The organism is Alistipes intestinihominis, from assembly GCF_040095975.1.
GTDB lineage: Bacteria > Bacteroidota > Bacteroidia > Bacteroidales > Rikenellaceae > Alistipes > Alistipes senegalensis.
Genome location: NZ_JBBMFL010000003.1, coordinates 230,685 through 288,355, shown reverse-complemented (window position 1 = coordinate 288,355; position 57,671 = coordinate 230,685). Strand labels below are relative to the sequence as shown.

Sequence of the window (57,671 nt, the reverse complement as noted above, 5' to 3'; positions counted from 1 at the left end):
CGCCGACCGGGAAGAGCATCGGCAGCGTGATCGTGCGGAATCCCTTGTACTCCAGATGGCGCAGGATGTCCAGATCGCGGTCCGAAATGATCGGCGAGGACATCATCACCACCTTGCACAACTCCGGAGAGGGTTTCAGAATGTTCTTGCGCACGGCGCCGATGTAGCTCGTCAGCGACATGACCAGCTCCTCGCGGATGGAGTCCATAGGCGGGTTGGTGACCTGGGCGAACTGCTGGCGGAAGAAATTGAAGAATCGCTGGGGTTTCCGCGACAGCACGGCGATCGGCGTGTCGTCGCCCATCGAAACCAGCGGTCCGGCCGCAGCCGCAGCCATCGGCCGGATGATGCGGTCGATCTCCTCCCGGTCGTAGCCGAAGGCGCGCAGCAGCTGGGGGTAATTCTCCACCTCGTGCGTCACGCAGCGTCCGCTGGTGATGTTTTTCAGAAGAATGCGGTTGTCGTGCAGCCACTCGTCATAGGGATGTTCGTTGGCCAGCCGGCTCTTTATCTCGTCGTCGAACAGAATCTGCCCCTGCTCGGTATCGACCATGACGATCTTGCCCGGCTCCAGACGCCCTTTCGACTCGATATCGGCGGCCGGAATGTCCAGCACGCCCGTCTCGGAGGCGATGACCATCAGCCCGTCGCGCGTGATGAGATAACGGGCCGGGCGCAGGCCGTTGCGGTCGAGCATGCCGCCCGCATAACGGCCGTCGGAGAAGATGACGGCCGCGGGACCGTCCCAGGGAGCCATGAAGATGGAGTGGTATTCGTAAAAGCTCTTCAGCTTCTTCGAGAGCGGATTCTTCTCGTTGAAGCTCTCCGGAACGAGCATCGCCAGCGCATGCGGCAGCGACATGCCGCCGCGCAGGAAAAATTCGAGCGCATTGTCGAACGACGCGCTGTCGCTCATCCCCGGCTGGATGATCGGCCCGAGGCCGCCCTCCGCATCGCCGGCGAACTCGGGGTGGAGCACCGCCTCGCGCGTCCCCATCCAGAGCCGGTTGCCGCGGATGGTGTTGATCTCGCCGTTGTGCCCGATCAACCGGAAGGGCTGCGCGAGGCTCCACGTCGGGAAGGTATTGGTCGAAAAACGCGAATGCACCAGAGCGATGGCGCTCGAAAAGTAGGGGCTTTGCAGATCGGTGAAGTAGTGGCGCAGCTGGCGGGAGGAGAGCATCCCTTTGTAGACGATCGTCCGGGTCGAGAGACTGACGATGTAGCAGCTCTGCTTGTCGCGGATGGCGGAGCCGGCCAGCCGGAATTCGATCCGCTTGCGGACGATGTAGAGCAACTCTTCGAGCCGCTGGCGGTCGTCGCACCCCACGATGAAGAGTTGCCGGATGACGGGCTCCGTCGCCGCGGCGTCGGCGCCGAGGATCGAACTGTCAACGGGAACGTTGCGCGACGCCGTCAGACGAAGCCCCTGCTCCTCGACGACCTCCGTCACCAGCTGCATGAAAAGCTGCTGGTCGGCGCCGTCGCGCGGCAGGAAGACCATGCCGACGCCGTAACGCCCCTTCTCGGGCACGGGAATGCCGTTCAGCAGAATGAATTCATGGGGTATCTGCACCAGAATACCCGCACCGTCGCCGGTCTTGTTGTCCGAGCCTTCGGCTCCGCGGTGCGCCATATGCTCGAGGACGCACAGCCCCTGTTCGACGACCGAATGGTATTTGTTTCCGTTGATGTTGACGACGAGTCCGACGCCGCAGGCGTCATGCTCGCATTCCGGGCGGTACAATCCTCCGTCCGGCATAGTTTGTTCTCTGTTCATAGGGCAACCTGATCTAACCGCTACAAATATAACGATTTCTGAAAAAAAAGAGCCGTTTCGGCGCATTTGTTTTGAAATTATTTTAATAATGCCTATATTTGCAACGGATACAATACAGCGGCAATCATGCGAAAAACATCTCCGGATACACGCAACGACCGATGGTCGATCACCATCGAATCTGCCGCCTCACGACAGCGCTGACACGACGCCACAGGGAAATCGACCCTCGTGGCGTTTTTCTTTCCGGCTTTTCGCCTGCGGCGGAAAGACCCGGGTCCGCAAATCCGGGATTTCAGGAAATTCCCAAACCCAATCCAATATATTATTATGAAGAAAATCGAAGCTGTCATCCGTCGAACGAGGTTCGAGGAGACGAAGGAAGCCTTGCTGGAAAACGGCGTGGAGTGGTTCTCCTACGTCGATGTGCGGGGCTCGGGCCACGCCCGCAACCGCCGCGTCTACCGCGGCGTGATGTATGAAACGGACATCATCGAGCGCATGATGCTGATCCTGATCGTCCGCGACGAACTGTGCGACAAGGCCATCGACACGATCATCCGCACGGCGCGCACGGGCGAGATCGGCGACGGGCGCGTCTGGGTGTCGGACATCGACCACTATTACAGCATCCGCACGGGACGCTGCGACGAGCAGATCAATCACAAGCGGTCGCCCGAAGAGATGGCGGCCGGGACTCCGGAGAAAAAGTAAATACGAACGAAGGTTAGGTTAAGATTTCAGGTTATGGAAAACACGATGGACATCACGGCCCGCATCGACGGGCTCTCTTCGGCCGCAGACACCATCTGGGTGCTGCTGGCGGCAATTCTTATCTTCATGATGCAGATGGGCTTCGCATCGGTGGAGGCCGGCTTCACACGGTCGAAGAACACGGCCAACATCCTGATGAAGAATCTGCTCGACTTCTGTTTCGGGGCTTTGCTGTTCTGGCTTCTGGGCTTCCGGCTGATGTTCGGGGCCGACGCGATCGCCGGGCTGCTGGCCAATCCGTTCGCACCCGGCGCCTCCATCCCGGACAACATTCCACAGACCGCGTTTCTGATCTTCCAGACCATGTTCTGCGCCACGACGGCCACCATCGTCTCGGGAGCTATGGCCGAACGGACGCAGTTCAGAGCCTATTTCGTCTATTGCATCTTCATCTCGGCGCTCGTCTACCCGCTGGCCGGACACTGGACCTGGGGCGGCGGCTGGCTGGCCGCCCTGGGCTTCCACGACTTCGCCGGGTCGGCCGTAGTGCACTCCGTGGGCGGATGGCTGGCGCTCGTAGGGGCGGCGCTGGTCGGCCCGCGCATCGGGAAATACAAGAACGGGAAACCCCGGGCCATCCTCGGGCACAATCTGACCATCGCCACGCTGGGCGTCTTCATCCTCTGGATCGGCTGGTTCGGATTCAACCCCGGCAGCACGGTGGGCATAGCGACCCCCGCCTTGCAGGAGAGCGCCTCGCAGGTCTTCATGAACACCAATATCGCCGCTGCGACGGGTGCGCTCACCGCATTGTTCGCGGCCTGGTTCCGTTACGGAAAGCCGTCGTTGTCGCTGTCGCTCAACGGGGTGCTCGCCGGCCTGGTCGGCATCACGGCCGGCTGCGATGCGGTGACGCCGGCCGGCGCGGCGGCGATCGGCATTCTCTGCGGCATGGCGATGGTCTTCGCCGTGAACTTCTTCGACGCCGTCGTGAAGGTTGACGACCCGGTGGGCGCGATCTCCGTGCACGGAGTGTGCGGTTCGCTGGGAACCGTGCTGACCGGAATGTTCGCTACCGACGGCGGTCTGTTCTACGGCGGGGGCTGGCGGATGCTCGGCATTCAGACGCTCGGAGCCGCCGTTTACGCCGCGTGGGCGCTCGTCTGCGGCCTCATCCTCTTCGGAACCATCCGCAGCACGATCGGACTGCGCGTCGATCGCCGCATCGAAGAGGACGGACTCGACTACTACGAACACGGCGAAACATCCTACAACAGCTGATCCGGGCAGCCGAGCGTTCCGATCAGCGCACGGCGGCGTCCAGCGCCTGTTCGATGTCGGCGATCAGGTCATCGACATGCTCCGTGCCGACGGAGAGGCGCACCGTGGCGGGCGTGATCCCCTGCGCGGCCAGCTCCTCGGGCGAAAGCTGCGAGTGGGTGGTCGTCGCCGGGTGGATCACCAGCGACTTCACGTCGGCGACGTTCGCAAGCAGCGAGAAGATCTCCAGCGAGTCGATGAAACGGTGCGCCTCCTCCTGACCGCCGCGGATCTCGAAGGTGAAGATCGAGCCGCCGCCCTGCGGGAAATACCTTTCATAGAGCGCGTGGTCGGGATGGCCGGGCAGCGCCGGGTGGTTCACCCGGACGACTCCGGGGTGGTGCGACAGGTACTCCACCACCTTCAGGGCGTTCTGCACGTGCCGCTCGACACGCAGCGAGAGAGTTTCGAGCCCCTGCAACAGAATGAAGGCGTTGAAGGGCGAGAGCGCGGCGCCCGTATCGCGCAACAGGATCGCACGGATGCGCACGGCATAGGCCGCAGCGCCGGCCGCTTCGGTGAAGCGCACGCCGTGGTAGCTGGGATCGGGTTCGGAGAGCTGCGGGAATTTGCCCGAGGCGGCCCAGTCGAAGCGGCCCGAGTCAACGATCACGCCGCCCAGCGACGTGCCGTGGCCGCCGATGAACTTCGTCGCCGAATGCACGACGATGTCGGCACCGTGTTCGATGGGCCGGATCAGATAGGGAGTTCCGAACGTATTATCGACGATCAGCGGAATCCCGTGGCGGTGTGCGACGGCGGCCACAGCTTCGATGTCGATGACGTTCGAATTGGGATTTCCCAGCGTCTCGATGAAGATCGCCCGGGTCTCGGGGCGCACGGCCCGCTCGAAATTCGCAACGTCCGACGGATCGACGAAAGTCGCCGTCACGCCATAGGTCGGCAGCGTATTCGCCAGCAAGTTGTAGGTGCCGCCGTAGATGGTTTCGGCCGCAACGATGTGCTCCCCCGCGCGGGTGATATTCTGAAAGGCGTAGGCGATGGCCGCGGCTCCCGAGGCTACGGCCAGCGCCGCGACGCCGCCTTCGAGCGCGGCGACACGCTCCTCGAAGACCGACTGCGTCGGATTGGTCAGGCGTCCGTAGATATTGCCGGGGTCCTGCAATCCGAAACGGGCGGCGGCGTGCGCCGAGTTGCGGAAGACATAGGAGGTGGTCTGATAGATCGGCACCGCACGAGCGTCGGTCACGGGATCGGGCCGCTCCTGGCCCACATGGAGTTGCAGCGTTTCGAAGTGGAGATTTTCGCGTTTCATAGCCGTAAGAGTTAATATCGTTCAACACTTGCAAAGCTACGATCTGCAAATTTTTCAAACAAGAAATCCGAAAAATATGGAAAATATCGCTATTTTTACACCCTAACACAGAAAATAACCGTAGACCGGCCGCCGAAAAACGGCTCCGGAAAGAATTTTATTCCATGAACAGACTCGACAAGACCGATTTGCAGATCCTGCGCATCCTGCAAGAGAACGCCCGCCTGACGACCAAGGAGCTCGCCGCACGTGTGCATCTCTCGCCCACGCCCGTATTCGAACGGCTCAAGCGGCTCGACAACGAGGGCTATATCCGCAAATACGTCGCCGTGCTCGACGCCGAGAAGCTCCACTGCGGCTTCGTCGTCTTTTGCAGCGTAAAGCTCCGGCGCCTCAACCGCGACATCGCCGCCGAATTTACGCGCATCGTGCGCGGAATTCCCGAGGTCACCGAGTGCTACAACATCTCGGGCGACTACGACTATCTGCTGAAAATACACGCCCCCGACATGAAATACTATCAGGAGTTCACGCTCAACGTGTTGGGAACCATCGACAGCCTCGGGTCGCTCATGAGCACTTTCGTCATGGACGAGGTGAAACACGACTACGGCATCCCGATCGGGAACCTGTGACGCCCGCTGCCCAGCTCCCGGAAGCGTCTATTTCAGGTCGGCGAACAGCGCGAGAAGGGAGCCGAAAAGGAAGACGAACTTGCTGAGTTTGAGCCGCAGCGAACGATAGCCGCGGTACTTCTGGGTTTTGACCGTATTGATGCTGATGCCCAGCCGGCGGGCGATCTCCGCACCCTTGAACCCGGCGATCGAAAGGCGTATGATCCGGCTCTGCTCCGAAGGCAGCGCGCGGATGTCGCTGTAAAGCCGGCGGATAACCTCCTCGCCGACCATTCCGGCAAGTAGCCCGGACTCCTCCTCGGGATCGACGTGGGGGGGGAGGAATTTCCGTCGCGCAGGCTCTGTTCGTGCATGTTGCGCAGCAACGATTCGCGGTTGCTGCGGTCACGCCTGTAAGCCAGCGAATTGCGGTAGACCGAACGGTAGAGATAGGCCGCAAGTTCGGGAAGCACCGAAAAGGTCCGGTCCGACTGCCACATCCGGAGCAGCAGTTCCTGGACGAGATCCTCGGCGAAGGCGGCATCGCCCGTCAGCGACGCGGAGTAGGCGCAGAGCGCCTTGTAGTAACGGGCGTAAAGCTCCTCCCAGGCAGCGGGCTCTTTCCCGTTGACCCGGTTCACGAACTTTTCCGATTCCGTCGGTCTTCTCTCCATGACTGTTTTTCCGGCCTGTACAAAAGGGGGCTGTCTGCAAATATAGGCATTTTACACCGTATATATATGCGTTTCGGACATTTTTCTACGCAGTCCGGACATTGCCCGGCGTTACATTTTTCAACCAAAAACACGGGTCGGGACGATATTTATTCCGAATTCGGACCGACGACATGATAAATCGTCGCAAAAAGTTGCATTTCAATTAAATTTTCCTAATTTTGTAGAATCCGAATCACACCGCCGATCTTATGGAAAAACGCGAACTTTTACTCGGAGACGAAGCCCTCGCGCTGGGGGCGCTCCATGCGGGACTGTCGGGTGTCTATGCCTATCCGGGCACACCCTCGACCGAAATCACCGAATACATCCAGGGACATCCCCTCGCCGCCGCGCGCGGCGTCCACCGCACGTGGTCGTCGAACGAAAAGACGGCCGTGGAAGAGGCGCTCGGCATGTCGTTCGCCGGCAAACGCGCGCTGGTCTGCATGAAGCACGTGGGCATGAACGTGGCGGCCGACGCCTTCGTCAACTCGGCGATGACCGGGGCCAACGGCGGACTGGTCGTCGTGGCGGCCGACGACCCTTCGATGCACTCCTCGCAGAACGAGCAGGATTCGCGCTTCTACGGGAAATTCGCCCTCGTGCCGACGTTCGAACCCTCGACGCAGCAGGAGGCTTACGACATGGCGAAGGCCGCGTTCGAACTCTCGGAGCGGTTCCGGATTCCGGTGCTGATGCGCCTGACGACCCGCATGGCCCACTCGCGGGCGGTGGTCGAGGTGACGGAGCCCCGGGCCGAAAACGAACTGCACGCGCCCGCCGACACCCGCCGGTGGGTGCTCATGCCGGGCAACTCGCGCGTGAGGTACAAAGGTCTGCTGGACGACTACGCCCGGCTGGAAGAGGCCGCCGCCGCAAGCCCGTTCAACGCCTATGCGGAGGGTCCGGACAAACGGCTGGGCATCATCGCCTGCGGCATCGCCCACAACTACGTGATGGAGAACTACCCCGACGGCTGTCCGCATCCGGTGCTGAAACTGTCGCAATACCCGCTGCCCCGCGATCTGGTGCGGCGCATGGCCTCGGAGTGCCAGGCGCTGCTCGTCGTCGAGGAGGGGCAGCCCGTCGTTGAGGAGGCCGTGCGGGGCGTACTGCCGGGCCCCCTGCCGATCCAGGGCCGCCTGACGGGCGAACTGCCCCGCACCGGGGAGCTCACGCCCGACAGCGTGCGCGCGGCCCTCGGGATGTCCCCGCACCGGACACACGCCGCCAGCGAGATCGTCGTGCCCCGCCCGCCCGCACTGTGCCAGGGATGCGGACACCGCGACATGTACACCGCACTGACCGAGGTGGTCCGCGAGGAGTACCCCTCCGGCAGGGTTTTCAGCGACATCGGCTGCTACACGCTGGGATGGCTGGCTCCGTTCCACGCCATCGATACCTGCGTGGACATGGGAGCCTCGATCACCATGGCCAAAGGCGCCGCCGACGCAGGCCAGCACCCCTCGATCGCCGTGATCGGCGACTCGACCTTCACCCATTCGGGCATGACGGGGCTGCTGGACGCCGTGAACGAACGGGCGAACATCACGGTCATCATCTCGGACAACCTCACGACGGGCATGACCGGCGGTCAGGATTCGGCCGGCACGGGGCGTCTCGAACAGATATGCGCCGGCATCGGCGTCGATCCGGAGCACATCCGCGTGACGGTGCCGCTGCCCAAGAACCGCGAAGAGCTGAAAGCGATGATCCGCGAGGAGATCGCCTGGCCGGGCGTATCGGTCATCATCCCGCGCCGCGAGTGCATCCAGACCGCAAAAAGACATAACACGGCAAAAAAATAAAGGCTTATGAAACGCGATATCATACTTTCAGGAGTCGGAGGGCAAGGCATCCTCTCCATCGCCACCGTCATCGGACGGGCGGCCCTCGCCGAAGGGTTGCAGCTGAAGCAGGCCGAGGTCCACGGCATGAGCCAGCGGGGCGGCGACGTGCAGTCGAACCTGCGCATCTCCTCGTCGGCGATCCATGCGGACCTCATCCCGCGGGGCGAAGCCGACCTCATCGTCTCGCTCGAACCGATGGAGGCGCTGCGCTACCTGCCGTGGCTGGCGCCCGACGGCTGGGTCATCACCGGCACGGTTCCGGTGGTCAACATCCCCGACTACCCCGACGCCGAGGCCCTGCAACGCGAACTGGACTCCCTGCCGCACGCGGTGACGCTCGACACCGACGCCCTGGCCCGGGCCGCGGCATCGCCCCGTTCGGCCAACATGGTGCTGCTGGGCGCCGCCGCGCCGATGCTGGGCATCGGGACCGAGCGGCTCGAAGCGGGCATCCGCGACATCTTCGCACGCAAGGGCGAACAGGTGGTGGAGATGAACCTCGCGGCGTTCCGCGCCGGCTGCGAAGCGACCCGAAAACAGACGAAACGATGATGAAGATACCCTTCGACAGATCCTGTCTGCGCTCCGCATTGGAGCGGATGGACATCGCGGACATCGCGCAGGCCACGATCCGCCAGTCGGGCGACATCGCCCGCATGATGGAGCGCGAAACCGGCGCCGAGTTCCTCCACCTCGAAATGGGCGTGCCGGGACTGCCGCCCGAGCGCGTGGGCGTCGAAGCCGAATGCGCGGCCCTGCAAGAGGGTGTCGCGTCGCGCTACCCCGCCATGCAGGGCATCCCGGAGCTGAAAAAGCAGGCTTCGCGCTTCCTCGAAGCCTTTCTCGGCGTGGAGATCGCCCCCGAAGGATGCGTCCCGACCGTCGGGTCGATGCAGGGCAGTTTCGCCGCGTTCCTGATGTGCTCGCAGCTCGACCCGGCCAAAAACAAGATTCTCTTCATCGACCCCGGATTCCCCGTGCAGCGCAGTCAGGTGCGCATCCTCGGCATCCCCTCGGAGTCGTTCGACATCTACGACTTCCGGGGCGAGAAACTGGGCCCGAAGATCGAGAGCTACCTCGCCGCCGGCGACGTGGCGGCCATCGTCTACTCGAACCCCAACAACCCGGCGTGGGTCTGCCTGACGGAGGAGGAGCTGCGCACGATCGGGGAGCTGGCCACGAAATACGACACCGTCGTCATCGAGGACCTCGCCTACCTCTGCATGGATTTCCGCAAGCCGCTGGGACGCCCCTTCGAACCGCCCTATCAGGCCACCGTCGCCCGCTACACGCAGAACTACATCCTGCTGGTTTCGGGTTCGAAGATATTCAGCTACGCCGGACAGCGGATCGCCGTGGCGGCCCTCTCCGAAACGCTCCGCCGCCGCGATTATCCGGCCCTGCGCCGGCGCTACAACATCGGACGGTTAGGCGACGCCTTCGTGCTGGTCTTCCTCTACGCGGCCTCGTCGGGCACGAGCCGCTCGGCGCAGCACGCTCTGGCGGCGATGTTCCGCGCGGCGGCCGACGGAGAGCTGGATTTCGTGGGCGAAGCCTCGGAGTACGCCCGCCGCGCCCGGCTCACCAAGGAGGCGTTCCTCCGCCACGGCTTCCGCATCGTCTACGACAAAGACCGCGACGAGGCCGTCAGCGACGGATTCTTCTACACGGTGGGCTACGGCACGATGACCAGCGCCGAACTGCTGAGCGAACTGCTGCTCTGCGGCATCTGCGCCATCTCGCTCACCTCGACCGGCAGCCGCCAGCACGGCATCCGGGTCTGCGTCTCGCAGCTGAACCGCCCCGAACAGTTCGGCCTGCTCGAAGAACGTTTGCGAATATTCGCCGAAACCCATAAATAGACGATTCCATGCGCTTTACGACTGCCGCGGAGGCGGTAAAACTCATCCGGTCCAACGACAGCGTCTACATTCAGGGCAGCACCTCGATTCCCGAGGCGCTCGTGGCCGCGATGGCCGACCGGGGCCCGGAACTCCGGGGCGTGAAGGTCTACTCGGCCTTCGCCGTGGGAGCCTTCGAGGCACCCTACTGCCGTCCCGAATACCGCGATTCGTTCCTCGTGAACAGCCTTTTCGTGGCCAACAACATCCGCCGCTGGCTGGCCGACGGCTACGGACAGTCGATCCCGGCCTTTCTGGGCGAGATTCCGGGGCTGTTCCGCGACGGCACGCTGCCCCTCGACTTCGCGCTCATCAACGTCTCGCCGCCCGACGCCGAGGGCTACTGCTCGTTCGGCGTCTCGGCCGATCTGGCGGTCTCGGCCGTGGAGTGCGCCAAGACCGTCATCGCACAGGTCAACAAGGCGATGCCCTACTCCTACGGCGACGCCGTGATCCACTACTCGCGCTTCGCCGCGGCCGTGGAGGTCGATTCCCCGCTGGTGGAGGTCCCGACGGCCGTGCCCACCGAAACCGAACTCAAAATCGGCCGTTACATCGCTGAACTGATCCCCGACGGAGCCACGCTCCAAATCGGCGTCGGAGGCATCCCCAATGCCGTGCTGGGGGCCCTCCGCGACCACAAGCACCTGGGGCTCCACACCGAGGCGATGACCGACGGTGTGCTGCCGCTGCTGGAAAGCGGCGTGATCGACAACTCGCAGAAAGCGGTGATGCCCGGCGTGACGGTGGCGTCGCTGGCCCTGGGCTCGCGCCGGCTGTACGACTATATGGACTACCGCAAAGATCTGGTGATGAAGGACGTGGCGTGGACCAACGATCCGTTCCGCATCCGGCAGAACCCCCGGGTCATGGCCATCAACTCGGCCGTGGAGGTGGACCTCACGGGGCAGGTGTGCGCCGATTCGGTCGGCGAACGCATCATCTCGGGCGTAGGCGGCCAGCACGACTTCATGTACGGCGGGGCGTTGTCCGAAGGGGGCAAGACCTTCATCGCCATCCCCTCGACCACGCCCAGAGGCGAATCGAAGATCAAGGCGCTGCTGACGCCCGGAGCGGGTGTCGTCACGACGCGCCACATGGTCCAGCACGTCGTCACCGAATACGGCGTGGCGCACCTCCGGGGCCGCAACCTCGCCGAACGGGCCCGGGCGCTGATCGCCGTGGCGCATCCCGCGGTCCGCGAAGAGCTGGAACGCGCCGCCACGGAACGCTACGGCTACTCGTTCCTGCGGATGAAACCGTAATCCCGTCCCGGCCCCGCGAGGCCGGGCTTTTTATAAAGAATATGTACAGGAAATACCTCTTTTTCGACCTCGACGGCACGCTGACCGACCCCATGCAGGGAATCACCCGCTCGGTGCAGTACGCCCTGCGCCATTTCGGCATCGACGAACCCGACCTGCGGAAACTCTGCCCCTTCATCGGGCCGCCGCTCGCCGATTCGTTCCGGGAGCGCTACGGCATGAGCGACGCCGAAGCGGCCGAAGCCGTCGCCAAATACCGCGAATACTACGCCCCGAAGGGCATCTTCGAAAACGACATCTACCCGGGCATTCCCGAACTGCTGGCCGCGACGGCCGCCGCGGGATGCGTGAACGTGATGGCGACCTCGAAACCCGCGCCGTTCGCCGAACGGATCGCCGAACACTTCGGCTTCGCCCGGTATTTCCGCCTCGTCAGCGGCAGCACGCTCGACGGCACGCGCACGACCAAGTCCGACGTGATCCGCCACGCCCTCGGCACGCTGGGGATCGCCCCGCAGGAGGCCGTGATGATCGGCGACCGCCGCTACGACATCGAAGGAGCCGCCGAAACAGGCCTCGCCTCGATCGCCGTCGGATGGGGATACGCCGCGCCGGGCGAACTGGAAGCAGCCCGCCCCGACCGCTTCGCCCCCGACATCGAAACGCTCCGACGGCTGTTGATCGGACAACCCTCCGGAGCCGTTTACGATTCGTAAGCCCCCTCTTATCGGGGAGGGGCAACATTTTATTGATTTTCGATAAAAATAAATTGTTTTTCAAAAAATTAATCCCTATATTTGCCCCCGCATGCGTAACGAACCGTTACCCGGCAACCCTCACCCGATGCGGACGGATTATGATCAAACTGGAAAACATCAACAAAACCTATAACAACGGTTCGCCGCTTCACGTGCTGAAGGGCATCGACCTCGAAGTCGGAAAAGGCGAACTGGTGTCGATCATGGGAGCCTCGGGTTCGGGCAAATCGACCCTGCTGAACATCCTCGGCATCCTCGACGACTACGACAGCGGCAGCTACTACCTCGCGGGCCGTCTCATCCGGAATCTCAACGAGACGCAGGCCGCCGCCGCGCGCAACCGGATGATCGGCTATATCTTCCAGTCGTTCAACCTCATCAACTACAAGAACGCCGTCGAAAACGTCGCCCTGCCGCTCTACTATCAGGGCGTCGCGCGCCGCAGACGCAACGCCCTGGCGCTGGAATACCTCGACATGCTGGGGCTGCGGGACTGGGCCTCGCACATGCCCAACGAGATGTCGGGCGGCCAGAAGCAGCGCGTGGCGATCGCCCGGGCGCTGATCAACCGACCCGAAATCATCCTCGCCGACGAGCCCACGGGCGCGCTGAACAGCGCCACTTCGCAGGAGGTGATGGACCTCCTGCGCCGGGTCAACACCGACCTGGGCATGACCATCATCTGCGTCACCCACGAACAGTCGATCGCCGACCAGACCGACAAGATCATCCGTCTCAGGGACGGCGTCATCAGCAGCATCGACCAAACGGGCCTCGGAAAACGATGAGGGAACTGCTGCTGGAGATATGGACCTCGGTGCGGCGCAACAAGCTGCGCACGTTCCTCACGGGCTTCTCGGTCGCGTGGGGCATCTTCATGCTCGTCATTCTGCTGGGCTCGGGCAACGGGCTGCAAAACGGCGTGCTGGCCAACTTCAACGACTACGCCACCAACTCCATCGACCTCTACGGCGGCCGGACCTCCGTGCCGTGGATGGGCTACGAGAAGGGACGCCGCATCCGGATGCGGAACAGCGACCTGGAGATTCTCGAACGGGAGTTCCCCGAGGTCGAGGAGGTCTCGGCCAACAAATGGCTCGACGGCAAGAAAGCCACTTACGGACACGAATTCACCCAGGTCTGGCTGCGGGGATCGCTCCCGAAGGTGCAGCAGATGGAGGGCATCAAGCTCTCGGCCGGACGCTACATCAACGACGCCGACGTGAAGAACTACCGCAAAGTCATCGTCATCGACGAACCGATGCGCCGCATCCTCTTCAAGGGCGCCGACCCGTTGGGCCGGCAGATCAAGGTCGGGGGCCTCGTCTTCACGGTCGTCGGCGTCATGCAGGGCGACGCCCAGCGTAACAACTCCTCGTGCACGATCCCCCTCACGACCGGACAGCTCATCTACACGGCCAACAATCCCGAGGTCAACAACGTCATCCTCACGCTGCGGGGCGTCGACACCGACGAACAGATGGAGGATTTCGAGAAACGCCTCATCAGCCGCCTCGCCGCCGAACACCACTTCGCCCCGGACGACCGGAGCGCCATCTGGATCAACAACACGATGGAGATGTACAAGAACATGATGGTCGTCTTCGGGGGCATCAACCTCTTCGTCTGGATCATCGGCCTCGGGACGCTGCTGGCGGGCATCGTCGGCGTGAGCAACATCATGCTGGTAACCGTCACCGAGCGCACCGCCGAATTCGGCATCCGCAAGGCTCTCGGGGCCAGACCGGCGTCGATCATCCGCCTGATCCTCACCGAATCGGTCCTGATCACCGCGGCGTTCGGCTACCTGGGGATGGTGCTGGGCGTGGCCGTGATGGAGACGGTCAACTACCTGCTCAACCAAATGCCGTCGCAACAGACCGAGGGCGGCATGAATTCGGTGTTCCTCGACCCGACGCTCGATCTGGGCGTAGCCGTGAGCGCCACGGTGGTACTGGTCGCCGCGGGCCTCATCGCCGGGTACATCCCCGCCTACCGCGCGGCACAACTGAAAACGATCGACGCTCTGCGTTACAACAAATAAAGCCATGTCCTTTTTCGACACAGACCGCTGGAACGAAATCTGGCAGACCATCGCCCGGAACCGCAAGCGCAGTATCATGACTGCGCTGGGGGTCTTCTGGGGTATCTTCATGCTGACGGTGATGCTGGGCGCGGGGATGGGTCTGGGACGTCTGTTCCGGGCGCAGCTGGGCGACATGTCGACCAACACGCTGCTCATGCAGCCCCAGCAGACCGGCATCCCCTACAAGGGCATGCCCAAAAACCGCTGGTGGTGGATGAACAACGAGGATGTGGAGACGGTGAAGCGGCTGCCCCAGGTGCAGTACGCCTCGGCGGTGCTCTGGGGCCGCGAGGTCCACGCCAGCTACCGGGAGCACAAGGGCGACTACACGCTGATGGGGTACACCCCCGACTACCAGAAAATCAATCCCCAGAAAATCCTCTACGGACGCTTTATCAACGAGGTCGACATGGTGCAGAAACGCAAATCCTGCGTCATCGGCACCCAGGTCTGCAAGGACCTGTTCCCCGGCGGAGAGGACCCCACGGGCAGGATCATCAAACTGAGCAACACCTATTTCCGGGTGGTCGGCGTGCTGCGCAAACAGAGTACCGCGATGTCGTTCAGCGACGTCGAGCGCACGATCGTGGTCCCCGTGTCGCTCGCGCAGCAGATGTTCGGGCGCGGCAACGGCATCGACATGCTCGCCGTGGCGGGCCGCGACGACACTCCGAGCAAGGAGGTCGACAAGGCGTGCCGCGAAGCGGTCTTCGCCCGCCACATCATCTCCCCGGACGACGAAAAAGCCGTCTGGTCGATGGCCACGGTCGAGATTTTCGAGAAGGTGATGGGACTGTTCAACGGCATCGCGCTGCTGACGTGGATCGTGGGACTCGGAACGCTGCTGGCGGGCATCGTCGGCGTGAGCAACATCATGCTGGTGCTCGTGAAGGAGCGCACGCAGGAGATCGGCATCCGCCGCGCGCTGGGCGCCCCGCCCCGGGCCATCATCGGACAGATACTCTCCGAGAGTTTCGTGCTCACGTTCATCGCAGGAGTGCTGGGGCTCACGACGGCCGTGGGCGTGCTCTCGGTGGTCGACTCGATCTACTACCAAGCCGTCACCGTGGCGCAGGACGGATTCGAGATATCGTGGATGATCTCGTTCGGCACGGGAATGCTCGCCCTCGTGATCCTCGTGGCAGGCAGTCTGCTGGCGGGCGTCATCCCCGCGACCCGCGCCCTGAAAATCAAAGCCGTGGACGCCATACGCGAAGAATAAGAACAAATATCAATACACAGCCCTATGAAAAAGTTTCTGAAGATTTTTGCCGGAGTGCTCTTCGCAGCGCTTTTACTGGGAACCTTCTGGTTCCTGTGGCAGAAAACCCGTCCGGTGAAGGTCGTCTACACGATCGTACAGCCCAAACTGGACACGCTCAAACAGTTCGTGGTGGCCACGGGCAAGGTCGAACCGCGCGACGAGGTGCTGATCAAGCCCCAGATCTCGGGCATCATCTCCAACGTCCGCAAGGAGGCCGGACAGTCGGTGAGCAAGGGCGAAGTGATCGCCACGGTGAAGGTCGTACCCGAAATGGGCCAGCTGTCGAGCGCCGAATCGCGCGTCTCGGTGGCCGAAATCTCGCTGGCGCAGACCCGCCGCGAACACGACCGCACGACGGCTTTGCACGCGAAAGGCGTCGTCTCGGACGAGGAGGCCGAGCAGAGCCGCACCGCCCTCGCCAAGGCCGAAGAGGAGCTGCAAAACGCCAGGGAGAACCTCGAAATCGTGAAGAACGGCATATCGAGCCGTTTCAAGGAACTGAGCAACACGCAGATACGTTCGACGATCGACGGCATGATCCTCGACGTGCCGATCAAGGTCGGCAACTCGGTGATTCAGGCCAACACGTTCAACGACGGCACGACGATCGCCACGGTGGCCGACATGTCGAACATGCTCTTCCGGGGCAACGTCGATGAGACGGACGTGGGCAAGCTCCGGGAGGGCATGCCCGTGAAACTCACCATCGGCGCATTGCAGAACGTCGAGCTGGACGCCCTGCTGGAATATGTCTCGCCGAAGGCCACCGAGGACAACGGCGTGGTGCTCTTCGAGGTCAAGGCGGCCGTGACGGTTCCGGACGAGGTTTTCGTGCGGGCGGGTTACAGCGCCAACGCCAGCGTGATGATCGAGAGCCGCGAAGGGGTGCTGACCCTCCCGGAGAGCACCGTGGAGTTCGAGGAGGGCAAGAGCTACGTCTACGTGCTGACCAGCGCCGAGGGAGCCGAGGAGCAGACTTTCGACAAACGCGAGGTGCAGCTGGGCCTTTCGGACGGCATAAACATCGAGATCAAGGAGGGCGTGACCGCCGGGGAGAAGATCCGCGGCGCCAAGGAGGACAAAAAGAAAAAGTAACCGCAAAAACACCGCATGATGAAAACCGGCATCTTATTCGCGGCCCTGTTCGCCGCCGTGGCGGCCTGTGCGCAGGGTGCGGCTCCGGAGGGCTCCGGGCAGTCGCCCGCGGCAAACGCCCCCTGGACGCTCGACGACTGCATCGGCTTCGCCCAGCGCAACAACATCGACGTGCAGCGGCGCACGTTGCAGGTCGAGAAGAGCGACGTGGATCTCTCGACAGCGAAATACAGCCGCCTGCCCGACCTGAACGCTTCGGTCGGCGCCGACGCCTCGTTCGGCCGCGTGCTGTCGAGCGACAACACCTATCAGACGAAGAACCAGACCTCGGGGTCGCTCAACGTCTCGGCCTCCATGCCCCTGTTTCAGGGCATGCGCATCAACCACCGGATCAAAGCCGGGAAACTGGACCTCGCGGCCGCCGTGCAGGATATGGAGCGCGCCCGCGAGGATGTGGCGATCAACGTCATGACGCTCTATCTGGAGGTGCTCTACAACAAGGAGATGGTCGGCGTGGCCGAACGCCAGCTGACGCTGAGCGAGCAGCAGGCCGGGCGGAGCCGGGCGCTGGCCGCCGCGGGCAAACAGCCCGAATCGGCCGTCTACGAGAGCGACGCCCTCGCGGCCGGCAGCCGCATGACCCTCACGCAGGCCCGCAACGACCTGCAACTGGCGCTGCTCAACCTGAGCCAGGCCCTCAACCGCGAGAGCGCCGCCGGCTTCGACATCGTCGCCCCGGCGCTCGACAGCATGGACCTCGCCGCACTCCACCGCCTCGGTTCGGCCGACGAGGTCTACGCCTATGCCGCCGAAAACCGTCCGCACATCCGGGCCGAACGGCTGCGGCTCGAAAGTTCGGAACACGCGGTGGCGGTCGCCCGCTCGGCGCTCTACCCTTCGCTGTCGCTCTCGGGCGGATACGGCACGGGGGTTTACAGCGCCGACAAGGACAAGTTCTGGGCCCAGGTGCGCCACAACAGCCGCGAATACGTGGGGCTCTCGCTCAACGTTCCGATCTTCAACCGCCGGGCCGCGCGCAACGACATCCGCACGGCGCAGATCGCCGTGCGCAGCCAGCGGCTGGCTGTCACCGAGGCCGAACGCGAGCTGCGCAAACTGATCGAACAGGCGTGGTACAACGCCGACGCCTCCTACGCCAAATACCGCTCGGCCGAAGCCGCCGCGGCATCGGCCCGGGTCGCCTTCGCCTACGAGGAGCGGAAAGCCGAAGCGGGCCGCTCGACCGTGTTCGACTTCAACGACGCCAAAACGCGCATGGAGAAGGCCGAAGCCGAGGCCGTGCAGGCCAAATACGAATTCGTATTCCGTTCGAAAATACTCGATTTCTACCGCGGGAAACCGCTGACGCTCTGAAAAAGCCCGCCCGCAATAAACAATTCGAAACAAATAGAGCGACCCGAAAAGGTCGCCCTATTGCCATCCGAAACATCAGTCCCAACAAAATCCCGGACGGCTTCCGGTAGTGAGTCCCGGACTTCCTCCGGCAGGAAAGTCCTTCGTGCGTCACTGAAATCTGTGTTTATCCCAGCGATACAAAGGTAGAACAAATTATTCGCCCCCACAAGCGACTGGGCGTTTCTGTATTCACGCCCGGCCGAATTGTTGCAATATAACACACGAAACGATGCCTCCGACCGTATTCGGACTGCTTTTCGTCCGGCAAAAAGGCGGCAATCCCGAAAATTTGCCCTACTTTTGCAGCGTTTTCAACGACAACAGGATGGAATGGCTTAAAGAATTGCTCGTCGAGCACTCGGCACTGCAAGCCGTCGTGGTGATCTCGCTCATCTCGACGATCGGCATCGGACTGGGCAAGATCCGCTTCTTCGGAATCTCGCTCGGCACGGCTTTCATCTTCTTCGTGGGGATCATGGCCGGACACTTCGGGCTGTCGCTCGACCCGGCAATGCTGACCTACGCCGAAAGTTTCGGACTGGTGATCTTCGTCTACGCCCTCGGTCTGCAAGTGGGACCGGGCTTTTTCAGCTCGATGCGCGTCGATGGGCTGCGGCTGATGTCGCCGGCCATCGCCGTCGTACTGCTCGGCACGGCGCTGGCCGTGGGGCTGAGCTACGCCTTCAAGATCCCGATGTCCGACATGTCGGGCATCCTCTGCGGCGCGACGACCAACACCCCGGCGCTGGGTGCCGCACAGCAGGCCCTGCAACAGATGGGGATGGACACCAACGGCGCCGCGCTGAGCTGCGCCGTGGCCTACCCGCTGGGGGTCGTGGGCGTCATTCTGGCCATGATTTTCCTGCGCAAACTCTTCGTGCGCCCCGCAGACATGCCGGGCCCCGACGCCGAACACCACAAGAACGTCTTCATCGCCAGCTACCGCCTGACCAATCCCGCCGTCTTCGGCAAAAGCGTGCACGAAATCGCGGTCCACAGCCACCACCACTTCGTCATCTCGCGCCTGTGGCGCGACGGGCGGGTGTCGATCCCCACGTCGGACATGACGCTCGACGCGGGCGACGTGATCCTCGTGATCACCACCCCCGGCGACGCCGACGCCCTGCGGCTGATCTTCGGCGAGCAGGAACAGAAGGACTGGAACAAGGAGAACATCGACTGGAACGCCGTGGACCGCCAGCTGATTTCGCAGCGCATTCTGGTGACACGCCCCGAGATCAACGGCAAGAAACTCTCGCAGCTGCGCCTGCGGAACAACTACGGCATCAACATCAGCCGCGTCTACCGTTCGGGCGTGCAGCTGCTGGCGACGCCCGACCTGCGGCTCCAGATGGGCGACCGCCTGACGGTGGTGGGCGAAGCGCAGGCGATCCGCAATGTCGAGAAAATCCTCGGCAACGCCGTGAAGAGCCTCAACGAACCCAACCTCGTGGCGGTCTTCATCGGTCTGATCCTCGGTCTGACGCTCGGAAGCATCCCCATAGCCATCCCCGGCATCTCGATCCCCGTGAAACTGGGTCTCGCCGGCGGCCCGATCATCGTCGGCATCCTCATCGGCACGTTCGGACCCCGGCTCCACATGATCACCTACACCACGCAGAGCGCCAACCTGATGCTCCGCGCCCTGGGGCTCTCGATGTACCTCGCCTGCCTCGGGCTCGACGCCGGAACGCATTTCTTCGAAACCGTCATGCGGCCCGAAGGAGCACTGTGGATCGCCGTCGGATTCGTGCTGACCTTCGTCCCGGTGGTGCTGGTCGGGCTGTTCGCCCTCCGGGCGCTGAAGGTCGATTTCGGCTCGGTGTCGGGACTGCTGTGCGGCAGCATGGCCAACCCAATGGCCCTGAACTATGCCAACGACACCATCGAAGGCGACAACCCCTCGGTCTCCTACGCCACAGTCTACCCCGTCTGCATGTTCCTGCGCGTGATCATCATTCAGGTGATGCTGATGCTGGTGCTTTAGCCTCCGGCGAAGTGCCCTGCGGCGCGGGCGGCGTGTTTTGCGATGCAGGCGGCACATCGCCCTGCGGTGCCGGAGCGCGCAGCGAAACGACATCCGCACCCGAGGGATTCTGAAAGACCCTCAGCCCGAATTCAGGGATCACGGCCAGCACATGGTCGAAAACATCCGACTGTATCCTCTCGTAATCCACCCAGACGACCGTATCGGTAAAGAAATAGAGCTGCATCGGAAGCCCCGTTTCCGTCGGTTGCAGCTGGCGCACCATCAGCGTCATCGACTTGTTCACCGGCACCTCGTTTTGCAGGTAGCGCACCAGATAGGCCCGGAAAACCCCAAGGTTGGTCTGGTGCAGTCCGTTGACCCGCCGTTCGGCGGCCCCGATGCCGTGCGCGGCGTTGTAGGCTTCGATCCGCCGCTCGGTCTCCTCGACATAGTCCTTGATGAGGTCGATGGTGCGGTAATGGTCCAGCATCTCGGGGGTGCAGAAACGCACGCTGGTCATGTCGATCGACACCGAGCGCATCACGCGCCGCCCGCCCGAGAGCTGCATGGCGTGCCAGTTCGTAAAGGAATCGGTCGTCAGCAGATAAGGCGGCAGCATGACGAGCGTGTTGTCCCAGTTGCGGATTTTGACCGTCGTCAACGACACCTCCTCGACGTTTCCGTCGGCGCCGTACTTCGGGACCGAGATCCAGTCCCCGACTTTGAGCATGTCGTTGGCCGAGAGCTGGATGCCCGACACGAATCCGAGGATGCTGTCGCGGAAGATCAGCATCAGCACGGCCGCCGAGGCCCCCAGCCCCGTGAGCAGGATGGTCGGCGATTTGTCGAGCAGGATCGAAACGATCAGGATAGCGCAGATCAGCGCCGCAATGCCCTGCGCCGTCTGCCGCAGGCCCTTGATGGGTTTGTTCTGCCACGCCGGGCGCGACGCGGCGATATGGAAAGCGGCGTAAAGCAGGGCGCTGACGAAGCGGAAGACCGTGACGACGATATAGACCTGCATGAGCCGCATCACGATGACGCGGCCGGAGGATTTCTCCTCGAAGACGACCGGCAGCACCACCGCCAGCAGGATAGCGCTCAGAATGTGGCACATGCGGTTGAGAACCGGAACGCTGAAAAGCGTGTCGTCCCACTTGGCCCGGGTGCGCGTGACGAGTTTGCGCACTCCGCGCACGATCCCCAGCCGCAGCAGCAGATCGAAGAGCACGGCGGCCAGCACGACCAGCGCGAAAGCCACCCAGCGGTCCCAGCCGTCATCGGCGGCCGAGGTCGCGCCCAGCCACTCCAAAAGAGAATCGGTCCAGCGTTTCAGATGAGTTTGCATACTCCCGCCACGACGCAATTTCCGCGCCACGGGCGCAGGCGCAAGAGACCCTTCTATCCGAGCACCAGCTTCACTTCGCCTTCGAAATTGGGCGTGAAGATCCCTTCGCCCAGATTCTCTCGAATCTCCTGCGGAGACCAGAAGCGTCCGCCGTCGAGTTCGCCGCTCGGACGGACCGGACCGTCGCAGACCGCCCGGAAGACATGGACCAACTCGCGCTCGCGCTCCGAACGGAACTCGTAGACGGCGACCGCCTCGGGCGTGAACTCCGTGGTGCCCAGCTCCTCGCGGACCTCGCGCCGCAGGGCTTCGGCGATCGTCTCGCCGTAGTCCACATGTCCGCCCACGGCCGTATCCCACCGCCCCGGCTGGATGTCCTTCCAAAGGGGACGCTTCTGCAAGTAGAGCTCCCCGCTCGAATTGAAGACGTGGAGGTGCACCACCGGGTGCAGCAGCATCGAACCGCCGTGGCACTCGCCGCGCGTGGCCCGGCCGACGACCTTTCCGGCGGAATCGACCACGGGAAAGACCTCTTCGCTGTTATCGCAGTTCATGGCGGGGATATTTACGGATGTAAACCATGACGGCCGCCATGCCCAGCAACACGAAAGCCGCGCCGGGCAGCGCCGTATATTCATAGCCGAGTCCGCGGCCGATCGGCAGGCCGCCGACGTAAGCTCCCAGGGCGTTGCCCAGATTGAAAGCCACCTGCACGAGGGCCGCGCCGAGCATCTCGCCGCCGCGCGAGTTTTCGAGGATCAACAGCTGCTGGGGCGACGAGACGCAGAAGAGGCAGGCCGTCGTCAGACACATCAGCGCCACCGAGAGGTAGGGAACATGCGCCCCGAAGAAGATGCCGACGAGTGCCAGACAGGCCGTGCCGAGCGTGAAGCGCACGACCTTCTCGGGCGAGAAGCGGTCGGCATAGTGGCCGCCGACGATATTGCCGGCGAACATGCCGAAACCAGCGAGCATGATGATAAGCGTCAGGTCGTCGGGGCGGAATCCGGAGGTATGGAGCATCAGCGGGCTGACATAGCTGTACCAGCAGAAGATGCCGCCGTTGCCGAGCATCACCGACGCCAGCACCAGCCACGGAGCGGCGCTTTTCAGGAACCGGAACTGCCCCTTCATCCCCGTATCGGGCAGCGCGGGCAGGGCCGGGACCCACAATTTCACGAGCAGCATGGCCACGGCGCCCCACACGGCGACGATCCCGAACGTGGCGCGCCACGTCACGGCACCGCTGATGTAGGTTCCCAGCGGCACGCCGAAGAGATTGGCGACGGTCATGCCCACGACCATGATCGACACGGCCTCGGCGCGTCTGCCCTTGTCGGCGACACGCTCGGCGACGATCGACCCCACGCCGAAGAAGGCCCCGTGGGGAAGCCCCGAGATGAAACGCATGGCCAGCAGAGTCCAGTAGTTCGGCGAAAGCGCCGCGCAGGCGTTGCCGAGAATGATCAGGCCCGTGAGGGCCAGCAGAATGTGTTTCAGCGGCCGCGTACGGGCCACCAGCACCGTGAGGGGCGCCCCGAAGCAGACGCCCAGCGCATAGGCGGAGATCAGGTGCCCCGCTTCGGGAATCGAGACGCCGAGGCTGCGGGCGATGTCGGGCAGGATGCCCATCATCACGAACTCCGCCATGCCGAGCGCCAATGTCCCGAAAGCCAAAGCGATCAGACTTTTCTTCATCGGAAAATAACCTTTAACAACTAACCGGCCGCAAAAATAGCACAAAAAAGGTGAAAAGTTTCTGCCTCTTTTCACCTTTTCCGATTTTTCAGAGCCGGGGCCCCGACTCCCGCGGCTGGCCGACTTCGAAGCCCAGAGCCCGCATCCACTCCACCGTGGCGGCATCGACCTGATCGCTGCGGTCGGTCCAGCGGCGCTCCTCGATCAGCCGCTTCTTGCGCTCTTCGAGGTTCTTCAGCAGCGGGAAATCCGGATGGGGCAGCTGCGACCGGGCCTCGCGCTGCGAGGGGCGGATCGTGCGGTCGAAAACGTCGGCCTGCGTCGGACGCCGCGCGCCCTCCCACTTGAAGCCCTTGAGGAAAAGCTCCTGATCGGGCGGGATCTTGTCCATCGGATAGATGTTCCAGTCGGGGTCCTTGCGGTAGACGATCGTCACGACCTGCTTGTCCTCGATGTAGAACGAGCAGTCGCCGCTCTCGATGACGCCGACGCCCGTGATCTGGGGCGGTTCGCCGTCCTGCATGTAGTAGATCGTCCGGGCATTGCCGTTGACATCGTTGCGGTAGATGGCATTGTCGCGGAAATAAGCCGTCATCTGCTTGCCCGCCACCTGGTTGTAATGGAGCGTGTCCAGCTCGGCGACCATCATGGGCGTGCCGACGAACTCGGCGCGCGTGATCTGCTGATTCTCGGTGAAAACATCCATCACGTCGGAGGTGATCTGGTTGGACTGGTTCCACAGCACGGGGTCGATGTACATGTGGATCGTCGAATCGGTGCTGATGGCCGTGATCGAGTCGCAGACAGCCTGGAAATCAAAGCGGTAGATGCGCACGTCGCGGAAACCTTTCAGCAGGCGGTAGACCGAATCGGCGGGCACGGCCAGCGAATCGGCCGAATCGGCGGGAATCGTCATCGCCAGCGAGTCGGCGGCCAGCGAATCGGCCGTCAGCATCAGCAGCGAATCCATCTCCGAAGCATTGCGGTCGATCAGCGAGTCGATCTCGCGCAGCGCCGTGGAGTCGATCGGTATCACCTTGCCCTTGCGGGCCGCACGGGCCTGCCGGGCGCGCAGTTTCGATTCGGCTTTGAGCCTGCGGGCCGCCAGACGCTTCTCCTCGCGCTCCTTCTGGGCCAGCAGCTTGGCCGTGGCCTTCTCCTGCCGCTTGGCGGCGATCTGTTCGAGTTTCTCTTTCTTGGCTTTGGCCGCGGCGGCTTTCAGGGCGGCTTTGGCCTTGATCTCCTGCTCTTTCAGGTAGGCTTTCCGGGCGTCGCCGACCAGCGTGTCGAGGGGATCGACCGCCGGAGCGGCCAGCGAATCGGTTCCCCGCAGCGAATCGGGAAGTTCCGGACGGCTCAGCGAGTCGAGCATTCGGGACCGCTCCACGGAATCGGCCCCGGAGAGGGGCTCCGTGTGTCCGGGCGAATCCGTCACGGGCTGGCTGATCGGCAGGGAATCGGCCCTGTGAACGGGATGCCCGCCCGTGGAATCCGGCGTCACGCGCGCCAGCGAGTCGGCTTTCGCCGCCTCGGCGGCCCGGCGCAGGGCGTTTTCGTTGATTGTGAAGAGGAACATCGAATCGGCGCGCATGAAGAGCGAATCGCCCTGCGAAAGATCGTAGCTCACCACGGCGGGACGCCGCGTGAGGATCGCATCGCCCGGCTCCTTCCAATACTCGCCGTAGTCGCCGAAAGCCAGCACCTTGTGTTCGGTGTCGTCCAGCTGGAGGTCGTGCCGCAGAATCACGTGGTCCTTGGCGCGGTAAAAATCGAGGCTGTCGCTCCATATCTCCTGCTTTTCGGTCAGGATATAGCCGTTGCGCGTGACGATATAGAGCGTGTCGAGCTTGTCGTAAGCCCCCCGGTCGGCATAGAGGTAGTCGCCGTCCTTGTTCCAGATGTTGGTGTGTTCGAAGAAGAAGGCGTTGTCCGTGGTCATGTCGTAGACCACCGAATCGCCTTTGAGTTCGTACTCGTCGTTGCGCATCTCCACACGATCGACGGCGATCAGCTCCTTCGTATCGGCATAGTAGTAGCCCCGGACCGATTCGAGCAGGTTCTCGCGGTTCAGCATCACGCCGCCGTCGTCGAACTCGCCGACGTTGCTCTTGGTGTTGAAGAGGAATTTATAGGTGTAGAGCGTGGCGTCGCCGTCCACCACCTTGATGATGTCCGAATAGACCCGCGCCTCGTTCACATCGCCGTCGTACTCGGCCCGGTCGCCGTAAATGTAGGTCGTATTCTTGTTGATGAGCACGTTGCCGAAGAACTCGATGCGCATGTCCGAATAGCGGACGGCCGAGTCGCAGGTGATGACGGCGCCGTTGTGCTGTGCGGCGAAGTTGCCCACCAGAAAGACCACCGAGTCGCCCGGAGCCACGGGGCCCATCAGGTCCGATTTGAGGTCGATGAGCTTCTTCTCGCCCTCCCCGGGCGCAGGAGCCTGCATGACACTGCGCGCCGAAAGCACGCCGGCGGCAGCCAGCGCCACAGCGGCTATGGACACGAGCCTGCGCACGGCCTACTTCACCCAGTGTTTGTTCTCGAACTCCCCGTCGCGGAACTCGGGATCGATGTAGACGTACATGCCGTCGATCTTCTTCGAGAGCCACTCCTTGAAGACCCGGTCCTGCTTGTCCTGCAAGGCCATCTCCTCCAGCCTCAGGTAGTCCTCGTTGAGCGAAGCCGTATGCGTGGGGATGATCTCCACGAGCTTGACGATCTTGGCCATCTGGTTGCCGAGCATGTCCTCCGTGAGGTAGGCGTCCGACACCTCTCCGGGTTTCAGCCGGTTGAGGGCGTTGTAGTCGTCGAGACTCTTGAAACGTCCGAAATCCTCCTTGAGGAACTTCGTGACGGTCAGTTTGGCGTCGAAGGCGTTGAATCGCTCCAGAATGTCGTGGTTCGAGACGATGCCGCCGTTCATCTTCGACTGCGCGTCGTCGGAGTATTGCAGGGCCGCTTTCTCGAAGGTGAGCGAATCCTTGTGGATCAGGTTGGCGATGCTGTCCAGCAGGTTGAGCGACTCGCCCAGCTCCTCGGTCGTGTAGACCGGGCGCAGCAGGATGTGGCGGAAATGGTACAGCTGGCCGCGCTTGTCCAGCAGCTGGATGATGTGGAATCCGAACTGCGATTCGACGACCTCGGAGATCTGTCCGGGCTTCATGTTTTCGAGCGCCGCGGCGAACGACGGATCGAGGCTGGCCAGCGGCGAGGGGTCCATCTCACCGCCGCGCATCATCGTTCCGGGGTCCTGCGAGTACATGCGGGCCAGGTTCTCGAACTTCGCCGAGCCGGTGATGACGCGCTCGCGCATGTCCAGCAGCCGTTCGCGGGTGCGCTGCTTGGCAGCGGTCATCGACTTGGGAAACTTGGTGATCTGCGCGTAGACGTACTGGTCGGCGATGGTCGGCAGGCTGTCTTTCGAAATCGACTTGTAGAACCGCTCGACCTCGCCCGGGATCACCGAGACCTTGCCCACCACCTCGCTCTGCATCGAGTTGGCATAGGACTGCTCCTCGTAACGCTGGCGCATGATCTCGCGGATGTTGAAGATCGGCATGTGGTGCTTGGCCTCCAGCGCAGGGATCGAACCCTCCATGTCGATCATCTGCTGCACCTGCTCCTCGACGCGGGACATGATGTCGCCGTCGTTGATCTTCACAGAGTCGATCTGCGCCTGGTTGTAGAGCAGTTTCTGGGTCATCAGCGCTTCGAGCGCCTCGTTCATCGGGTCGCGGTCGGACGTATAGCCCTCCTGCCGGCGCTGCTCGGTGAGCTGGCGCGCATATTCGTCCACCTCGGAGTAGAGGATCGACGAACCGCCCACCACGGCCACCACCTTGTCGAGCATCACCTGTCGTTTCTGCGCAAGGGCCCCTGCGAACAACAGGACGAGCGCCGCGGCCAACATACCTTTTTTCAACATCTCGGTTTCGTTTATCGTTTTTTATTCAATTATCTTCTCTTTTCGCCCTTTCATCGTCGAAGATCTTCACCTCGCCGTTCTCCGTGGCCCGGGCGCTGAGCTCCTCCTCGTGCCGGCGGATGATCTCGCCCTGCCGCTGGTTGAACAGGATGCGGCGAATGATTCCCCGCAGCCGTTCCGGCGGAATCGGCTCGCCCTCGCGCCGCACGGCCTCGATCTGGAAATAGTAGTGCGAATGGCTGTCGCGCATCTCCTGCACGGCCGTCGAGGCCAGCAGCGGATCGTAGGACTGCGACCGCGGCGTCGGCAGGTAGCTCAGGAAATCCGAGAAATCCACCCACTGATCGCGGAAGTCGCTGATCGTAAAGTCGTTCTTCTCGCAGATGTCGCGGAAATCCTGCTGCTGGGCCTCCGTTTTGGAGGCCATCAGCGTCTTGAGCTTCGCGGCCTGGCGGTACCCCTCGGTGAAGCGGACGATGCGGCCCTTGACGATCGGGCGGTCGAGTTTGAAATCGGCCTTGTGGGCGTTGTAGTAAGCCGCGATCTCGTCGTCGGTGAACACCGTGTCGATCGAACGATCGACGTAGTGCTGGTCCAGCTTGCGGATCAGCAGCGCCTGCCGGTACTCCTCGACCATCTTGTCGATGTCGGCCGCCGAGGAGGAGAAAAGCGTCTCCGCCTCTTGCAGCTTGAGCTGCTTGACGACCCAGCGATCGACGAAGACCCGCATGAAAGCCGCGCTGTCTTCGCCCGTGAGCCCCTGCGGAACCACCGAACGCACGTCGCGTATCTTCAGCTCCTTGCCGCCGGCCCGCGCGATGGTCGTATCGCTCGTGAAATAACGGGGCAGCTCCCGGCAACCCGCCAGCAGCAGCGCACCCGCCGCGACCGCTATTTTCGCTCGCACATTCATATTCCGAAAGGCAAAGATACGTTTTTTACTTGTAAGTAACGCAGCGAAGCCCGGATTATTACGCCGCGGACGGATTTTTCATCCTCCGCAGCGTGCGCAACATCATGTAACCCGAGACGGCCGTGAGCGCCAGCGCCGCGATATAGATCAGGACGTAGAGCGTGCGGCTCTCCACCATTTCGATCAGCAGGGCGTTTCCGTGCCCGGTGGCCATCGCCAGGTAGGCCACGGCGTTGTTCAGGGCGTGGAGGATCATCACCGACCACATCGAATCGGTCGCCAGATAGACGAAGCCGAGGATCAGTCCGATGACCGAAGCGCCGATGACCTGCGCCGGCTGGCCGTGGAGCACCCCGAAGAAGAGCGACGACACGAGCCACGCCGTGACCACGCCGTAACGGGCGCGCAGCGAACCGAGCACCACGCCGCGGCAGATCAGCTCCTCGAACACCGGAGCGAAGAGGACCAGCGAAAGGATGGTCCAGAAACCGCGCCCCACGTCGAGCGAGAGTTCGGGCAGCAGGCGCAGCAGGGGTTCGAGCACCACGCCGACGGCGAAGATCAGCACGAAGGCCCACAACAGCAGCGCCGGATTGAGCCCCCGGGCCGAGAAACGCGCCCACGGGCCGCTGCCGCCGCGCGCGCGACGATAATAGAGGATGCCGGCGAGGGTGATCGACATCGAACAGAAATAGAGCGCCGCCATCAGTTTGCCCAGGGCGGCGGGCTCCATCGACTTATAATCGAATCCGTGTCCGGCGAAAAGCATGAAGAGCATCGCCGCGGTGCCCACGACGATCTGCGCCCCGAGGGCGATGCCCAGCAGGGCGAGCATGTCGCCCACGGTCGGGAATCTGCGGCGCCCGTGCAGCTCCCCGCCGCCCCCGGATTCCGTACCTCCTTCCGCGGCCGCTTCGCGCCCGGCCGCCGGAAACGCCGTCTTTTTTTCTTCCATAATATCGTGTAACTGTCAGTTCGTTCCGACTCCAAAGGTAAGCATTTTTCCGGTACGGTTATGGATTTCCATTTAATTTCATTAAATTTGCCTGCTTATAAACCGAATTCATCTATGGCAAAGGTAATCGCATTGGCCAATCAGAAAGGCGGCGTGGGAAAGACCACGACGGCCATCAACCTGGCGGCTTCATTGGCCCTGCTGGGCAAAAAAGTGCTGCTGCTCGACGCCGATCCGCAGGCGAACGCCACCTCGGGGCTGGGTTTCGACATCAATCTCGAAGGCATCTACGAATGTATCGCCGGGCAGAAGCAGGCCGAAGAGGTGATCCTGCAAAGTCCCGAAGTGAAGAACCTCTGGGTGCTGCCCTCGTCGATCGACCTGGTGGCCGCCGACACCGAACTGCCCAAGATGGAGAACGCCCACCACGTGATGAAGCGCATCGTCGATTCGGTGCGCGAGAAGTTCGACTACGTGTTCATCGACTGCTCGCCCTCGCTGGGCTACACCACGGTCAACATCCTCACGGCGGCCGACACGGTGCTGATCCCCGTGCAGTGCGAATACCTCGCGCTGGAGGGGCTCTCGAAACTGCTGAACACCATCCGCAAGGTCAAGTCGGGGCTGAACCCCGATCTCGACATCGAAGGCTTCCTGCTGACGATGTACATGCGAAACCGCCTGAACAACCAGGTGGTGACCGAGGTGCGCGAGCACTTCGGCGAATTGGCCTACGACACAATAATCCAGCGCAACATCCGTTTGGGAGAAGCGCCCTCGCATGGAAAACCCGTCATGCTTTACGACGCCGGGGCCGTGGGTTCGGAAAACTACCTGACCCTGGCCCGGGAGTTCCTGAAACGCAACCGCAAACGCAGCAAATAGCGATACCGACATGAAACAAAAAGGATTAGGACGCGGCCTCGACGCCATTTTCGGCAGCGATCCGGTCGATGCCAAGCTCAAACCGATGAGCCGGATGGCCGAGATCGAAATCGCCGACATCATCCCCAACCCCACGCAGCCGCGCACGCAGTTCGACGAGGAGGCCCTCGACGAGTTGGCCGACTCGATCCGCCAGCTGGGCGTCATCCAGCCCGTGACGGTGAAGAAGGCCGACAACGGCAAATACATCATCATCAGCGGCGAACGCCGCTGGCGGGCCGCGCAGCGCGCCGATCTGACGACCCTCCCGGCCTACATCCGCGAGGTGGACGACGAGAACCTGCACGCCATGGCCCTCGTGGAGAACATCCAGCGCCAAGACCTCAACGCCATCGAAATCGCGCTGGGCATGCAGCGCCTGATCGACGAGTGCCACCTCACGCAGGACGCACTTTCGGAGAAGGTGGGCAAGAAGCGTTCGTCGGTGTCGAACTACCTGCGTCTGCTGAAACTCCCCGACGAGGTGCAGCTCGCCCTCAAAGAGGGGCTGATCTCGATGGGGCACGCCAAGGCCATCGCCGGAGCGCCCGCCGACCAGCAGCTGCGCGCGTTGAAGAAGTGCATCAAGAAGGGGCTTTCGGTGCGTCAGGCCGAAGAGCTGTCCCGTTCGCTCGCGGAGGCCCCGGCCGCCGCGGCACAGCCGGCCGAGGACGAGGAGTATCCCGACAGCTACCTGCGGCTGGTCGAGCAGCTGGAGAAATTCTTCTCGCAGGAGATCTCGATCAAACGCGCCAAGAACGGCGGCGGCAAGATCGTCATCGGCTTCGACGACGACAAGGACATCGAACGCTTCATCGAACGGTTCGCCAAACGCTCCTGACACACCGCATGACACGAATCCGGGCCAGACTGCTGCTGCTCGCCGCAACTCTCGTGCTGTGGCTGCCTGCCGGCGCCCAGCTCCACCGCGGCGCGCGCACCATCGTACGGGGCGGCCTGCTCGAAAAACCGGATTCGCTCCGTCCCAAACGCGACTCGGCGGAGCTGGCGAGGATCATCCTCCACTACGATTCGGTCGCCACGGCCGGCTACCTCGCCGACTCCGCGGCCGTTTCGGCCCTGCGGACCGACGACCGCCGCTATCTCGATTCGCTGGCGCTGGCCCGTTTCGAAGTCGCCCGGCTGGGCATCGACACCACGCCCAAAACCCGCGTCTTCAAGAAAGGGTGGCTGATGAGCGACTCGATGTCGCTTTCGAAGGTGTGCTGGCTCTCGACCGTGCTGCCCGGCTACGGACAGATCTACAACAAGCAATACTGGAAACTGCCGATCCTCTACGGACTGGTGGGAACCGGACTGGGGCTCTACATCCACGAAAACAAGACCTACAAACCGCTCAAACGGCAGTACGAAGCCTATACGGACGTGAGTCTCTCGCGCACCCCGGAGCTCGACGCCCTGCAATCGCAGATGATCCGCAGCAACACCCGGAGGCAAGCCTATCTCGGAATCACGATCGCCTCGTACATCTATTTCATCGGCGACGCGGCCGTGAGCTACAAGACCAACGACGTGTCGGATGTCAAGAAGGCCACCACGCTGGCCTGCATCTTCCCCGGTGCGGGACAGATCTATAACAGAAGCTACTGGAAGGTGCCGTTCGTCGTGGGCGGATTCGCCTCGATGATCTACTGCATCGACTGGAACAACCGCGGCTACCAGCGCTTCAAGAAAGCCTACAACCTGCTGAGCGACTACGAGCACAATCCGGACAAATATCCCGACGGCCCGACGGACGAATTCCACGGACGCTATTCGGCGTCGTTCATCCGCAACCTGCGGAACAACTACCGGCGCAACCGCGACCTCTGCATCATCATTTCGGGCGCGCTGTATGTCTTGCAGATCGTCGATGCCCATGTCGATGCCCACCTGAAGGACTACGACGTATCGGACGACCTCTCGATGAACATCGAGCCGCTGATCGACTACACCTATGTCCCCACGCTCGGGGGCAACCGCCCGGTGTTCGGCTTCAACCTGGGCCTCAAATTTTAGACGATGAAGAAATTCCTGACCATAGCGCTGTTTTTGGCCGTCGCCGCCGAGGCGTCGGCGCTCGACCGCAGCCCCCGCAAGAAACGCCGCGACAAGCAAAAGGCCGAAACCGAAGTCCCCGCACCGGCACCCGCACCGGCGGAAAAAACCGTCTGCCCGGAACCGGAACCCGACCTCGGCCCAGCACCCGAATCCGCCGAAGAACCGCCCGTCAGCGACATGACGCTGGATTTCACCCCCGAACAGACCGACTCGCTGCTGGCCGTGTGGCGCGAACGCCAGCGTCAGGACGCATACAGCGAATTTTTCAAGCAATACATTCTCGAAGACTCCACCGTAGTAGCGGACACCACCCCCGATTCGGTCTACGCCCGGCGGCTGCTGGACCTCGCATCGCCGATCCAGTTCCCCTACAACAGCATCGTAAAAGGCTACATCAACCGCTACACCGGCTCGCGCTACAGCACGATCAGCCGCATCCTCGGCATGTCGCAGTACTATTTCCCGATCATCGAAGAGGAGCTGCTCCGCGAAGGGCTGCCCGTCGAACTGCGCGCCCTGCCGGTCATCGAGTCGGCACTCTCCCCCACGGCCGTATCGCCGATGGGCGCCGTCGGGCTGTGGCAGTTCATGCCCACGACCGGAAAGAGCTACGGACTGGAAGTCAACTCGCTGGTCGATGAACGCCGCGACCCCTACCGCGCCACGCAGGCCGCCTGCCGCTATCTGAAAGACCTCTACGCCATCTACAACGACTGGTCGCTGGCCATCGCCGCCTACAACTGCGGCCCGGGCAACGTCAACAAGGCCATCGCCCGTTCGGGAGGCAAGAATTTCTGGGAGATTTACGACTACCTGCCCCGCGAGACGCGCGGCTATGTGCCGGCCTTCATCGGGGCGTCGTACGCCTATGCCTATCATCGCCAACACGGCATCGAACCCACCGAGGCGCCGATTCCGCTTTCGGTGGACACGATCCGGGTGAACCGGCTGATGCACTTCGAACAGATCTCCTCGACGATCGACCTGCCGGTCGAAACCCTGCGCCAGCTCAATCCCCAGTACAAGCTCGACATCATCCCGGCGACGACCAAGCCCTACACGCTGGTCCTGCCGCAGCGCTACGTCATGCAGTACATCGCCCACGAACCCGAGATTCACGCCAAAGACTCGATGTACCTCAAAGAGTACATCAATCCGGCGAACCTCGACAAGAAGCGCCAGGAGCGCAGCGGCTCGGTCTATGTGGTCAAGAAGGGCGACACGCTGGGCGCCATAGCCCGGCGCTACCGGGTGACCACGACGCAGATCATGCGCTGGAACAACCTCAAAAGCGCCCACAAACTCCGTATCGGGCAACGGCTCCGCATCGAAGGCAGATAACGGCATGATTCCCGATCACGATACCATCGTCGCCCCCGCAACCGCCGCAGGAGGGGCCATCGCAGTCGTCCGCGTGAGCGGCCGGGAGGCTTTCGCCCTCTGCGACCGGATGTTCCGGGGCCGGAAGCCGCTCGCCGAAGCCGATGGATACACGGTGCACTACGGAGAGATCATGGACGGCGACCGCATCGTGGACGACGTGCTGGCCGCGGTGTTCCGTGCGCCGCACTCCTACACGGGCGAGGATTCGGTCGAAATCTCGTGTCACGGATCGTCCTACATCGTATCGGAAATCCTCCGTCTGCTGACCGCCGCGGGCGGACGCATGGCCCAGCCCGGGGAGTTCACCATACGGGCCTATCTGGCCGGGAAGCTCGATCTTTCGCAGGCCGAAGCCGTGGCCGACACCATCGCCGCCTCGTCGCGCGCGGCGCATGCGCTGGCCTCGACGCAGATGCGCGGCGGGTATTCCGACGAGCTGGAACGCCTGCGCGACAAACTCCTGAACCTCACCTCGCTGCTGGAACTGGAACTGGACTTTTCGGAGGAGGACGTGGAGTTCGCCGACCGGACGGCACTACGCGAGACGATGCAGCGCATCGGAGCCGAAATCGACCGCCTGCGCAGTTCGTTTTCGCTGGGCAACGCCATCAAAGAAGGTGTTGCCGTGGCGATCGCCGGAGCCCCGAACGTAGGAAAATCGACGCTGCTGAACCGCCTGCTCAACGAGGAACGCGCGATGGTCTCGGAAATCGCCGGCACGACGCGCGACGTGATCGAGGAGCGGGCCAACATCGGCGGCATCCTTTTCCGGTTCCTCGACACGGCGGGCATCCGCTCGACCGACGACCGCCTGGAACGCATGGGCATCGAACGCACGATGGAGAGCATCCGGCGGGCGCAGCTCGTCATCCACCTGATTGACGCTTCGGCCCTCGCAGCCGCGGTTCCCGAGCCCGATTTCGCGCTCCGTCCCGATCAGAAGCTCCTGACCGTCGCAAACAAAATCGACCGGGCTCCCGCGTTGCTGACGCTTCCCGAAAACATCATCGGCATCTCGGCGAAACAGGGCACGGGTCTCGACCGGCTGTGCGAAGCCCTGCGCCGGGCAGTCGATACCGACGCACTCTACCACGGCGATCCGGTCGTTTCGAACAGCCGCCATTACGAAGCCCTCACGACGGCCCGCGAGGCTCTCGACCGGGCTCTCGACGGCTTGGGCAACGGGCTTCCCGCCGACTTGTTGAGCGAAGAGATCCGCCAGGTCATCCACGCTCTCGGTTCCATCACCGCCCGCGGCGCCATCGTCCCCGACGAAGTCCTTCAAAACATCTTTTCGAAATTTTGTGTGGGCAAATAACTAAACACCCTGAATACAAACACATTACAACACGAATCTACCTGTTAGCAGGTTAGATATTTTTCATATATTTTCTTTTAGTTATCCGTGCATCTGTTTTCAGGGTCATGCAGAATCCGGAAAGAAATCGAGGTAACAATACGGCAATACAACTCTTTCCGGACTATGTCTCTTCGTGCATTTCCGACACTTCACAGCCGGATAGCTTGCCGGGCAACATCTGCCAAGGGCCGAAAGCGGTCGTCAATAGTCAGATTGTTACTCTCCGCCCGTGCCATAACCAAGTTCTTCGTCAAATCGATCGCGGTCGATGGTGTTCCCCGGTTGTCTAATGACCCAAACAGCACGTAAGCGTCAAAATGAGAGAGACCTCTATCTCGACCAGCGTGGCCCGCCCCACTTCATTGTACGTCCCCGACAAGCAACCGACAGATCGTTGTGTCTCGTTTTAATGCCGGCCCCAAAAAGCACTCTTGCTGCCGATGCCGCCATTTCCGGCGTTGTGAAGAAAGTTTGGTTTAGAACTCGAATAGATCAGCATTTATTTGCATAGATGTGTTTGACTGATTATCTTCGAAGCAAATTGCCATATCTAATATGAAACGATGTATCTGTGTACTGCTTGTCTCGACTATGCTGTTCGGGGGCTGCATGAACCGGAATCGAGTAGCGAATACCTTTGTGCAGGTCGAAAAGGCCCTCGCCGTTGCTCCGGACAGCGCCATGCGCCTGCTGAAAGACATTCCGGCAAAATCGCTCGGCAACCAGGCGATGCGGGCCCGATACGCCCTGCTGTACATCGATGCCGCGGAACGTGCGCAACTCAATGAAAATACGGATTCCCTGCTTCGGATAGCCTGGCGATATTACCGTAAGCACCCGCAAGAGATGCAAAACCGTTGCCGCACGCTCTATTACATGGCCCATAGCAAATTGCGCCAAGGCGACAAACCCGGAGCTCTGCGCTTGTTCCTGGAAGCCGAGGAAAACAACGACAGCCTCGACAATCCCAGAGACCGGGGAATGCTCTATTTATCCATCGGAGACGTTTACCGGGGCGAGTTGAATTTCGTAAGGGCCTACCGTTATTATCGGGAGGCCCGCGAACTGTTCCTGCGTTCGGGAGACATGCGCCATCGGATCGAAGCATTGCTCGGCATGACGGCTTGCGGTCTGCGTATGCACGACTTCGAGCAGACGCGCCGTAATTGCAGGCTGGCTCTCGAATTGTCGGACGAAGCGCACTACGAACAATTAGCACAGAAAAGTCTCGGTTATCTGGCGGCTCTGTACGCTCTGTCCGACAAGGGTTCTTTGCCAGAAGAGATGTTACGGAGAATCGAGCAATCCGTTCACCGGGATACGACCGTCACGGGTTTTCGCACACGGTCCCAAATACAGCTGCTCCGCAACTGTCCCGACAGCGCCCGCCACTACATCGAACGCGCCGAAAGAATTGCGAACAGCGAGGACCTTCCGATGTTGCTCTATACGGCTTATAAGGCCGACATATCGGCAGGACGTTACCAAGAAGCGACGTGGAATATCAACAAATTCATCTATTACAGCGATTCGTTGACCCGTTCGTCCCTGCAAGGGTCTGCCGGGATGATTGAAAAGGAGTATTTCCGGGAACGATCCGCTTTCTACGATTATCGGCTTCAAAATCGCCGGACATGGGAAATCACGATCGTCGCCGCCGCGCTGTCGCTGCTCGGAATTGCGGGATATATAATCCGGCAGCGGATACACCTGCATCAGGCGAAAAACGAACGCTATATGCTGCTTGTTCGAGAGATGCAATCCGAATATCGGAATCTTTCCGCCCTTCTGGAACGGAATCACGAACAGGATGCGTTGTTAAGGAAAGAGCTCGCCTCCCGGTTCGACATCGTGGAACAGATCGGCCGAACCTTGTATGAACGCGAACATTCCGTTTCGGAACAAGCGCAGCTGGTCCGGTTGGTGCGAAAACTCATCGACGACTTTTCGGAAAACGGAGAAATGCTGCTCACGCTGGAGCGGGTCGTGAATATAGTCCATGACGATGCGGTCCGGAAATTGCGGGACGACTTTCCGCAAATGAAAGATGCGGATGTCCGTTTGCTGTGTTATATTTTCGGAGGATTCTCCCCGCAAGTCATCAGCCTCTTCATGCACGATAGCGTCGCCAACGTCTATGCCAGGAAGTCGCGGTTGAAATCCCGCATTCGCACCTCGGAAGCACCGCACAAAGAGCTTTTTCTCGCCCTCCTCGGTTAGCTGTTAGTCCGGTGTTAGAAATCTGCATGAAACATATTTTTACAGCCCTGACAATCAGTATATAATACATATACACCGTTAGATTTTTCAGTCCGTATCGCAAATCCCATGCGATACGGACTTCTTAATTTTACACACAGGAAATTAGCAAGAACGAAAACGTTTTTTTGATGAAGAAAAGTTACCTCTTATTAATCTTGCCGGTTCTATTCGGGGGAACGCTTTCGGCCCAAAATCCTTCCACAGATACGGTCGGCGTAACAGTGTATTTCCGACAGGGACATTCGACTCTGGAGCCGTCGTTCCGTGACAACGGCCGGCGCCTCGACACCTTTTTCCAGCAGGTCGCCGAGTTGCGCCGTGATACGATGCGTCGAGTTCATTCGGTTCGTATCATGGCTTTCAGTTCGCCGGAAGGCAGTTCCGACTGCAACAGTCGGTTATCCGAAAGAAGAGCGTTCCGGCTCGCCGATTTTACTGCACCGTTCGACCGACCTTCCGGATTCATTGTTCGAGATCGTTGCGCACGGGGTGAACTGGGAGGGACTGACCGATCTGGTCGATACTTCGGACATGCCGTACAGAGATGAGGTATTGAATATTTTACGCAACACTCCGGAATGGATTGTTCGGAACGGGGTCGTTGTCGATGGACGTAAACGTCGGTTGGGAATGTTGCACGGAGGCCGGGCGTGGCAGTATATGTACGAGCATTTCTTTCCGAAATTGCGCGGTTCGGACGTTCGTGTCGTTTATCGGATCACACCCCTACCGGAACCCGTGGCGCAGCAGACGCCGGCTCCGGATTCTCCCATCGTCGCAACGGGCTCGGACGAGGCAACTCCCACGGAAGGCGGCACGGATACGGTCGGGGATGCCGTGCGCGACACAGTGATCCTGGACAGTGCATATCCGGTCGGCTCCGGGGTTGCCGGAAGCACTTCGCGCACACCTTTCTATATGGCACTCAAAACCAATCTGCTATACGACGCGGCGCTCGTTCCGAATATCGGCGCCGAGTTCTACGCGGGCCGGGGATGGTCCGTCGGCATCAACTGGATGTACGCATGGTGGAACAGCAACCGGCAGCACAACTATTGGCGGATCTACGGAGGCGACCTGTCAGTTCGCAAGTATTTCGGTCGCCGCGCTGCGGAAAAACCCCTTACGGGGCACCATCTGGGGCTCTGCGGCCAGTTGTTCACCTACGACTTCGAAACGGGCGGCCGAGGATACATGGGCGGCAAACCGGGCGGTACGCTCTGGGACAAGATGAACTATGCCGCGAGTCTGGAGTACGGTTATTCATTACCTGTCGGACGTCGTTTGAACCTCGATTTCAGCGTCGGCGTAGGCTATTGGGGAGGGGAATACCAGAAATATCTTCCCAAGGAGAGTCATTATGTGTGGACCGAAACCCGGCAACGCCACTGGTTCGGACCGACCAAAGCGGAAATATCGCTGGTATGGCTGCTCGGCCGCGGGAACTATAACGCAAAGAAAGGAGGTAAACGATGAAAAATATATTCTACACGATAGCGGCGGCATGTATATTAAGCACGACATCCTGCGAACATAAGAATCTTTGCTACGATCACGCGCACACAGGCATTGTAAATGTGGTTTTCGACTGGCGCAATGCCCCGAACGCCGCTCCGAAATCCATGTCATGCTATCTGTTTCCGACCGACGGAGGAGAGGTTTTGCGCTATGAATTTACGGACAGAAACGGCGGTGCAATCCGGGTTCCTGCCGGACGTTACGACGCTTTGTGCCTGAACAGTGACACGGAAAACATCAGCTATCGAAATACGGAGACGAAAAATGGTTTCGAGGTGACGACACGAACCACGGCCCTGCTGTCGGACCTCGCCGCCCTGGGCGTGCGTTCGTCTGGAGCGCCCCGTGCCGCAGGTACGGAAAGCGAACGGGTGGTACTGTCTCCGGACATGCTCTGGAGCGATCATGCGGAGGGTATCGAACTGAAAGCAACCTCCGCGACGCAGACGATCACGCTTTATCCGGAAGTATCGGTCAGCCGCTATACGGTCGAGATCCATAACGCCGAGAATCTGAAATACGTTTCAGGGATCAGCGGGTCCATCTCGAGTCTTGCGGGCGGTCTGTTAGCCGGCAAGGCGGAAACGACGGAAGAATGCGTCACGATACCTTTCGATGCAACTTTTTCTCCCGAGCAACACCTCATTACGGGGCAGCTGCTCGCATTCGGGCATTGTCCGTCGGTGCGGAACAGACACCAGCTGACCGTCTATGCGGTTCTGGCCGACCAGAGCCGGTGGTACTACACCTACGACGTGACGGATCAGATTCATTCGGCCCCGAATCAACGCGACGTACATATCGTTTTGGACGGGCTGCCGCTGCCGAAACCCATCGTCAACGGCGGCGGTTTCCAGCCCACGGTCGAAGAGTGGCAGGAAGTACCGATAGATATAGAAATGTGACGGTTTCTCTCTTTTCGGGAGAAAGATGATTCGCATGAAACAATTCAATGTTTAACTTCTTACTTATTATTTAACTGTTCAATTATGAAAAAACAAATTCTTTTAATGACTGCGGCAGTTCTGACCATCACCTCCTGCTCGAAGGACGAATCGACGGAGGTCAACAACGGCCAGGCCATCGACTTCCGCGTTGCGATGGAGACCCGCGCGACAGAGACGACGACAGCCAATATCACGAACTTTTTGGTGACCGCCATCAATGCCGGCAACTCCAATTTCTTCACCGATCAGGCGTTCACGAAAACGGGCTCTTACTTCACCTCCAATCCTGCCTACTATTGGCCCAACGACGGCAGCAATCTCTCCTTCTTCGCCTATTCGCCTTCAGCCACGGATCTGGGCGCTACCATCTCGATTACCTCTGCGAGCAAAACGATGACCAATTTCAGCCCTGCTGCGGCGATCGCCAGCCAGAAGGATTTCATCACCGCGTCGGCTACGGGCAGCAAGGCCAACGAATCGACGGGCGTAGCCCTGACGTTCGCACACCGCCTCGCGCAAATCGAGATCAAAGCCAAGAATGCGAATCAAGGCTACGTCTACAAAGTACAGGGCGTGCGTATAGGACAGCCTGTTTCCCAAGCGACGACGTTCGATTTCGGAACATCGGCGTGGACGCTCGGAACGACGAAGAGCAACTACGAGGTGACTTATACTTCGGCGAAAACCCTGAACGCTACGGCCGCTTCGATCATGGCGACGGACGGCAATAACGCCATGCTGATCCCGCAGCAGCTGACTGCATGGACGCCCGATTCGGACAAGACCAACACGAAAAAAGGTGCGTATATCGCGGTGAAGGTCAACATCACGACCGCGAGCGGCGCCCGTATCTATCCGGACGCTTCCGTCGGCGAGTACGGCTGGGTGGCCGTGCCCGTCGGAACGAATTGGGTAGCCGGTCAGAAGTACGTTTATACGCTGGACTTCTCGAACGGCGCCGGTCGGGTCGATCCCGAAAAGCCCGACCCCACCGATCCGGATCCGTTCGAGCCGGGTGAACCCATCCTGGGCGACCCCATTAAGTTCACGGTTACGGTGACTCCCTGGGTGGATGCTCCGCAGAATCTGAACATGTAAGAAATCTTCCGGCTGACGTGCAGCCGGACAACCGGATCGGGAGGGGTTGAACCGCAGAGAACCGTCGTGTATTTAGTAGGTTATGTACGGCAGGTGCGCGGGGAGGACGACGAAAGATCGGACTCTGTCCCCTCCCGATCGCTCAGGGAGCGTCACGCTCCGACTTCGGCGATGCCGATCCGAACTGAAAATGCAATATGTATGAAAACAATGGAATCTTTACTTTTACCGGGTCATGTACGAATTGCAGGTGCGATTGCGGCGGCATTTCTGTTCGCCGCCTGCTCGAAAGATCCGGCAGCGGAGGGCGCTCTCCGGGGCGGATATCTGCGCTTCGAGGTCACCGAAGCGAATTCTTCCCGCACCCGATCGCAGAGCCGGACCGCCGAAGACAGTCTGCAAACGAAAGAGTCTGCCGCCGTTTTTACGTTGCAGGGCGAAACTCCCGCCGACACTCTGTTCCTGCACGCCTCGGTCGCCGACGGAATCGCCGCACCGCAGCCGAATGCCCAAACCGACCGGTCGCAGACCCGTGCCACACCCATCGAGACGGCCAATTTCTACGACTCGTTCGGCGTCTTGGCTTCGGTTTATACGGGCTCGTGGAGCGAAACCTCGTGTCTGCCGGATTATATGTACAACGTCGAGGTGACGAAGGCATCGTCGTGGACGACCTCTTACCATTGGCCGGGCAGCGGGCGCAATATCCGCTTCTTCGCCTACGCACCCTATAACGGGACGGGTATTTCCCTTTCGAGCGCGACGAAGGCCGGCACTCCGACGATTGCCTATACGGTCCCGAAAAGCGTCGGCGCCCAGCGGGATCTGCTCGTCGCCGCCACCTCCGGAATAGCCGGTAATACCGCTGCGGCCGCTCCGTTGACTTTCGCCCACGCGCTCACGGCCATACGCTTCACCACGGGCGATGATATGCTGGCCGGACGCATTCTGAAAATCACGCTCAAAGGCGTCTACGGCTCGGGCTCGTATACGATGGGGGCCGATTCGTGGGGCGATTACGGCGCTACGGCAACCTTTTCGCAGAGACCTATGGCGGATGTGGACGGGTCTGCCGATCAGGAGATCACGCCCGTCGCGAGGACCTTCATGATGCTGCCCCAGACGTTGCCGCCGGGCGCCTCGATGAGGTCGTCTATACGGACAATCTGACTTCGACACAACGGACCTTAACTGCCTCTATCGCAGGCAGCCTGTGGCCGATAGGCAAGACCGTCACTTACCGGATTTCCACCTCGAGTATCTCCATAACTCCGACTTTCTCCGTGACGCCTCCTCCTGCTTCCCCCTATACCGGAGGCGCCCAAAATTACACGGTCAGCAGCTATGCCACTGTTTCCCGTCCGGGCGAGGCCCCGCGAAACGTGTCGATGGCATGGACTGCCGAGTTCGTCGAAGACGACGGTGCGGGCGGTTACAATGTGATCCCCCAGCCCGACTGGCTTACCGCTTTCACCGCGAGCGGCTCCGGCAGTATATCGGATTCGTCGTTTTCGGCTGCGGTCGCGGCCCAGACAGCCGTTACCTCCAACCCGCATAACGAGACATTGCGGAAAGCAGAGCCCGTGTCGGGTATCTACGACCTCTCGACAAAGGGCGGGACGACGGCGATGAATACGGCCAACTGCTATGTCATCAACGCCCCCGGAAAATACTCCCTCCCGCTGGTCTATGGCAATGCTGTCAAGAACGGCAGTACGAACGCTTCGGCCTATACCTCGCAGGCCAGCGGAACGTACGTATTGAAGACCTTCGTAAATCACCTCGATGCGCCTATCACCGACCCGTACATCTACAACAATGCGGATTGTACGCCGAACAATGCCATCCTCGTATGGCAGGACGAGCCGGACCTGGTGACGAACGTCGCACTCGCACCCGACGGACATAGCCTGACCTTCGAGGTGGGGAGTTCGACGATCAGGCAGGGCAACGCCATCGTGGCCGTGCGCGACGCGAGCAACCGCATCATGTGGAGCTGGCATATCTGGGTGACGGACTTCGTCCCCGGTCTTCCGCCGACCGTGACACCGCATTACAATCCGGCAGAGATGCAGCGCGACAAGGTCGTGACGAGCAATCGGGGACTGAAATACACCTTCATGGGTGTCAATATCGGTTGGTGCGACGGCGGAATCACGACTTACGACGCCCGCAGCGTCAAGGTGCGTTTCAAACAGACCAAAACCGGAGCCACACAGATCATAACGATCGCCCAGGATGCAGGTGAGACGAAAGAGTGCGGCAACTGTTCCTATTTCCAGTTCGGACGTAAGGACCCGATGCTGGGCGGTATTCTCACAACTTCCTGGCCCCCTGACCCTAAAAGCTGTTATTCCGACAGCGGTTATGCATTCGACAAGTCGGGCACGGGCAAAGTCTCGATCGGCACGGCCATCCAGAATCCGCACGTATGCTATGATCGCGGCCCCAATTACCCTTGGGATTGGTGTTCTACCTCTTATTACAATTATTGGAGTGCCGATAATATTGAAACTACAGCCTACGACAAAGAGGTGGTCAAGACCATCTACGATCCTTCGCCCGTCGGCTATCATTTGCCGCCTCCGGATGCCTTCACGGGATTCACGTATAGCGGCCTGACTACTAAGGAGCCCTCTGAGGGGGACTCTTACTTCGGCTCCCAATTCAATTCGCCTTATACGTCTTCCAATGATGTCGGCCTCAATTACGGTTGGACGGTGTATTGCAACAAGATGACGGGTATCGGCAACTACGACACCTCGGGCGGTGTGATCTTCATTCCGGGGATGAGCATGTTAAACTCTTCCTACTCCGGCATCGGCCGCTTCGGGTTCTATTGGGCAGCTGTAGGGTATTCGCGCGACAGTGGGTTAAGCATGAACTACGGTCCGGATGGCTTTGAATTGTTGTATCCCTCGGTCCGCCACAACGGATTAACGGTGCGCCCCGTTCGGGAGTAGTTTTTCTGCGGGGATGGGTACGGAATCGGCATGGGGAGCCGTCTCCCGATGCACGATAACGGCAGAACAGCCCGCATTGAACGAGAATACATTCGTAAAGGCCGTATCCGCCGAAAGCGGACGGCCTTTTTCCACAGATGCAGTTAAAGCGACAGAAATCACCTCGCAGGCATCGCACTCAGCCCCGGTGCAGAGGCCGGTGCGGCCGGCGACACCGTCCGATCGCTCCCCGGAAGGAAGCGACGGCATACACCGGACGGGCGAAAGGCAGGCAGCCTGCTTTTCGATAAACGCACCCCGGAGTTCCCCAATGCTGCGGGGCGTCCGTACTGCCTGCGGGAGTTTTCCGGCGGGAGGCGTCACGGGCTTCGCCGACGCGGCTCCTTTCGGAATCATTCGGATGCCCACCGAAAATTTGCAGCAATGGCCGGAAAACGAAACGAGAGGAGGCCCGACGGGCCTCCTCTCGTTCATTATAAGGCGGTCGGCGAACCGGCAGCCGGAAGGTCGCCGAAGCGGAATCACTCGCCGACCGAGAATTTATAGATGCAGCGGCTCTCGTACTTCTCCCCGGGACGCAATACGGCCGAAGGCCATTCGGGCTTGTTCGGCGTATCGGGATATTTCTGAGTCTCCAGGCAGACGGCCGACCGGAATCCGTAAACGGCCCCCTTCTTCCCCTTGACACTTCCGTCGAGGAAATTGCCGCAGTAGACCTGAATGCCGGGCTCGGTGGTGTAGACATCCAGCCGGATGCCCGTGGCGGGCGACTCCAGCGAAGCGCACGCCTCGGCGATGTCGCCCCGGGTGTTCAGCACCCAGTTGTGGTCGATGCCGTGGCCGTTGCGAAGCTGCTCGAAATCCCGGTCGATGCGTTCGCCGACGGGCGTCGGGGTCCGGAAATCCATCGGAGTGCCCTCCACCGGGGCGATCTCGCCGGTGGTCATGAAGGTCGAATCGACCGGCGTATAGCTGTCGGCGTTCACCGTCAGCAGCCATTCCGAATTGTCCTTCGCGGGGTCCCCGTCGAGGTTGAAATAGGAGTGGTTGGTCATGTTCACGACCGTGGTCTTGTCCGTCTCGGCGGCATAGCGGATGTCGATGGCGTTATCGTCGGTCAGCGTCATGGTCACCCGGCACTCGAAATTCCCCGGGAAACCCTCTTCGCCGTCCTTCGACGCATAGGTCAGCTCCAGTTCGCGGTCGCTCTTCTGCACGGCGTCGAAAACCCGGTACTGGAATCCCCGGGGGCCTCCGTGCAGGCAATGGCCGTAGTTGTTCTGCGGCAGCTGGTATTCGGTGCCGTCCAGCGTGATCCGCCCCTGGGCGATGCGGTTCGCATAGCGGCCGATCGTGGCCCCGAAATCGCTCGGAACCGTCTGATAGTCGGCGACCTTGTCGAATCCGAGCACGACATCGCGCATCACGCCGTCGCGGCCGGGAACCATCACCGACACGATGCGTCCGCCGAAGTTGGTGACGCACACCTCCATGCCGTTGTCATTCTTCAGGACGAAGAGGTCGGTTTTCTTTCCGTCCGCCTCGCTTTGGAAATCGCTCCGGTTCAGTCCGGAGAGCGTCGGCCCGTCCTGCGGACCGCCCGCGCATGCGGCAGTCAGGGCCGCACACAGCAAAATAAGAGATTTTTTCATTGTTTTTCAGATATTCGTTTATCGTTCTGCAATCAGTCTTTCTTCAGCGCCTTGTCTCCGGGATTACGGCCGAAGATGGCACGAATCCGCTCCATGTCGAATTTCGGCGTGCGGTCGTAATAATAGACGCCGTTCTGCTCCTGCTCCACATCGGTCAGTTGGGTGTAGCAATAGCCCCAGACCTGGTCCGCCAGCTCCAAAACGGCGCCGATCTGCCCTTCGAGCCGTTGCAGGAACTCCGCTTCGCTCTTCGGCGGTTTGCCGTAGCCCCACGATTCGGTCTGCGACTCGCGTTCCTGGTCCTTCGCCCACTTGATGCCGCCGACCTCGTCGATCAGGAACGGCATCTTCCCGTCGTAAACCGGAAACTCGTAGCGGTCGTTCTGCCGCAGGCCGTTGAAGCCGATGTTGGCCGGAGCGACCCCGACGGACCGCAGCGGCGTCTGGAAAAACACACCGTCCTTGTAGATGATCTCCTTGAGCCGGGCCGGGTCCTGCTCGTAGTTGTGCACGGTCCAGATGTCGGTTTTGATATGGACGCCGCCGCTGGCGTCGTTCACCGGACGGGTCGGGTCCAGCGCCTTGGTCAGGTCGTAGAGGTCCGCCGTAAAGCGGGGATACTGCACCCGGTCGGGCCACCACTCCTCGTTCATCGGCGTCCAGATCAGCAGCGAGGGGTGGTTCCGGTCGCGGAGCACCAGTTCCGACCATTCGGTCAGGAAATTGCGGGCCGTCTCGATGCCGTTGGCATCCATGCCCCAGCTGGGCGCCTCGCCCCAGGTGATGTAGCCCAGCCGGTCGGCCCAATAGTGGAAACGCTCCTCGAAAGCCTTCTGATGCAGACGCGCGCCGTTGAACCCGGCGGCCATCGAAAGTTCGATGTCGCGCTTCAGCGCCGCGTCGGAAGGAGCCGTCCAGATGCCGTCGGGATAGAATCCCTGATCGAGCACCAACCGCTGGTAATAGGGTTCGTTGTTCAGGTAGATCCGGTTCCCCTCGATGTGGACCTTGCGCATGCCCGCATAGGAGTTCACCTCGTCGAGCACCTCCCCTTTCGCATTCACGATCCGGTAGGTGATGTCGTAGAGAAACGGCGACTCCGGCGACCAGAGTTTCGGACGTTTGACGGGAAGCACGGCGACCGAACTGTTCGCGGCCCTCACCGCCGCGGAGGCCACGACCTTGCCGCCCTCCTTCACCGCGATATGCAGCGTGTTGCCGCTCTCCGACCGGAAGCGGGGCGTGATGACCAGCTGCCCCTGGTCGATGTCCGTCACCACGTGCGCCGAGAGCAGCCCCGCAGGGTCCACGGCCTCCATCCACACCGTCTGCCAGATGCCCGTGGTGCGGGTGTAGTTGCAGCCGTAGGAGGCGTATTGCAGATTCTGTTTGCCGGCGCCCTGCGTCGTCGAACGCACGTCGCTCGTGGCTCTCACGACCAGATGGTGGCTCTTTCCGGGCGTGACCAGACGGGTCAGATCGACGCTGAACGACGAACTGCCCCCGATATGGCGGGCGGCGAAAACGCCATCGACATAGACCTCCGCATTGTAGTAGACGGCCCCGAAATTCAGCAGAATGTCCTTTCCGCGCCACGCTTCGGGCACCGCCACCTCGCGGTGGTACCAGATGCAGTTGATGAAATCGGTGTACCCGACGCCCGAGAGGGAGCTCTCGGGACAGAACGGCACCGTGATCCGGCCCTCGAAAGCGGTCGCCTTCTCCAATCCCCGTTCCAATCCCGACCCGGAGAAGTCGAACGTATAGTCCCACACCCCGTTGAGATTCATCCACTCCGTCCGTTCGAACTGCGGCCGCGGGTACTCCCCGCGGGGAATATCCGAAGCATTCGCCTGAAACACCGTTCCGGCGAGAAACAGCGCCGCGGTCAAAAATTCCGTTATCTTCATATCCGTTTCACATGTGTCGTACCGGCTCCCGGGCGGGGAGCGTTCCATTCAGGTTGTAAAATTAAACGGTTTATCGCATTGTCATCATCGTTATTCCGTCAAAAAATAGCATTTTTTGCTCAACTGATAGAACGTTTTGCCTAATCGGGGAAAAATGCGCATCTTTGCACTCCGAAAAACAAGCTCTGAAAATGTTCTGCTCCGAAGATACCCGTATCGAAACGCTCGCCGTGCATGTCGTCGGCAACAAATCGAAAGACGAACCGCTGATGATTTCGCCCGACATCTCCCCGCAGGTCGCCGACGAAGGGCTGATGCGCACGCTGACAGCCTATTTTCTCGGCGGATTCAAGTCCGAGGAGTGCTACAACCTCTACCACGAGACCGACCTCGCGTGCAACGAGGTCTGGAACTTCGCCTGCCGGATTTTCGACGACCCGGCGACGTTCTACGAACACTCGGTGAGCCTGGCGAAACACCTCTACGAGAACGGCCTGCACCCGCAGATCAAGAGCGGCGAATTCTACGCGGTCTACTTCTCCGACTGCCGCTTCGGGGGCGAGCCGACCGACGCGCTGGGGCTCTTCAAGTCGGAGACGCGCGACACGTTCCTCGATGTCGCCCACGAGGCCGAAGGAGTCCGCATCGCGGCCCGCGAAGGCATCGACATCAAGCGGCTGGACAAGGGGGCCGTCATCTTCAACGTGGAGCGCGATGCGGGCTTCGCGGTCCACATCGTCGATAACACCAACCGCACCGAGGCCCGCTACTGGATCGACGACTTCCTGCGCGTGCGCCAGCGTCAGGACGACTACCACAACACGCACAACGCCCTGGCTATGTGCAAGAAGTACGTCACGAAGCATCTTTCGAAGGAGTTCGACGTTTCGAAGGCCGATCAGGCGGAGATGCTCAACGACACGATCAGCTATTTCCAGGAGCGGGACAGCTTCTCGCTCGACGAGTTTTCGGAGCAGGTGATCCGCCAGCCGGAGGTCGCCGAGAGCTTCGCGCGCTTCAAACAGGAGTACGAGCAGGAGCGCGACATCCGCATCGAGGACGAGTTCGGCATTTCGGATTCGGCCGTGAAGAAGCAGGCGCGGTCGTACAAGAGCGTCATCAAGCTCGACCGCAATTTCCACATCTACGTCCACGGCAACCGCGGTCTGCTGGAGCAGGGCGAGGACGAGAAGGGCAAGTTCTACAAGGTCTATTACGAGGAGGAGCAGTAGGGCTGCCCGAGCATGCCGCCCAGCACCAGCCCGAACAGCACGAGGAACAGCACCCATTGGCACAGCCGGAGGTAATAGCGCCCTCCGGCTTTTTCACAGGCCAGCGACACCAGCCAGAAAATCCCCCAGCCGCCGAAGAGCAGCAGCAGAAAGAGTTCGAACCAGAAGCTGCGGGGCAGCACTCCGAGCCCGGACAGCACGAGGAATCCGGCGGCCAGCAAGAGGTCCACGGAGATCATCTGCATCCCGCAGCGGCCCATCATCCACGCCTCGCAGGCCCGGGGAGGGGCTGTCGCCGCATCGGGACGCGCCGCCGAATAGAGGCGGTTGCCCGAAAACAGATGCACGGAAAAGGCGGCGGCGAGCAGCGCTCCGGCCGCGAGAAACCAGCCGTTCATCGCTATCCCATTTTGCGGTAAATCCGGTCGGGCATATGCCGGAGCAGCCACGCGACGATCCGCCAGCGGCGCGTGACGACCGCCACGGAGCGGCGTCTCCGCACGGCCCGCAGCAGCTGGTCCGCCACCCTATCGACGGGCATCACCCAGAACAGCCCCTCGCCCTTGGCCATCGCGGTCGCCGCGAGTCCCGGACGGATGTCGGTCACGAAGATCGGCAGCCGGGATTTGGCGGCCCGCTGCCGAAGCCCCTCGGCATAATTCATCTGATAGGCTTTCGACGCGTTGTAGGCCGGGGCCCCTCCCCCGCCGCGCAGGCCGCCGACCGAGGTGACGACGACCAGGTGTCCGCCGCCCTGCCGCTCGAAAAGGCGGTAGGCCCAACCGACCGCAGCCGTCCAGCCCACGACATTGGTGCGGATGGCCGGCTCCTCCAGCGCATAGTCCAGCCCGGGGTTCAGCTCGCCCGCCCCGGCGCTCACCACGCACAGATCCACACCGTCCAGCTCCCCGGCGAGGGCATCCAGCGCGGCGCACGAGGCCGCCGGATCGGTGACATCGGCCTCGGCGCAGCAGAAGGCGCCGGGATCGGCGGCGGCCAGTTCATCCAGCAGCGCCCCGCGCCGTCCGGTCACGCCTACGCGGTATCCGGCGGCGGCGAGGCGTTCGGCCACCGCGCGGCCGATGCCGGAGGTGGCCCCTATGACAATCGCTCGTTTCACAGGGGCAAAGTTAGCGTCCGGAAACGGGAAAAAGATTGACCGAAATCAAGAAATCAGCGAATCCGGCCGCGGATGCGGCTCAGGGTCTCGGGACGCACGCCCAGGTAGGAGGCCAGTTCGCGCAGGGAGACCATTTGCAGCAGGTCGGGACACCGCTCCAGCAACGCTTCGTAACGCTGCTGCGGCGACGCGGCATAGCGCTCCAGCAGCCGTTCGTAGACCTCGGCCAGCATGTGTTCGGCCATCGTGCGGCCCAGCCGTTCGTGCGCGGCGTCGGTGCGGTAGAAGGCTTCGAGCCGCCCGCCCGTGACGACCAGCGCCGCGGCGCCGCACATCGCCTCGATCGTCACCTGCGAGGGGGCATCGACGCACATCGAGATATAGTCGCCGACGAACTCCCCGGCGAAGGCATAGCCGACGACATGCTCCCCGCCCGCGGCATCGGCATGCAGATAGCGGAACGCCCCCTGCACGACGAGCCCCGCACGATGGCTGCGCCCGCCCTGAGCGGCGAGACGCTCGCCGCGCTCGAAGCGGCGTTCGGCTCCCTCCGCGCGGAGGAACTCCGCCAGCGGGGAGAACTCCGCCTGGGTGATATGCCGGTTGAAATTCATGCCGTAAAGATACCCAAATTCGCCCGATCCGCGCAAACGCTCCCCGCATTTTTCGCCCCGGCCGCATGCCGTACCCGGACCCCATAGACGCAGCGAGCGAAAAAAACGCTATCTTTGTCCGCAGGGCCCGCCGCAGGGTCCGCCCGAAGCGTATGGAAGCGATCACCGAATTTCTCATCGACTGGGGCTATTGGGGCCTCTTCCTCTCGGCGTTCATCGCCGGGAGCGTCCTGCCGTTCAGCTCCGAAGCGGTGATGGTGGTGCTCGTCGGCATGGGCCTCGACCCCGCGGGGTGCATCGCCGCGGCCGCGCTGGGCAACACCCTCGGCGGCATGACCTGCTACTGGATCGGCACGCTGGGCCGGACCGAGTGGATCACCCGGCTGGGGGTCTCGACGCGCCAGCTGGCCCGGGCGCGGAAATTCCTCTCCGGACGCGGGGCGCTGATGGCCTTCTTCGCCTTCCTGCCCACCATCGGCGAGGCCATCGCCATCGTGCTGGGGCTGATGCGCAGCAACGTGTGGCTGACGGCCGCCGCGATGCTCGCGGGCAAAACCGCGCGTTACATCGTCGTACTGGCGACCCTCCGGGGCGCCCTAACCCTTTTCTGACATGGAAATCCGCAAAACCGAAACCCCTTCGCGGGAACTCCTGACGCTGGCCGACGAGGTGGAAGCCTCGGTGGCCGACTACATCGGCCGCGGGACGTGCTACGCCGCCTGCGACGGCGACCGGATCGTCGGTCAGTACGTGCTGATCCACACGCGGCCCTTCACGGCCGAGATCGTGAACATCGCCGTCGCGCCCGACCGCCAGCGGCAGGGCATCACTACGGCCCTGCTGGCCCACGCCGTCGAAACGGCCCGCCGGGCGGGGTTCCGCCTGCTCGAAATCGGTACGGGCGACTCGGGATTCGGACAAATCGCCCTCTACGAACGCTGCGGCTTCGTCCGCTGCGGCATCGACGAAGACTATTTCCGCAAACACAGCCCCGTCCCGATCTTCGAAAACGGCGTCGAGTGCCGCCACATGGTGCGCCTGCGCATGGAACTCGCCGGACCGGACCTGCCGGCAGGGACAAAAAACGTGCGGAAGGAACCCGGCCCGGCAAACAAACAGTGACGCCTCATTTTGCTTTGTCCGGAAATCCTATGAAGAATCCCCAAACAACCGGACCGGGCTACATTCCTTCCGCACAAGTCATGTACCCGGTCCGCTCTCACAGCGGCGCCCCGCAGGGCGATCCTCCTATAAAAAGCAAGGACGCAGGTACAACCCCTATAGCAGGCCTTGCGAGCCCTTCACGGTAGTTTTCCCTACGCCCAAGCCTGTCCCCTGCCCGAACGGGTAGGGACAAGACTCAGGTTTCAGACAAATTTTATACCGTGAATAAAAGTCGTATTGCTACGACAGTCGCAAGTTTACTATAGGCATAAAGGTTTGTCTTAACCTCTAATCATATATTCTATTGCAAAGATAGCGCAAGCCGAATGCAGAGCCGGGCAAGCCCGAGCTATGCTGAGGCGCAGCCTATCTAAGCCAAAGTCTATCTTTGGCAAATATAGTCAAATAATCCGACTAACCAAAAAATCCGACCCCCTTTCGGAGGCCGGACCCACTAAAAATAACTATGACAAAATCTTCCGTCTATGCGTTGGCCAGCGGCGAAGCCTGCGTGTAGGCGCGGGCGGCCAGCTCCTTGTCGAGCATGTAGAGCCCGAACTTGTTGCCCTCGACGGCCTCGCAGGCCGTAATCATGTCGCGTGCCGACGCCTCCTCCTCGACCTGCTCGTCGATGAACCAGACGAGCATGTTCGACGATGCGTAATCCTTGTCCTCGGCGGCGATGGCGGCCAGGTTGCCGATCATGGCCGTAACCTCTTTCTCGTGTTTGAGCGTGTCCTGGAACATCTCCAGCGGCGAAGCCCACTTGGTGCGCACCTCCTCGATCGGGAGCAGCTTCACCTCGGCGTCGCGCGAGAGGATGTAGTTCATAAAGATCCGCGCGTGGTCCTGCTCCTCCTGGAACTGGACGTAGAACCAGTTGGCAACGCCTTTCAGCCCCTTGGCCTCGGCGTCCATCGACATCGAAAGATAAAGATAGGCCGACCAAAGCTCGGCATTGATCTGAGCGTTCATCGCTTCGTGTAATTTCTTGCTTAACATAACTGTATTGCTTTAAGTTTGCGTTTTGTTTGTGACACAAATATACAATAGTTTTTTGTGATTTGTATCAAAATAGCCATCACATTATTTTATATCGCAATAGCCGGATATTATAAATATGAATAAGACGGCGCCCGGATACGAATCCGGGCGCCGTCGGTGGTTTTCAGCAGGATGCGGATCAGTCATCGACCTCGATCAGGCGGAACTTCATGTCGAATTTCAGGTCGAGGCCGTTGTCGAGCGCCACCTCGTAGCCGCGCTTGTCGCGGTCGATCGAGACGATCTTGCGGCCTGCGAAATCCTTGGCCACACGGTCGCGGATCTGCTGCGGAACGATGGCCGCGGGCACCTCGCCGTACTTGCAATCGATATCCGTCCACTGTCCGTTCTTGGCGAACTCGACCTTCGAACCGTTGACGAAGACCACCTTGTAGTCCTTGTCGAACATCTCCTCATCGACCTTGACGTAGGAGACCTCGACGCCCGCGAAGTGGGTCTTGATGAACTGCTGCGAAACGGCCGGGAGTTCGGCGACGGTGATGATGCGGTCGTTGCCGGCGAAAGCGGCGACAGAGGAGACCATGAGGGCCAGAGAAGCGAAGATAATCGTGAGCTTTTTCATAATCGTTTTTGTTTTTACAGGTTTAATCGGATTTTCTACTGCAAAGTTGCGGCCTGAAACTGAAACGAATCTGAAAAAATCGGGAAAAAGCGAAAAAAACCGGAAAAATCACGCCGGGAAATCCACCGTGAAGCAATGCCGCCCGTCCGCATGGGAGTAAGCGATCTTCAGCCCGTAGAGGCGGCACACGGCATCGACCACAGCGAGGCCCAGCCCCGTCGAACCCTCCTTCTTCGCGCCCTGGTAGAAGCGGTCGAAGATATGCCCGGCGTCGAGCGGACCGCCCGCGCCGCTGTTCGCAACCGTGAGCCTTCGGGGCGCCACCGTGACGACGATCTCCCCGCCGGCGTCGCCGTGGACGAACGCATTCTTCACGAGGTTCGCCACCACGCTCCCGGCCAGCGAGGGGTTCATGCGCACCGTCAGCGGCCCTTCGTCGGCCAGCGTGAAGCGCATGTTGCGGTAGGCGTAGATCTCCTCCATATCCTCGGCCGTGCGGCGCACCAGCGCATTCATATCGACCGCCTCGGTTTCGGGGAACTGCCCGTTGTCGATCTTCGACAGCAGCAGCAGCGAGCGGTTGAGCCGCACGAGATAATCCAGCGTCCGCTGCACCTTGGCGATCTCGCCCAACTGCTCCTCCGTGAGCGTCGGCGCATCATCGACCAGCATTTCGAGCCGGTTGCGGCAGACCGCCAGCGGGGTCTGCATCTCGTGCGAGGCGTTGCCGATGAACTGCTTCTGCCGTTCGAAGGTCTCCTCGGCGCGCTCGGCATAGCGGCGTGCGGCGTCGTTCAGGCGCCGGAACTCCGTGACGGAGGTTTCGACGGCCAGCGGCGGGTTCTGCGCCCCCACGGTATAGCCGTCCAGCCACCGCAGCAGGGCGTAGAGGGGCCGCATCGTGCGGTAGAGCACGACGACCGTGACCAGCAGGATCATCCCCAGCAGGAAGAGGTAGAGAGAGACGATCCAGCCGAGAATCGCCTCCCGGAGATCCTCCTTCTCGATCGTGGGCGTCATCACCGTCAGCTCGTACCACCTCCCGTCGCGGTCGTGGAACACCTTGCGCAGCACGCGCGCCGGCTCCTCGTCGTCCCGCTCGGGAATGAAGATCTCTTCGTCGGAATAGCGTTCGCGCGGCTGTGCGGCGGCGTATTCGGCCGACACCTCGTTGAGAAAATAGGCGTTGTTGCCCTCGGAGGCCGGCGCCGGAAGCTCCCGCCCCGCCAGCACCCGCGTCAGAATCACTTCGGCGCGGGCTTCGAGGGAGTCGTCCACCTCGTCGTTGATCTCGTCGATCATCGTGACGTAAAACAGCACGGCCCAGGCCGCCAACAGCAGCGACAGGGCCCACGACAGGTGCAGCAGAATGCGGTAAACCAGTTTCATGGCTGTACGAGTTTATAGCCGAAGCCGTAGACGGCGCGTATCTCGATGTCGGCACCCGCATCGTGGAGCTTGCGGCGCAGGTTCTTCATCTGCGCATAGACGAAATCGAAATTGTCGGCCTGGTCGATATGGTCGCCCCACACCCCCTCGGCCAGCGCGGTCTTGTCGACCGTGTGGTTGGGCCGCGACATGAAGTAGTGGAGGATGTCGTACTCCTTGCGCAGCAGCTCCACCTCGCGGCCCGCCACCTCGACGCGGCGGCTGTCGGGCCACAGACGCACGTTCCCGGCATCGAGGCTCTCGTGCCCGTCGCGCTGATGGCGCCGCAGGACGCTGCGGATGCGGGCGCTGAGTTCGGCCAGATGGAACGGCTTGGGCAGGTAGTCGTCGGCCCCGAGTTCCAATCCTTCGATCTTGTCGTCCAGCGAGTCGCGGGCCGAGATGATGATGACCCCGGCGCGGCTGCGCCGCTGTTTCAGCTCTTCGAGCAGCCGCAGTCCGCTGCCGCCGGGCAGCATGATGTCCAGCAGGATGCAGTCGTAGTCGTATGCGGCGATCTTGTCGAGGGCCGCGGCATAGTCGGCGGCCTGCTCGACGACATATTGTTCCCGGACCAGCGTCCGGACCATGATCTCCCGCAGGGAGGGTTCGTCTTCGACAATCAGTATTTTCATAATCTATCTTTAGTTCACGGCTGGTTTCCTAAAACCCGCCTCTTAGGCGGGCGGGCGCAAACCGGCTCAGATGCATTCCCAACTCGCCACCATCCTAAAACCCGCCTCTTAGGCGGGGGAAAGATCGGAAACGAATCCGAAAGGAAACTGAAACGGCCCCGCCCGTCCGTCAAATATAGCCATTTCCGGCCGGGCGGCAAAAAAAAGCGGCGCCCCGCAGGACGCCGCACAGTTATTTACCGGCCGGAAGCTATGCCTTCTCGCCGTCGTAGGCCCACTTGACGTAGATCGCGCCCCAGGTATAACCGCCGCCGAAGGCCGAGAGAATCAGGTTGTCGCCCTTGCGGAGCTGCTTCTCGTAGTCGCAGAGACATGTCGGGATCGTAGCTGCCGTGGTGTTGCCGTTGTGGTCGATGTTGATCATGCACTTGTCCTGCGTGATACCCATGCGGCGCGCCGTGGCGTCGATGATGCGCAGGTTGGCCTGATGGGGCACCAAGTAACGGACATCATCGCCCGTGAGGTTGTGCCGCTCCATCATCTCCACCGAGACATCGGACATCTTCGACACGGCGGCCTTGAACACGGCGTGTCCGTCCCACATGATGGTATGCCAGTTGTTCTGCACCGTCTCGATCGAAGCCGGATAGCGCGAACCGCCCGCCTTCATGTAGAGCTGCATCTCGCCCGAACCGTCGGAACGCAGGATCGAGTCGATCACGCCGTAACCCTCGGTGTCGGGCTCCAGCAGCACGGCTGCCGCCGCGTCGCCGAAGAGCGGGCAGGTCGAACGGTCGGTGTAATCGACGATCGACGACATCTTGTCGGCGCCTACGACGATGACCCGCTTGCTCGTGCCGGCCTCGATGAACTTGGCGCCCGTCGTCAGCGCGAACAGGAATCCGCTGCACGCGGCCGACACGTCGAATGCGAAGGCATTCTTGCAGCCGGCCTGGTCAGCGATCAAATTGCCCGTCGAAGGGAAGAACATATCGGGGGTCACGGTGGCGCAGATCACCACATCGACCGACATCGGGTCTACGCCCGTCTTGTCAAGCAGGTTGATGACGGCGCGCGCTCCCATGTAGGAACTGCCGATGCCTTCGCCTTTGAGGATGTGGCGCGTCTTGATACCGGTGTGCGACATGATCCACTCGTCGTTGGTGTCAACCATCCGGCTCAACTCGTCGTTGGTGAGGATATACTCCGGAAGATACTGTCCCACTCCCGTTATCGCTGCTGTAATCTTGCCCATTAACTTAACTTTTGCTGTTCGTAATTCGGATTAATTTTGAAATGCACGCTGCAATTTCTTCGTGAGGCCGGCCCGGATGACCTGCCCGGTCGAAACGATCATGCTTTTGATGGCCTCGGGCGAAGAGCATCCGTGGCCGATGATGACAGGCGCATTGACACCCAGAACGGGGGTGCCGCCCACGTTTTCGTAGTTCATGGCGTCCCAGAAGGCATTGCTGCCCCCCAGCGCCTTGTTGATGCGGTAGAGGCCCTCGGCCATCTTCAGCACCGTGTTGCCGACGAATCCGTCGCAGACGATCACGTCGGCGACCTTCCCCGAGAAGATGTAGGACGCCTCGACGTTGCCCACGAAATCGATGCGGCCGTCGGCCTTCAGCAATTCGTAAGCGGCTTTGGTTTGGACGTTGCCCTTGGTCTCCTCCTCGCCGATGTTGAGCACCGCGACACGCGGTTTTTCGATACCCAGCACCGCTTCGGCGTATATCGACCCGATCAGTCCGTACTGCGCCAGCACCTCGGGTTTGCAGTCCACGTTCAGACCCACGTCCAGCAGCAGCGCGGGGCGCCCTGCCACCGTGGGAACGACGGACGAGATCGTGGGCCGGATGACCCCTTCGATGGGTTTGACGGCGTACATCGAGCCGACCATCATGGCCCCGGTGGAGCCGGCGCTCGCAAATCCGTCGATGGCGCCCTTGGCCAGATAGCCGAAGCCCACCGTAATGCTCGAATCGGTCTTGGACTGGAACGCCTTGGCCGGATGGTCGCCCATCTCGATCACCTCGGTAGTGGCGACGATGTCGAACCTGTCGGCCGGGCACCCTTCCGAAGCGAGCACGGAGTTAATTTTCTGCTCGTCGCCGAACAGCACGATACGGCTGTCCGATCCGACCTTTCCGAGCGCCAGAATAGCGCCCTTCACAGTCGCTTCGGGAGCGTAATCGCCGCCCATGGCGTCTACACCAATCTTTATCATACTCGTGCGATTTGGTTGTTGTCTCCTCCCGCCACCCGCACATACGGCAACGGCCGTGCGACGCCCGGCCGGATCCGGGTGAAACGGAAGAGATTGTTACATAAAAAAAGAGGCAAACCCTGCGGGATGCACTCTTCTGAGTGCCGAACCTATTCGGCAGCCTTCTTCTCGATAGCCAGCTTTCCGCGATAGAAGCCGCATTCGGGGCATACGCGGTGGTACAGCACGGCTGCACCGCAGTTCGAGCAGGTGACCACCGTCGGAACGACAGCCTTGTAGTTGGTTCTGCGCTTATCGCGTCGCGTTGACGAAACTTTGTGTTTAGGATGTGCCATTTTACAGTATGAATTATAAGTTTAACGTATTTTTTCGCTTTCGTTATTTCGTGCCGCGGGGCTTTTCCCCCGCTTCTCCCTTTTCCGGCGTCTCCTCCCCGGCCTCCATCCGCTCGCGCAGAGCCGCCAGTTTGGCCCATTCGCCCTCGTTGTGCGCCCCGCCTCCGGCCCGGGCCTCGATCGACGCGAACTCCTGGTCCGAGACGATGCGGAAACGTTCGAGCATGTCGGGGTTGCACATCCCCTCGGGATGCACCCGCTGGTAGGGCAGCGACAGCACGATGCTCTCGTAGATGTATTGTTTGAGATCGACCTGATCCTCGCCCGGCAGCATCCACA

The 57,671-nt window shown here is 61.3% G+C and carries 50 protein-coding genes and 2 pseudogenes (2 of these 52 cut by a window edge); 28 read left to right on the top strand and 24 right to left on the bottom strand.

Annotated features, from left to right (window positions below; translation table 11 throughout):
- On the bottom strand, positions 1-1,780 hold the beginning of the coding sequence (gene gltB, locus WMO46_RS04355) for a glutamate synthase large subunit (RefSeq protein WP_302589221.1). It extends 2,696 nt beyond the left edge of the window; the window shows 1,780 of its 4,476 coding nt (coding positions 1-1,780); its start codon is at positions 1,778-1,780; its stop codon lies beyond the left edge, outside the window.
- 330 nt (positions 1,781-2,110) lie between these two features.
- On the opposite strand from gltB, the gene WMO46_RS04350 reads away from it, so the two are divergent.
- Positions 2,111-2,494 carry a P-II family nitrogen regulator gene (locus WMO46_RS04350; protein WP_019151316.1) on the top strand — a complete coding sequence of 128 codons (384 nt, stop codon included), beginning with the start codon at positions 2,111-2,113 and terminating at the stop codon, positions 2,492-2,494.
- 33 nt (positions 2,495-2,527) lie between these two features.
- Positions 2,528-3,775: an ammonium transporter gene (locus WMO46_RS04345; RefSeq protein ID WP_302589222.1), complete on the top strand. Its 1,248-nt coding sequence runs from the start codon at positions 2,528-2,530 to the stop codon at positions 3,773-3,775.
- Positions 3,776-3,797: 22 nt separating this feature from the next.
- On the opposite strand, the gene WMO46_RS04340 is transcribed toward WMO46_RS04345, so the two are convergent.
- Complete coding sequence (locus WMO46_RS04340; RefSeq protein WP_129651608.1) at positions 3,798-5,090, bottom strand: O-acetylhomoserine aminocarboxypropyltransferase/cysteine synthase family protein; 1,293 nt, start codon at positions 5,088-5,090, stop codon at positions 3,798-3,800.
- A gap of 164 nt (positions 5,091-5,254) precedes the next feature.
- Between WMO46_RS04340 and WMO46_RS04335 the strand changes: the two genes are divergently transcribed.
- A complete protein-coding gene (locus WMO46_RS04335) occupies positions 5,255-5,725 on the top strand; it encodes an Lrp/AsnC family transcriptional regulator (protein WP_276715389.1) in 471 nt (156 codons plus the stop codon).
- 27 nt (positions 5,726-5,752) lie between these two features.
- On the opposite strand, the gene WMO46_RS04330 is transcribed toward WMO46_RS04335, so the two are convergent.
- A complete protein-coding gene (locus WMO46_RS04330; protein ID WP_281717215.1) occupies positions 5,753-5,998 on the bottom strand; it encodes a sigma factor-like helix-turn-helix DNA-binding protein in 246 nt (81 codons plus the stop codon).
- A 164-nt stretch (positions 5,999-6,162) separates the two neighbouring features.
- A pseudogene (locus tag WMO46_RS04325) lies at positions 6,163-6,378 on the bottom strand (RNA polymerase sigma factor); the annotation flags it as partial.
- 251 nt (positions 6,379-6,629) lie between these two features.
- Between WMO46_RS04325 and WMO46_RS04320 the strand changes: the two are divergent.
- From WMO46_RS04320 to WMO46_RS04270, 11 genes are all read left to right on the top strand, one after another.
- Positions 6,630-8,228, top strand: coding sequence for a thiamine pyrophosphate-dependent enzyme (locus WMO46_RS04320; RefSeq protein ID WP_349093884.1), 1,599 nt, complete (start codon positions 6,630-6,632; stop codon positions 8,226-8,228).
- Positions 8,229-8,234: 6 nt separating this feature from the next.
- Positions 8,235-8,822, top strand: a complete 588-nt coding sequence (locus WMO46_RS04315; RefSeq protein ID WP_276715383.1) for an indolepyruvate oxidoreductase subunit beta — start codon at positions 8,235-8,237, stop codon at positions 8,820-8,822.
- The gene (locus WMO46_RS04310; protein ID WP_302589228.1) at positions 8,819-10,132 is read left to right on the top strand and encodes a pyridoxal phosphate-dependent aminotransferase; all 1,314 of its coding nucleotides are present in this window, start codon (positions 8,819-8,821) and stop codon (positions 10,130-10,132) included. The genes WMO46_RS04315 and WMO46_RS04310 overlap by 4 nt, the downstream gene beginning before the upstream one ends.
- A gap of 8 nt (positions 10,133-10,140) precedes the next feature.
- Positions 10,141-11,436, top strand: a complete 1,296-nt coding sequence (locus WMO46_RS04305) for an acetyl-CoA hydrolase/transferase family protein (RefSeq protein WP_302589230.1) — start codon at positions 10,141-10,143, stop codon at positions 11,434-11,436.
- Between the two features lie 41 nt (positions 11,437-11,477).
- Positions 11,478-12,152 (top strand): HAD family hydrolase, encoded by a 675-nt coding sequence (locus tag WMO46_RS04300; RefSeq protein WP_302589231.1) that lies wholly within the window; start codon positions 11,478-11,480, stop codon positions 12,150-12,152.
- Between the two features lie 140 nt (positions 12,153-12,292).
- Complete coding sequence (locus WMO46_RS04295) at positions 12,293-12,982, top strand: ABC transporter ATP-binding protein (protein WP_349093883.1); 690 nt, start codon at positions 12,293-12,295, stop codon at positions 12,980-12,982.
- The gene (locus WMO46_RS04290; RefSeq protein WP_349093882.1) at positions 12,979-14,238 is read left to right on the top strand and encodes an ABC transporter permease; all 1,260 of its coding nucleotides are present in this window, start codon (positions 12,979-12,981) and stop codon (positions 14,236-14,238) included. The genes WMO46_RS04295 and WMO46_RS04290 overlap by 4 nt, the downstream gene beginning before the upstream one ends.
- Positions 14,239-14,242: 4 nt before the next feature.
- Positions 14,243-15,502, top strand: a complete 1,260-nt coding sequence (locus WMO46_RS04285) for an ABC transporter permease (protein ID WP_349093881.1) — start codon at positions 14,243-14,245, stop codon at positions 15,500-15,502.
- Positions 15,503-15,526: 24 nt separating this feature from the next.
- Complete coding sequence (locus tag WMO46_RS04280) at positions 15,527-16,639, top strand: efflux RND transporter periplasmic adaptor subunit (RefSeq protein WP_302589235.1); 1,113 nt, start codon at positions 15,527-15,529, stop codon at positions 16,637-16,639.
- Between the two features lie 15 nt (positions 16,640-16,654).
- Positions 16,655-18,013: a TolC family protein gene (locus tag WMO46_RS04275; RefSeq protein WP_410518306.1), complete on the top strand. Its 1,359-nt coding sequence runs from the start codon at positions 16,655-16,657 to the stop codon at positions 18,011-18,013.
- A 367-nt stretch (positions 18,014-18,380) separates the two neighbouring features.
- On the top strand, positions 18,381-20,042 hold the full coding sequence (locus WMO46_RS04270) for a putative transporter (protein WP_026076649.1): 1,662 nt from the start codon (positions 18,381-18,383) through the stop codon (positions 20,040-20,042).
- Here the strand turns inward: WMO46_RS04270 and WMO46_RS04265 are convergent.
- The 7 genes from WMO46_RS04265 to WMO46_RS04235 all read right to left on the bottom strand — a co-directional run bounded on the left by WMO46_RS04265 (position 20,011) and on the right by WMO46_RS04235 (position 28,866).
- Positions 20,011-21,372: a mechanosensitive ion channel family protein gene (locus WMO46_RS04265; RefSeq protein WP_026076650.1), complete on the bottom strand. Its 1,362-nt coding sequence runs from the start codon at positions 21,370-21,372 to the stop codon at positions 20,011-20,013. The two genes, WMO46_RS04270 and WMO46_RS04265, sit on opposite strands and share 32 nt — an antisense overlap.
- A gap of 53 nt (positions 21,373-21,425) precedes the next feature.
- On the bottom strand, positions 21,426-21,926 hold the full coding sequence (locus WMO46_RS04260) for an NUDIX hydrolase (protein ID WP_349093880.1): 501 nt from the start codon (positions 21,924-21,926) through the stop codon (positions 21,426-21,428).
- Positions 21,913-23,070 (bottom strand): MFS transporter AraJ, encoded by a 1,158-nt coding sequence (araJ, locus tag WMO46_RS04255; protein WP_019151334.1) that lies wholly within the window; start codon positions 23,068-23,070, stop codon positions 21,913-21,915. Before araJ ends, WMO46_RS04260 begins: the two co-directional genes overlap by 14 nt.
- 88 nt (positions 23,071-23,158) lie before the next feature.
- Positions 23,159-25,588, bottom strand: coding sequence for an OstA-like protein (locus tag WMO46_RS04250; RefSeq protein WP_349093879.1), 2,430 nt, complete (start codon positions 25,586-25,588; stop codon positions 23,159-23,161).
- Positions 25,589-25,591: 3 nt separating this feature from the next.
- Complete coding sequence (locus tag WMO46_RS04245) at positions 25,592-26,998, bottom strand: peptidylprolyl isomerase (protein ID WP_019151336.1); 1,407 nt, start codon at positions 26,996-26,998, stop codon at positions 25,592-25,594.
- Between the two features lie 25 nt (positions 26,999-27,023).
- Positions 27,024-27,911: a hypothetical protein gene (locus WMO46_RS04240; RefSeq protein ID WP_195497613.1), complete on the bottom strand. Its 888-nt coding sequence runs from the start codon at positions 27,909-27,911 to the stop codon at positions 27,024-27,026.
- A gap of 58 nt (positions 27,912-27,969) precedes the next feature.
- Positions 27,970-28,866, bottom strand: a complete 897-nt coding sequence (locus WMO46_RS04235) for a CPBP family intramembrane glutamic endopeptidase (RefSeq protein WP_019151338.1) — start codon at positions 28,864-28,866, stop codon at positions 27,970-27,972.
- 114 nt (positions 28,867-28,980) lie between these two features.
- Here WMO46_RS04235 and WMO46_RS04230 point away from each other — a divergent pair, with 114 nt between their 5' ends.
- The 11 genes and pseudogenes from WMO46_RS04230 to WMO46_RS04180 all read left to right on the top strand — a co-directional run bounded on the left by WMO46_RS04230 (position 28,981) and on the right by WMO46_RS04180 (position 43,382).
- Positions 28,981-29,751, top strand: a complete 771-nt coding sequence (locus WMO46_RS04230) for a ParA family protein (protein ID WP_019151339.1) — start codon at positions 28,981-28,983, stop codon at positions 29,749-29,751.
- Between the two features lie 10 nt (positions 29,752-29,761).
- Positions 29,762-30,631, top strand: a complete 870-nt coding sequence (locus WMO46_RS04225) for a ParB/RepB/Spo0J family partition protein (RefSeq protein WP_019151340.1) — start codon at positions 29,762-29,764, stop codon at positions 30,629-30,631.
- Between the two features lie 8 nt (positions 30,632-30,639).
- Complete coding sequence (locus WMO46_RS04220) at positions 30,640-31,809, top strand: DUF5683 domain-containing protein (RefSeq protein WP_129651594.1); 1,170 nt, start codon at positions 30,640-30,642, stop codon at positions 31,807-31,809.
- 3 nt (positions 31,810-31,812) lie between these two features.
- On the top strand, positions 31,813-33,192 hold the full coding sequence (locus tag WMO46_RS04215) for a lytic transglycosylase domain-containing protein (RefSeq protein ID WP_349093878.1): 1,380 nt from the start codon (positions 31,813-31,815) through the stop codon (positions 33,190-33,192).
- 4 nt (positions 33,193-33,196) lie between these two features.
- A complete protein-coding gene (mnmE, locus tag WMO46_RS04210; RefSeq protein WP_349093877.1) occupies positions 33,197-34,552 on the top strand; it encodes a tRNA uridine-5-carboxymethylaminomethyl(34) synthesis GTPase MnmE in 1,356 nt (451 codons plus the stop codon).
- Between the two features lie 597 nt (positions 34,553-35,149).
- Positions 35,150-36,814 carry an ATP-binding protein gene (locus WMO46_RS04205; RefSeq protein ID WP_349093876.1) on the top strand — a complete coding sequence of 555 codons (1,665 nt, stop codon included), beginning with the start codon at positions 35,150-35,152 and terminating at the stop codon, positions 36,812-36,814.
- A 702-nt stretch (positions 36,815-37,516) separates the two neighbouring features.
- Positions 37,517-38,332 (top strand): annotated as a pseudogene (locus tag WMO46_RS15620) (DUF3575 domain-containing protein); the annotation flags it as partial.
- Positions 38,329-39,279, top strand: a complete 951-nt coding sequence (locus tag WMO46_RS04195) for a DUF5119 domain-containing protein (RefSeq protein ID WP_349093875.1) — start codon at positions 38,329-38,331, stop codon at positions 39,277-39,279. The pseudogene WMO46_RS15620 and the gene WMO46_RS04195, both read left to right, overlap by 4 nt.
- Before the next feature lie 105 nt (positions 39,280-39,384).
- Positions 39,385-40,419 carry a fimbrillin family protein gene (locus tag WMO46_RS04190; RefSeq protein ID WP_349093874.1) on the top strand — a complete coding sequence of 345 codons (1,035 nt, stop codon included), beginning with the start codon at positions 39,385-39,387 and terminating at the stop codon, positions 40,417-40,419.
- A gap of 201 nt (positions 40,420-40,620) precedes the next feature.
- Complete coding sequence (locus WMO46_RS04185; RefSeq protein ID WP_349093873.1) at positions 40,621-41,589, top strand: fimbrillin family protein; 969 nt, start codon at positions 40,621-40,623, stop codon at positions 41,587-41,589.
- 218 nt (positions 41,590-41,807) lie between these two features.
- Positions 41,808-43,382 (top strand): hypothetical protein, encoded by a 1,575-nt coding sequence (locus tag WMO46_RS04180; RefSeq protein WP_349093872.1) that lies wholly within the window; start codon positions 41,808-41,810, stop codon positions 43,380-43,382.
- A gap of 521 nt (positions 43,383-43,903) precedes the next feature.
- On the opposite strand, the gene WMO46_RS04175 is transcribed toward WMO46_RS04180, so the two are convergent.
- Together WMO46_RS04175 and WMO46_RS04170 are read right to left on the bottom strand one after the other, a co-directional pair.
- The gene (locus tag WMO46_RS04175; RefSeq protein WP_195497620.1) at positions 43,904-45,034 is read right to left on the bottom strand and encodes an aldose epimerase family protein; all 1,131 of its coding nucleotides are present in this window, start codon (positions 45,032-45,034) and stop codon (positions 43,904-43,906) included.
- A 32-nt stretch (positions 45,035-45,066) separates the two neighbouring features.
- Entirely contained in the window at positions 45,067-46,944 is a 1,878-nt protein-coding gene (locus tag WMO46_RS04170; protein ID WP_349093871.1) for a glycoside hydrolase family 2 protein, read from the bottom strand.
- A 191-nt stretch (positions 46,945-47,135) separates the two neighbouring features.
- Between WMO46_RS04170 and WMO46_RS04165 the strand changes: the two genes are divergently transcribed.
- On the top strand, positions 47,136-48,176 hold the full coding sequence (locus tag WMO46_RS04165; protein WP_349093870.1) for a nucleoid-associated protein: 1,041 nt from the start codon (positions 47,136-47,138) through the stop codon (positions 48,174-48,176).
- Here the strand turns inward: WMO46_RS04165 and WMO46_RS04160 are convergent.
- From WMO46_RS04160 to WMO46_RS04150, 3 genes are read right to left on the bottom strand one after another with little or no spacing between them, the layout of a single operon-like run.
- Entirely contained in the window at positions 48,158-48,574 is a 417-nt protein-coding gene (locus WMO46_RS04160) for a hypothetical protein (protein WP_019151376.1), read from the bottom strand. The genes WMO46_RS04165 and WMO46_RS04160 overlap by 19 nt on opposite strands.
- Positions 48,575-48,576: 2 nt before the next feature.
- On the bottom strand, positions 48,577-49,296 hold the full coding sequence (locus WMO46_RS04155) for an SDR family NAD(P)-dependent oxidoreductase (protein ID WP_349093869.1): 720 nt from the start codon (positions 49,294-49,296) through the stop codon (positions 48,577-48,579).
- Positions 49,297-49,349: 53 nt separating this feature from the next.
- Positions 49,350-49,910, bottom strand: coding sequence for a Crp/Fnr family transcriptional regulator (locus WMO46_RS04150; RefSeq protein WP_196017940.1), 561 nt, complete (start codon positions 49,908-49,910; stop codon positions 49,350-49,352).
- A 152-nt stretch (positions 49,911-50,062) separates the two neighbouring features.
- Here WMO46_RS04150 and WMO46_RS04145 point away from each other — a divergent pair, with 152 nt between their 5' ends.
- The gene (locus WMO46_RS04145) at positions 50,063-50,521 is read left to right on the top strand and encodes a YqaA family protein (RefSeq protein ID WP_278963663.1); all 459 of its coding nucleotides are present in this window, start codon (positions 50,063-50,065) and stop codon (positions 50,519-50,521) included.
- Between the two features lies 1 nt (position 50,522).
- The gene (locus WMO46_RS04140) at positions 50,523-51,032 is read left to right on the top strand and encodes a GNAT family N-acetyltransferase (RefSeq protein ID WP_349093868.1); all 510 of its coding nucleotides are present in this window, start codon (positions 50,523-50,525) and stop codon (positions 51,030-51,032) included.
- 525 nt (positions 51,033-51,557) lie between these two features.
- On the opposite strand, the gene WMO46_RS04135 is transcribed toward WMO46_RS04140, so the two are convergent.
- The 8 genes from WMO46_RS04135 to WMO46_RS04100 form a co-directional block, all read right to left on the bottom strand.
- Positions 51,558-52,049, bottom strand: coding sequence for a ferritin (locus tag WMO46_RS04135; protein ID WP_288659918.1), 492 nt, complete (start codon positions 52,047-52,049; stop codon positions 51,558-51,560).
- Positions 52,050-52,257: 208 nt separating this feature from the next.
- Positions 52,258-52,701, bottom strand: a complete 444-nt coding sequence (locus tag WMO46_RS04130; RefSeq protein WP_349093867.1) for a PepSY-like domain-containing protein — start codon at positions 52,699-52,701, stop codon at positions 52,258-52,260.
- A 108-nt stretch (positions 52,702-52,809) separates the two neighbouring features.
- Positions 52,810-54,090: a sensor histidine kinase gene (locus WMO46_RS04125; RefSeq protein WP_349093866.1), complete on the bottom strand. Its 1,281-nt coding sequence runs from the start codon at positions 54,088-54,090 to the stop codon at positions 52,810-52,812.
- Positions 54,087-54,764, bottom strand: coding sequence for a response regulator transcription factor (locus WMO46_RS04120; RefSeq protein WP_195500082.1), 678 nt, complete (start codon positions 54,762-54,764; stop codon positions 54,087-54,089). The genes WMO46_RS04125 and WMO46_RS04120 overlap by 4 nt, the downstream gene beginning before the upstream one ends.
- Before the next feature lie 250 nt (positions 54,765-55,014).
- Complete coding sequence (locus tag WMO46_RS04115) at positions 55,015-56,019, bottom strand: beta-ketoacyl-ACP synthase III (protein ID WP_349093865.1); 1,005 nt, start codon at positions 56,017-56,019, stop codon at positions 55,015-55,017.
- A gap of 30 nt (positions 56,020-56,049) precedes the next feature.
- Positions 56,050-56,997, bottom strand: coding sequence for a phosphate acyltransferase PlsX (plsX, locus tag WMO46_RS04110; protein ID WP_349093864.1), 948 nt, complete (start codon positions 56,995-56,997; stop codon positions 56,050-56,052).
- Positions 56,998-57,146: 149 nt separating this feature from the next.
- Complete coding sequence (rpmF, locus tag WMO46_RS04105) at positions 57,147-57,332, bottom strand: 50S ribosomal protein L32 (protein WP_083871108.1); 186 nt, start codon at positions 57,330-57,332, stop codon at positions 57,147-57,149.
- A gap of 43 nt (positions 57,333-57,375) precedes the next feature.
- Positions 57,376-57,671: the end of a YceD family protein gene (locus WMO46_RS04100; RefSeq protein WP_026076664.1), read on the bottom strand. 307 nt of this gene lie beyond the right edge of the window; only the last 296 of its 603 coding nucleotides appear in the window; its start codon lies beyond the right edge, outside the window; its stop codon occupies positions 57,376-57,378.

What these genes read in the sequence shown, in the direction of transcription:
- WMO46_RS04120 (WP_195500082.1), bottom strand. Translation starts at nt 54,764, where the DNA reads ATGAAAATACTGATTGTCGAAGACGAACCCTCCCTGCGGGAGATCATG.
- WMO46_RS04335 (WP_276715389.1), top strand. Translation starts at nt 5,255, where the DNA reads ATGAACAGACTCGACAAGACCGATTTGCAGATCCTGCGCATCCTGCAA.
- WMO46_RS04270 (WP_026076649.1), top strand. Translation starts at nt 18,381, where the DNA reads ATGGAATGGCTTAAAGAATTGCTCGTCGAGCACTCGGCACTGCAAGCC.
- WMO46_RS04340 (WP_129651608.1), bottom strand. Translation starts at nt 5,090, where the DNA reads ATGAAACGCGAAAATCTCCACTTCGAAACGCTGCAACTCCATGTGGGC.
- WMO46_RS04190 (WP_349093874.1), top strand. Translation starts at nt 39,385, where the DNA reads ATGACTGCGGCAGTTCTGACCATCACCTCCTGCTCGAAGGACGAATCG.
- WMO46_RS04140 (WP_349093868.1), top strand. Translation starts at nt 50,523, where the DNA reads ATGGAAATCCGCAAAACCGAAACCCCTTCGCGGGAACTCCTGACGCTG.
- WMO46_RS04145 (WP_278963663.1), top strand. Translation starts at nt 50,063, where the DNA reads ATGGAAGCGATCACCGAATTTCTCATCGACTGGGGCTATTGGGGCCTC.
- WMO46_RS04170 (WP_349093871.1), bottom strand. Translation starts at nt 46,944, where the DNA reads ATGAAGATAACGGAATTTTTGACCGCGGCGCTGTTTCTCGCCGGAACG.
- WMO46_RS04265 (WP_026076650.1), bottom strand. Translation starts at nt 21,372, where the DNA reads ATGCAAACTCATCTGAAACGCTGGACCGATTCTCTTTTGGAGTGGCTG.
- WMO46_RS04285 (WP_349093881.1), top strand. Translation starts at nt 14,243, where the DNA reads ATGTCCTTTTTCGACACAGACCGCTGGAACGAAATCTGGCAGACCATC.
- WMO46_RS04185 (WP_349093873.1), top strand. Translation starts at nt 40,621, where the DNA reads ATGAAAACAATGGAATCTTTACTTTTACCGGGTCATGTACGAATTGCA.
- WMO46_RS04275 (WP_410518306.1), top strand. Translation starts at nt 16,655, where the DNA reads ATGATGAAAACCGGCATCTTATTCGCGGCCCTGTTCGCCGCCGTGGCG.
- rpmF (WP_083871108.1), bottom strand. Translation starts at nt 57,332, where the DNA reads ATGGCACATCCTAAACACAAAGTTTCGTCAACGCGACGCGATAAGCGC.
- WMO46_RS04175 (WP_195497620.1), bottom strand. Translation starts at nt 45,034, where the DNA reads ATGAAAAAATCTCTTATTTTGCTGTGTGCGGCCCTGACTGCCGCATGC.
- WMO46_RS04300 (WP_302589231.1), top strand. Translation starts at nt 11,478, where the DNA reads ATGTACAGGAAATACCTCTTTTTCGACCTCGACGGCACGCTGACCGAC.
- WMO46_RS04345 (WP_302589222.1), top strand. Translation starts at nt 2,528, where the DNA reads ATGGAAAACACGATGGACATCACGGCCCGCATCGACGGGCTCTCTTCG.
- WMO46_RS04135 (WP_288659918.1), bottom strand. Translation starts at nt 52,049, where the DNA reads ATGAACGCTCAGATCAATGCCGAGCTTTGGTCGGCCTATCTTTATCTT.
- WMO46_RS04130 (WP_349093867.1), bottom strand. Translation starts at nt 52,701, where the DNA reads ATGAAAAAGCTCACGATTATCTTCGCTTCTCTGGCCCTCATGGTCTCC.
- WMO46_RS04230 (WP_019151339.1), top strand. Translation starts at nt 28,981, where the DNA reads ATGGCAAAGGTAATCGCATTGGCCAATCAGAAAGGCGGCGTGGGAAAG.
- WMO46_RS04180 (WP_349093872.1), top strand. Translation starts at nt 41,808, where the DNA reads ATGGCATGGACTGCCGAGTTCGTCGAAGACGACGGTGCGGGCGGTTAC.
- WMO46_RS04305 (WP_302589230.1), top strand. Translation starts at nt 10,141, where the DNA reads ATGCGCTTTACGACTGCCGCGGAGGCGGTAAAACTCATCCGGTCCAAC.
- WMO46_RS04205 (WP_349093876.1), top strand. Translation starts at nt 35,150, where the DNA reads ATGAAACGATGTATCTGTGTACTGCTTGTCTCGACTATGCTGTTCGGG.
- WMO46_RS04315 (WP_276715383.1), top strand. Translation starts at nt 8,235, where the DNA reads ATGAAACGCGATATCATACTTTCAGGAGTCGGAGGGCAAGGCATCCTC.
- WMO46_RS04215 (WP_349093878.1), top strand. Translation starts at nt 31,813, where the DNA reads ATGAAGAAATTCCTGACCATAGCGCTGTTTTTGGCCGTCGCCGCCGAG.
- WMO46_RS04220 (WP_129651594.1), top strand. Translation starts at nt 30,640, where the DNA reads ATGACACGAATCCGGGCCAGACTGCTGCTGCTCGCCGCAACTCTCGTG.
- WMO46_RS04245 (WP_019151336.1), bottom strand. Translation starts at nt 26,998, where the DNA reads ATGTTGAAAAAAGGTATGTTGGCCGCGGCGCTCGTCCTGTTGTTCGCA.
- WMO46_RS04165 (WP_349093870.1), top strand. Translation starts at nt 47,136, where the DNA reads ATGTTCTGCTCCGAAGATACCCGTATCGAAACGCTCGCCGTGCATGTC.
- WMO46_RS04260 (WP_349093880.1), bottom strand. Translation starts at nt 21,926, where the DNA reads ATGAACTGCGATAACAGCGAAGAGGTCTTTCCCGTGGTCGATTCCGCC.
- araJ (WP_019151334.1), bottom strand. Translation starts at nt 23,070, where the DNA reads ATGAAGAAAAGTCTGATCGCTTTGGCTTTCGGGACATTGGCGCTCGGC.
- mnmE (WP_349093877.1), top strand. Translation starts at nt 33,197, where the DNA reads ATGATTCCCGATCACGATACCATCGTCGCCCCCGCAACCGCCGCAGGA.
- WMO46_RS04125 (WP_349093866.1), bottom strand. Translation starts at nt 54,090, where the DNA reads ATGAAACTGGTTTACCGCATTCTGCTGCACCTGTCGTGGGCCCTGTCG.
- WMO46_RS04225 (WP_019151340.1), top strand. Translation starts at nt 29,762, where the DNA reads ATGAAACAAAAAGGATTAGGACGCGGCCTCGACGCCATTTTCGGCAGC.
- WMO46_RS04290 (WP_349093882.1), top strand. Translation starts at nt 12,979, where the DNA reads ATGAGGGAACTGCTGCTGGAGATATGGACCTCGGTGCGGCGCAACAAG.
- WMO46_RS04150 (WP_196017940.1), bottom strand. Translation starts at nt 49,910, where the DNA reads ATGAATTTCAACCGGCATATCACCCAGGCGGAGTTCTCCCCGCTGGCG.
- WMO46_RS04350 (WP_019151316.1), top strand. Translation starts at nt 2,111, where the DNA reads ATGAAGAAAATCGAAGCTGTCATCCGTCGAACGAGGTTCGAGGAGACG.
- WMO46_RS04115 (WP_349093865.1), bottom strand. Translation starts at nt 56,019, where the DNA reads ATGGGCAAGATTACAGCAGCGATAACGGGAGTGGGACAGTATCTTCCG.
- WMO46_RS04320 (WP_349093884.1), top strand. Translation starts at nt 6,630, where the DNA reads ATGGAAAAACGCGAACTTTTACTCGGAGACGAAGCCCTCGCGCTGGGG.
- WMO46_RS04235 (WP_019151338.1), bottom strand. Translation starts at nt 28,866, where the DNA reads ATGGAAGAAAAAAAGACGGCGTTTCCGGCGGCCGGGCGCGAAGCGGCC.
- WMO46_RS04160 (WP_019151376.1), bottom strand. Translation starts at nt 48,574, where the DNA reads ATGAACGGCTGGTTTCTCGCGGCCGGAGCGCTGCTCGCCGCCGCCTTT.
- WMO46_RS04240 (WP_195497613.1), bottom strand. Translation starts at nt 27,911, where the DNA reads ATGAATGTGCGAGCGAAAATAGCGGTCGCGGCGGGTGCGCTGCTGCTG.
- WMO46_RS04195 (WP_349093875.1), top strand. Translation starts at nt 38,329, where the DNA reads ATGAAAAATATATTCTACACGATAGCGGCGGCATGTATATTAAGCACG.
- WMO46_RS04330 (WP_281717215.1), bottom strand. Translation starts at nt 5,998, where the DNA reads ATGGTCGGCGAGGAGGTTATCCGCCGGCTTTACAGCGACATCCGCGCG.
- plsX (WP_349093864.1), bottom strand. Translation starts at nt 56,997, where the DNA reads ATGATAAAGATTGGTGTAGACGCCATGGGCGGCGATTACGCTCCCGAA.
- WMO46_RS04295 (WP_349093883.1), top strand. Translation starts at nt 12,293, where the DNA reads ATGATCAAACTGGAAAACATCAACAAAACCTATAACAACGGTTCGCCG.
- WMO46_RS04280 (WP_302589235.1), top strand. Translation starts at nt 15,527, where the DNA reads ATGAAAAAGTTTCTGAAGATTTTTGCCGGAGTGCTCTTCGCAGCGCTT.
- WMO46_RS04310 (WP_302589228.1), top strand. Translation starts at nt 8,819, where the DNA reads ATGATGAAGATACCCTTCGACAGATCCTGTCTGCGCTCCGCATTGGAG.